At 35.4% G+C, this 52,020-nt stretch carries 45 protein-coding genes and 3 pseudogenes; 11 read left to right on the top strand and 37 right to left on the bottom strand.

Going from position 1 to position 52,020, the window contains the following annotated elements:
* Positions 1-354 precede the first annotated feature (354 nt).
* On the top strand, positions 355-1,815 hold the full coding sequence (locus tag DFR56_RS13465) for a sodium:solute symporter family protein (RefSeq protein WP_110395961.1): 1,461 nt from the start codon (positions 355-357) through the stop codon (positions 1,813-1,815).
* Between the two features lie 16 nt (positions 1,816-1,831).
* Positions 1,832-2,413: a hypothetical protein gene (locus DFR56_RS13460; RefSeq protein WP_110395960.1), complete on the top strand. Its 582-nt coding sequence runs from the start codon at positions 1,832-1,834 to the stop codon at positions 2,411-2,413.
* A gap of 112 nt (positions 2,414-2,525) precedes the next feature.
* Here DFR56_RS13460 and DFR56_RS13455 read toward each other — a convergent pair whose 3' ends face one another.
* The 6 genes from DFR56_RS13455 to DFR56_RS13430 form a co-directional block, all read right to left on the bottom strand.
* On the bottom strand, positions 2,526-2,729 hold the full coding sequence (locus DFR56_RS13455; protein WP_110395959.1) for a hypothetical protein: 204 nt from the start codon (positions 2,727-2,729) through the stop codon (positions 2,526-2,528).
* A gap of 3 nt (positions 2,730-2,732) precedes the next feature.
* Entirely contained in the window at positions 2,733-3,884 is a 1,152-nt protein-coding gene (locus DFR56_RS13450; protein WP_110395958.1) for a hypothetical protein, read from the bottom strand.
* A gap of 11 nt (positions 3,885-3,895) precedes the next feature.
* Positions 3,896-5,332 (bottom strand): alpha/beta fold hydrolase, encoded by a 1,437-nt coding sequence (locus DFR56_RS13445; protein ID WP_110395957.1) that lies wholly within the window; start codon positions 5,330-5,332, stop codon positions 3,896-3,898.
* A gap of 13 nt (positions 5,333-5,345) precedes the next feature.
* A complete protein-coding gene (locus tag DFR56_RS13440) occupies positions 5,346-6,008 on the bottom strand; it encodes a hypothetical protein (protein ID WP_110395956.1) in 663 nt (220 codons plus the stop codon).
* On the bottom strand, positions 6,005-6,322 hold the full coding sequence (locus DFR56_RS13435) for a DUF4176 domain-containing protein (protein ID WP_242694507.1): 318 nt from the start codon (positions 6,320-6,322) through the stop codon (positions 6,005-6,007). Before DFR56_RS13435 ends, DFR56_RS13440 begins: the two co-directional genes overlap by 4 nt.
* A 414-nt stretch (positions 6,323-6,736) precedes the next feature.
* On the bottom strand, positions 6,737-7,621 hold the full coding sequence (locus tag DFR56_RS13430) for a LysR family transcriptional regulator (protein ID WP_110395955.1): 885 nt from the start codon (positions 7,619-7,621) through the stop codon (positions 6,737-6,739).
* Positions 7,622-7,797: 176 nt separating this feature from the next.
* Between DFR56_RS13430 and DFR56_RS13425 the strand changes: the two genes are divergently transcribed.
* From DFR56_RS13425 to DFR56_RS13410, 4 genes are read left to right on the top strand one after another with little or no spacing between them, the layout of a single operon-like run.
* Positions 7,798-8,880: an extracellular solute-binding protein gene (locus tag DFR56_RS13425; protein WP_110395954.1), complete on the top strand. Its 1,083-nt coding sequence runs from the start codon at positions 7,798-7,800 to the stop codon at positions 8,878-8,880.
* Positions 8,881-8,894: 14 nt separating this feature from the next.
* Positions 8,895-10,646, top strand: a complete 1,752-nt coding sequence (locus tag DFR56_RS13420) for an ABC transporter permease (RefSeq protein WP_110395953.1) — start codon at positions 8,895-8,897, stop codon at positions 10,644-10,646.
* Complete coding sequence (locus DFR56_RS13415; RefSeq protein WP_244916524.1) at positions 10,621-11,703, top strand: ABC transporter ATP-binding protein; 1,083 nt, start codon at positions 10,621-10,623, stop codon at positions 11,701-11,703. The genes DFR56_RS13420 and DFR56_RS13415 overlap by 26 nt, the downstream gene beginning before the upstream one ends.
* 30 nt (positions 11,704-11,733) lie before the next feature.
* Entirely contained in the window at positions 11,734-12,372 is a 639-nt protein-coding gene (locus DFR56_RS13410; RefSeq protein ID WP_244916521.1) for a metallophosphoesterase, read from the top strand.
* Between the two features lie 251 nt (positions 12,373-12,623).
* Here DFR56_RS13410 and DFR56_RS13405 read toward each other — a convergent pair whose 3' ends face one another.
* The 5 genes from DFR56_RS13405 to DFR56_RS13385 form a co-directional block, all read right to left on the bottom strand.
* Positions 12,624-13,397, bottom strand: a complete 774-nt coding sequence (locus tag DFR56_RS13405; RefSeq protein WP_110395952.1) for a response regulator transcription factor — start codon at positions 13,395-13,397, stop codon at positions 12,624-12,626.
* Complete coding sequence (locus DFR56_RS13400) at positions 13,390-15,075, bottom strand: sensor histidine kinase (RefSeq protein ID WP_158525647.1); 1,686 nt, start codon at positions 15,073-15,075, stop codon at positions 13,390-13,392. The genes DFR56_RS13405 and DFR56_RS13400 overlap by 8 nt, the downstream gene beginning before the upstream one ends.
* A 125-nt stretch (positions 15,076-15,200) precedes the next feature.
* Entirely contained in the window at positions 15,201-16,865 is a 1,665-nt protein-coding gene (locus DFR56_RS13395; RefSeq protein ID WP_110395950.1) for an ABC transporter permease, read from the bottom strand.
* Positions 16,852-17,961, bottom strand: a complete 1,110-nt coding sequence (locus tag DFR56_RS13390; protein ID WP_110395949.1) for an ABC transporter ATP-binding protein — start codon at positions 17,959-17,961, stop codon at positions 16,852-16,854. Before DFR56_RS13390 ends, DFR56_RS13395 begins: the two co-directional genes overlap by 14 nt.
* Before the next feature lie 72 nt (positions 17,962-18,033).
* A complete protein-coding gene (locus tag DFR56_RS13385; RefSeq protein ID WP_244916519.1) occupies positions 18,034-19,062 on the bottom strand; it encodes an extracellular solute-binding protein in 1,029 nt (342 codons plus the stop codon).
* A gap of 304 nt (positions 19,063-19,366) precedes the next feature.
* On the opposite strand from DFR56_RS13385, the pseudogene DFR56_RS24090 reads away from it, so the two are divergent.
* Positions 19,367-19,612, top strand: a pseudogene (locus DFR56_RS24090) (ATP-binding protein); the annotation flags it as partial.
* Between the two features lie 584 nt (positions 19,613-20,196).
* Here the strand turns inward: DFR56_RS24090 and DFR56_RS13375 are convergent.
* The 17 genes from DFR56_RS13375 to DFR56_RS13300 all read right to left on the bottom strand — a co-directional run bounded on the left by DFR56_RS13375 (position 20,197) and on the right by DFR56_RS13300 (position 38,610).
* A complete protein-coding gene (locus DFR56_RS13375) occupies positions 20,197-20,982 on the bottom strand; it encodes an HAD family hydrolase (RefSeq protein ID WP_110395947.1) in 786 nt (261 codons plus the stop codon).
* On the bottom strand, positions 20,983-21,807 hold the full coding sequence (locus tag DFR56_RS13370) for a carbohydrate ABC transporter permease (RefSeq protein ID WP_110395946.1): 825 nt from the start codon (positions 21,805-21,807) through the stop codon (positions 20,983-20,985). It abuts the gene before it with no gap.
* A gap of 17 nt (positions 21,808-21,824) precedes the next feature.
* Positions 21,825-22,748, bottom strand: a complete 924-nt coding sequence (locus tag DFR56_RS13365) for a carbohydrate ABC transporter permease (protein WP_110395945.1) — start codon at positions 22,746-22,748, stop codon at positions 21,825-21,827.
* A gap of 349 nt (positions 22,749-23,097) precedes the next feature.
* The gene (locus tag DFR56_RS13360; protein WP_110395944.1) at positions 23,098-24,399 is read right to left on the bottom strand and encodes an ABC transporter substrate-binding protein; all 1,302 of its coding nucleotides are present in this window, start codon (positions 24,397-24,399) and stop codon (positions 23,098-23,100) included.
* Positions 24,400-24,714: 315 nt separating this feature from the next.
* Positions 24,715-25,392 carry an MgtC/SapB family protein gene (locus DFR56_RS13355; RefSeq protein ID WP_110395943.1) on the bottom strand — a complete coding sequence of 226 codons (678 nt, stop codon included), beginning with the start codon at positions 25,390-25,392 and terminating at the stop codon, positions 24,715-24,717.
* Positions 25,393-25,761: 369 nt separating this feature from the next.
* On the bottom strand, positions 25,762-26,634 hold the full coding sequence (locus DFR56_RS13350) for a S66 peptidase family protein (protein ID WP_307786798.1): 873 nt from the start codon (positions 26,632-26,634) through the stop codon (positions 25,762-25,764).
* 112 nt (positions 26,635-26,746) lie between these two features.
* Entirely contained in the window at positions 26,747-27,655 is a 909-nt protein-coding gene (gene murQ, locus DFR56_RS13345) for an N-acetylmuramic acid 6-phosphate etherase (protein WP_242694502.1), read from the bottom strand.
* Positions 27,656-27,944: 289 nt separating this feature from the next.
* Entirely contained in the window at positions 27,945-28,121 is a 177-nt protein-coding gene (locus DFR56_RS23000; protein ID WP_158525646.1) for a hypothetical protein, read from the bottom strand.
* A 242-nt stretch (positions 28,122-28,363) separates the two neighbouring features.
* Positions 28,364-29,230 (bottom strand): MurR/RpiR family transcriptional regulator, encoded by an 867-nt coding sequence (locus DFR56_RS13340; RefSeq protein WP_110395940.1) that lies wholly within the window; start codon positions 29,228-29,230, stop codon positions 28,364-28,366.
* A gap of 629 nt (positions 29,231-29,859) precedes the next feature.
* On the bottom strand, positions 29,860-30,888 hold the full coding sequence (locus tag DFR56_RS13335) for an ABC transporter ATP-binding protein (protein WP_110395939.1): 1,029 nt from the start codon (positions 30,886-30,888) through the stop codon (positions 29,860-29,862).
* On the bottom strand, positions 30,885-31,889 hold the full coding sequence (locus DFR56_RS13330) for an ABC transporter ATP-binding protein (RefSeq protein WP_244916518.1): 1,005 nt from the start codon (positions 31,887-31,889) through the stop codon (positions 30,885-30,887). The genes DFR56_RS13335 and DFR56_RS13330 overlap by 4 nt, the downstream gene beginning before the upstream one ends.
* Positions 31,890-31,908: 19 nt before the next feature.
* Positions 31,909-33,135: an anhydro-N-acetylmuramic acid kinase gene (locus DFR56_RS13325; RefSeq protein ID WP_211320630.1), complete on the bottom strand. Its 1,227-nt coding sequence runs from the start codon at positions 33,133-33,135 to the stop codon at positions 31,909-31,911.
* Between the two features lie 3 nt (positions 33,136-33,138).
* Positions 33,139-33,639, bottom strand: a complete 501-nt coding sequence (locus DFR56_RS13320; RefSeq protein WP_110395936.1) for a GNAT family N-acetyltransferase — start codon at positions 33,637-33,639, stop codon at positions 33,139-33,141.
* Positions 33,640-33,707: 68 nt separating this feature from the next.
* Positions 33,708-34,541, bottom strand: a complete 834-nt coding sequence (locus DFR56_RS13315; RefSeq protein WP_110395935.1) for an ABC transporter permease — start codon at positions 34,539-34,541, stop codon at positions 33,708-33,710.
* Positions 34,542-34,564: 23 nt separating this feature from the next.
* Positions 34,565-35,509, bottom strand: a complete 945-nt coding sequence (locus tag DFR56_RS13310; RefSeq protein ID WP_110395934.1) for an ABC transporter permease — start codon at positions 35,507-35,509, stop codon at positions 34,565-34,567.
* Between the two features lie 413 nt (positions 35,510-35,922).
* Positions 35,923-37,485, bottom strand: a complete 1,563-nt coding sequence (locus DFR56_RS13305; protein WP_158525645.1) for an ABC transporter substrate-binding protein — start codon at positions 37,483-37,485, stop codon at positions 35,923-35,925.
* A 21-nt stretch (positions 37,486-37,506) separates the two neighbouring features.
* Positions 37,507-38,610: a serine hydrolase domain-containing protein gene (locus tag DFR56_RS13300; protein WP_158525644.1), complete on the bottom strand. Its 1,104-nt coding sequence runs from the start codon at positions 38,608-38,610 to the stop codon at positions 37,507-37,509.
* 428 nt (positions 38,611-39,038) lie between these two features.
* Here DFR56_RS13300 and DFR56_RS13295 point away from each other — a divergent pair, with 428 nt between their 5' ends.
* A complete protein-coding gene (locus DFR56_RS13295; protein WP_110395931.1) occupies positions 39,039-39,716 on the top strand; it encodes a sunset domain-containing protein in 678 nt (225 codons plus the stop codon).
* 89 nt (positions 39,717-39,805) lie between these two features.
* Here DFR56_RS13295 and DFR56_RS13290 read toward each other — a convergent pair whose 3' ends face one another.
* The gene (locus DFR56_RS13290; protein WP_110395930.1) at positions 39,806-40,912 is read right to left on the bottom strand and encodes a class II histone deacetylase; all 1,107 of its coding nucleotides are present in this window, start codon (positions 40,910-40,912) and stop codon (positions 39,806-39,808) included.
* 194 nt (positions 40,913-41,106) lie between these two features.
* Between DFR56_RS13290 and DFR56_RS13285 the strand changes: the two genes are divergently transcribed.
* Complete coding sequence (locus tag DFR56_RS13285; RefSeq protein ID WP_211320629.1) at positions 41,107-42,150, top strand: response regulator transcription factor; 1,044 nt, start codon at positions 41,107-41,109, stop codon at positions 42,148-42,150.
* Between the two features lie 138 nt (positions 42,151-42,288).
* On the opposite strand, the gene DFR56_RS13280 is transcribed toward DFR56_RS13285, so the two are convergent.
* The 6 genes from DFR56_RS13280 to DFR56_RS13255 all read right to left on the bottom strand — a co-directional run bounded on the left by DFR56_RS13280 (position 42,289) and on the right by DFR56_RS13255 (position 49,026).
* Positions 42,289-43,311, bottom strand: coding sequence for an ABC transporter ATP-binding protein (locus tag DFR56_RS13280; RefSeq protein ID WP_280523460.1), 1,023 nt, complete (start codon positions 43,309-43,311; stop codon positions 42,289-42,291).
* Positions 43,312-44,304 carry an ABC transporter ATP-binding protein gene (locus DFR56_RS13275; protein WP_110395929.1) on the bottom strand — a complete coding sequence of 331 codons (993 nt, stop codon included), beginning with the start codon at positions 44,302-44,304 and terminating at the stop codon, positions 43,312-43,314. It lies immediately after the preceding gene.
* Positions 44,304-45,284: a succinylglutamate desuccinylase/aspartoacylase family protein gene (locus DFR56_RS13270; protein ID WP_158525643.1), complete on the bottom strand. Its 981-nt coding sequence runs from the start codon at positions 45,282-45,284 to the stop codon at positions 44,304-44,306. Before DFR56_RS13270 ends, DFR56_RS13275 begins: the two co-directional genes overlap by 1 nt.
* 238 nt (positions 45,285-45,522) lie before the next feature.
* Positions 45,523-47,067: an ABC transporter substrate-binding protein gene (locus DFR56_RS13265; protein WP_158525642.1), complete on the bottom strand. Its 1,545-nt coding sequence runs from the start codon at positions 47,065-47,067 to the stop codon at positions 45,523-45,525.
* Between the two features lie 182 nt (positions 47,068-47,249).
* A complete protein-coding gene (locus tag DFR56_RS13260; protein ID WP_110395926.1) occupies positions 47,250-48,089 on the bottom strand; it encodes an ABC transporter permease in 840 nt (279 codons plus the stop codon).
* Positions 48,090-48,102: 13 nt separating this feature from the next.
* Positions 48,103-49,026: an ABC transporter permease gene (locus tag DFR56_RS13255; RefSeq protein ID WP_110395925.1), complete on the bottom strand. Its 924-nt coding sequence runs from the start codon at positions 49,024-49,026 to the stop codon at positions 48,103-48,105.
* Positions 49,027-49,301: 275 nt separating this feature from the next.
* On the opposite strand from DFR56_RS13255, the pseudogene DFR56_RS23490 reads away from it, so the two are divergent.
* A pseudogene (locus tag DFR56_RS23490) lies at positions 49,302-49,510 on the top strand (helix-turn-helix domain-containing protein).
* Between the two features lie 357 nt (positions 49,511-49,867).
* A complete protein-coding gene (locus DFR56_RS13245) occupies positions 49,868-50,254 on the top strand; it encodes a helix-turn-helix domain-containing protein (RefSeq protein WP_110395924.1) in 387 nt (128 codons plus the stop codon).
* 414 nt (positions 50,255-50,668) lie between these two features.
* Here DFR56_RS13245 and DFR56_RS13240 read toward each other — a convergent pair whose 3' ends face one another.
* Together DFR56_RS13240 and DFR56_RS13235 are read right to left on the bottom strand one after the other, a co-directional pair.
* Positions 50,669-51,439, bottom strand: coding sequence for a hypothetical protein (locus DFR56_RS13240; protein ID WP_110395923.1), 771 nt, complete (start codon positions 51,437-51,439; stop codon positions 50,669-50,671).
* A 283-nt stretch (positions 51,440-51,722) separates the two neighbouring features.
* A pseudogene (locus DFR56_RS13235) lies at positions 51,723-52,020 on the bottom strand (hypothetical protein); the annotation flags it as partial.

The raw sequence follows: 52,020 nt of genomic DNA, 5'->3' as shown, positions 1-52,020 counted from the left end.
CACTAATCAACAATAGGCCAAGAAAATGTTTAAATTGGAAAACTACACACGAAGTGTTTCAGAAAGAACTGTTGCACTTAATTTGACAAACCATCTTATAAAAAAGCGAAGGAATTAGCGATTGGTCAACAACTTCACTCATGAATTCACTTGATTTTAGAAGGTGCAGCAATCGTCTTAATTTGGTGGCCGAAAAATGTCTATATCATGGGGATTTCATTAGCTGGATGGCTTATGTTCTCGACTTATTTCATTTGGTTGCTCATCGGGGTTATCTATATATTTTGGATAGAAAAATGGGAAAAGAAATGAGAAATTACGTTTCACATTTAATGATAAGGAGGGAATTGAATCATGCAAGTAATGGAAACGATAATTGTCGGTTTGTATGTTTTCTTTATGATTCTCATAGGCATCTACTTTGCTAAGCGGGCCCATTCTTCAGAAAGTGATTATTGGACAGCCGGAAGAACCATCAATACATTTGTTGGTGCGTTCGCGTTATTCGCCGCTTTAGCAAGTTCAAGTTCATTAATGGGTGCAGTTGGTTCAGGGGTTGCATTAGGATTACCATTTCTTTTCGCATATGGTTTTGGTGCTGTCGCAATTTTACCGTTCACATTATTCCTCGTATCCGGACAAATTCGTCGTTCAGGCGTTAGTACGATGCCTGAGTTTTTCAAACAACGATACGGTAATAGTGTGCAGATTATTGCTGTATTTATCGTCGTCATTGGAATGACTTTCTATATGGTTCCACAATTAACTGCTTCCGGACTTATTGGTTCTTATGTACTTGGCATTGACTATAAGGCAGCAGTTGTCGTATTGGGAATTGGTTTCACTATTTATGCAGCCCTAGGGGGAATGTGGGCGATCACGTATACTGATTTAATTCAAGGAGCGGTCATTTTAATAGGTATGCTCGTTTTATCAGTTATTATCCTGACAGAATTTAATGGATTCACTCCCTTAATTCAATCTGCACTGGAGGTGACTCCACATTTTGGAGACATTACACAACCATGGATGTCTTACTTTGGATTATTTTTAGCATTTCTCTGGTTTGGGATTGTTTCCCCTTCCGCTGTGATGAGGAATTTCGCTTCTAGAGATGCTCGCACAGCTAGACGTACAGCAGTCGGCTCTTGTTTATTATACATTTTTGTTTTTATTTTCGGAATCATTATTGCCTCCGCCGGTGCTAGTTTAGGTGTCGCTGAGACTCTCGGTAACCGCGATATGATTTTTATTTCTGTCATTGAACATTTTATGAATCCGTTTTTAGCAGGAATTATGTTTGCCGGTCTATTAGCTGCAATTATGTCATCGGCTGATGCGATGTTACTCGCAATTTCCGCTGGTGTTGCCAGAGACATTTATAAAGAGTATTTTAAAAAGGATGCTTCAGAAAAAACAGTGACGCGATTAGGATTTTTCATTATGATTATCGCTAGTATGATTGGAATCGTCATTGCCATTAACCCTCCTGGACTAATTGCCATTATGGTAGGGTGGGTTGGGGGAGGCCTATTGTCCGCTTTCGGGTTCCCGCTTGTCCTCGGCATTTGGTGGAAACGAGCAAACACCCCAGGAGCATTGGCTGGAATGATTGGGGGATCACTCACATTCCTAGTACTCGTTATTACAAAACCTTTTGCTCTCGTATCCGAACCAATCATTGCAGCACCAGTTTCACTTATTTTAACGATTGTAGTCAGCTTATTAACAAATCCGCCTTCAGAAGAAATCCAAGCACGTGTTGATCGTTATCATACAGATGCACCTGTAAATTTTGATGAAAAAGTTAGTTAACAAAGGATGAGAAAAAATGAAAAGTGAAGAAATCATTTTGCTTGGTAATAATCAACTTATTTTAGAAGACAATCTCCATTCATATATGTATAAGGCATTAAAATGGTCGGAAAAGCTGAGAAAGAACGTGAATCGTCCTTTTTTGAAAAAACATATGACAAATAAAGAACTTGTTTATCATCCTTTATGGATTGCAAAAACACTCGTGCTTGCAGGACGTCATCCCTTTCCACCAAAAAAAATTCCTAAAATGGTATTTGTCGATGCTCTATCTGGTTATCGAGGAATGCTTTCAACCGTTCCTGAAACATCAACTTTAAAAGTGACTTCCAATCAATTAATAGAAGCTGATATTTTCGAAGAAGAAGCAAAAAAATATATTATAGATGTTCAAGAAAAACAAATTAATCGTTCGTATGTGCTGAAGAAACCCGATCATCAGTTGGTAGACCTTTCTTTACACTACCTACCTTTATGGAAGACAACTGTAAAAAGTACCATATTTAATAAAAACTTCATCATCAATGCCAATACGGGGGAGTCGGAGGAACATATGGGTAAGTTTTGGGCTGATAGAAATAGAATGAAAATAAGCTAACAATACTTTTCAAAACTGCCTTTAGGTACATATATACTTACAGGTAGTTTTGTTATTTTATTTTTACTGAAAATCATCTTTGTTCCGCTACCTAATAATAATATCATCCTTATTAAGCCTTTCTTAAAAAATGTTGATTTTCCACTTTAAATACTCCGTGAGTCTTCGTATCGATGACCTTATAATCTATAATGCTTAATGATTCATTTATCTTTTTTACTATTGGATAATACGGTTTTAATCTCTTTTGGTCAATTGAATTACATGTAACAGGTGTGTATTTTTTCTTACCACAACGTTCTCTTCCACTTACCAAACACTAATGCAACCCCAAATCCACCAAATAAAACGTCGGATTCTCCCTATTCTCTTGAAAATCTACAATGACATTAGTTGAACCAGCTGTACCTGTAATTGCAGCTTTAAATTCTAAAAATAATACAATAATATCTTCATTAAAATAGTTAACCTTTCCAATTGAAACATCATTGACAGAATTCAAATCTAATACATCTGCAATTTGCTTGAAATTTAAATCAAATTCTACGATATATTCATCATTTTCAGCTAAGTAATCTTCAATTTTTTGGATACGTTGTTTATCTTCTGCTAACGGATTTTCATTTCCATCCAAATACACATATTGGTTATCTTTACTTAGATAATCCGATTCACTTATCGCCTTCAATTCATTTTCCACTGTATCTGCAATTCCAAAACTATTAGCTGCTTTCATATATCTACCTTCAGAGTCTAACTTTACAAATAAATTCTCGTATAACTTTAAATTACCTTTGACAATATTTTTAGGAAATTCATCTGTATACGTCTCTGATACAAACGTATTTTGCAAATCTTGTGTCATAAAAATAGACATATCGCTTTTAGAAGAATCTTCCTTCCGTTTTACTTGTACATCGATTTGGAAATTATCTTCATCCACCGCGACAACATTAAACATAATTTTGTCATTTTCATGAACTTCATACTCATTTAAAATATCTGATAGCTTAAATCGCTTTTCATTTATTGATGTTTTAATATTGAATACATTTCCTTTTTCCAAAGTGATCTCCGGTAAATGATATACCTCTTTATCATCAACAGGTTGGAATAAAGATTCGTTCGATTTTCTTAAATTGGTAAAATCTGTCTTCGTATTTTCAGATTCAAATAAACGATCATAAAATTGTGTTAATTGTTCGTCACTGAACTGAACATATTCAATTGTCTTTTGTTGACTCCCAAGATTTTTCTCCGCATACACATTTATATGATCCTCTGTAACTAAATGGTATGCTAAATCTGATGTTATATAATTTTTTATAAATTCTTCTAATCCTGGTGAATCTGTAGGAAATTCAGTTTTATAGACCAATTCGGATGTCTCCTTATCTTTATTGCCTTCACATGCAAAAAGTAAGAGCGTACAAATAAATAATATACATATGTTTAAGGCTTTCTTAATCAATACAATCACTCCTACTCTTTATGATCACTGTTTACCTGTCTGATTAAATGAATAAAACCTTCATCAGTTATTTCATGAGAATGGGCTGGATTAGAAATACCTTCCCCTTTTACATCATAAGAAGGTCGATTATCTATTAATTCACCTAATGATTCTCCATATTGGCTTTTTACAGATACTGCCCCATCGTGAGTATCAGGAACAACAAATTCTTCTACTTCACCTTTAAACTCGTTATAAGACTTATACGTAGTTGTATCTCGTCCAGCAGCTGCCGTAATTTCCATCTCTTCTAGCTTTTGATAAGCCTCGGGATTTGCTACCTTTAAGTGCTCAATATCCTCAAGCATTGCTTCGCTTTTCATGTCCGTATAGACATTGCTGTGAAGGATTCCATCGTCCGTTCTTTGATTTTTTGAATTAAAATCTAAATAATTACTGTATTCGGTAGGGTTTTTATTGAAAAAATCTTTTGCAATTCCTGGAAATGTATTTGCCGTTCTGCTAAGTATATTTTTATCGTACGGAGTACCAATTGTCGTTATACTTCTGACATGATCAGGATAGTCCATCGCAAATTGTAAGGATCTTCTCCCTCCATAGCTATGTGCAAACAGGTCAATCTTTGTTTCGTCATTTAAAAGTCCCATTTCAATTAGTTTTTCAGTCAAGTCATCGCTTGTCTTTTGGCGATGTTCATTTTTGTATTCTGTTTCATAGACTATGTGAAGACGACCGTTTTTATCATTATATTGATCAGTTTGTTTTAATCTCTCAAATGTTAATGGCTCTTCATTTACATCCTTTATTCCTTTGTCGACGGAAACTACATAATATTCTATATTACCATGCCTATCTTCATAGGCAATGACATCTCCATCTTCCGCAGCTTCAACCGCACTTTCAAAAAACTTCTTCCCCGTATCCTCTATCCCATGCACATATACAGACACATTCTCAAACCCCGTAAAATCTCCGTCAATATTGTTCATATCATTATATAATTGGTTGATATCATTTAATGCTTGATGTAACGGGGAGCGATATGCACGAGCAGCATTAGCAAATTTGGTATCGATTATCCCTATTTTGCGCTTCAAATCCCTATATTCATAAAGAACATATTGTTCAATATCTGTTTTCAAATGAATAATATCCATTTTATCACTAAATGTAGGATCTTCTATTCGCTTGAACTTTGCCTCTTCGGCCTCCAAACATATTTCAAAATCATGTATCCATTTATTTATCATTCCCTCCATATCACTAGGATTAAACATAATCGTTTGGCCAGATATTGAGGCCTGAAAACTTCCATTATTTAAGTTACTCCATGAAGAGGTAAAAGCTTTTTTTACTAACTTAGAAGAAGTAGAACGAACGATACCCTCCGCTTGCACCTTATGAATATTTAATATTTGATCAATAATCGGATTTCGCTGGTACATCCATTTCCCCTCCCTAAATGGCTATTTTTAATTGGCTCGCCATATGATCAAGACGTACTATTTCTTGAACGAAAACTTCAACTTCTTTTAGTAGTTTTTCGATATGACTTTTCGTCTCTTCTACAATAGACCCCACTCTACCCAGTGCTTCAGCCCAAACACTTGTAAAATCATCCCAAGGTAGATTTGTTCCAGAGATTACTTCGTTGATCATCGAGTCAAAAGATGAAAATAATTCATCCATATTTGAGACGTTTGTTTTCAAAGAAAATGCTGCTTCGCTCATCGTATTTGCCTCTAATTTAATTTCCTTTTCAATTCGTTCCGATGATAACGAATATTGCCACTCTGCTCGCCCATTAGGTGTTATAAAACCAGCCCCATCATCATCAGTCGTCATAATCATCAACATAAAACTTTTCATAACATCAGCAAAATTCAATAAAATTGGAGCACTTTTCCCCATTAACTCTAGATGAATATTTATACTTCCTCTTAATGAAGATGCTGCTTTACCACGCTGATGATCTAACCCTTTTTGAAAATACTTTATTTGCCTGAAAACTTGATGGAATATTTCCTCTAATTCACTTATCGTCTTTCCAATACTATCAGGTAAGCTTTTAGTAAATCGTAAGTAACTGCCACTACCTCCGCCTCCACTTGAAACAATCATTTCTCCTCTTCTTCCTCTCCTTTATATTCCGCTTCATATAATAATCTGTCTAGTTCCACCTCTTTTTCATCTACATAACCGTAATGATAGATAATTTCAATATCTGTACGATCAAAAAGAATAAACTTTTCCTTTGAACTGACAAATCCATTTGGATATTCCAACGCTGCGTAATCTCTTATTACATGGTTGGTCTCTGAATATAATTGGCGACCAATAATAAGTAGTCTTCTAGAATCATTTTTTAAACCGACAACACTTCCAACAGGTACATAATGCTTTTCAAATAATATCCAAGTAACCCCCTTTAACATTTTCCTAATCTAAAATATATTTCGTTAAAATTTTACCAATATTTTGAAGAAGTGAAAAGCATATTTAGACCCATTACTTTATGCGGAACTTTAGCGTCTACTGAAATGAAGTTCACTTCTATCGTATAGATTGTATGAAGTTAGAAACAAATGTACAAAGCAAAGAAATTCCAGCCTTTAACCGGAGTTTTTTCCGCACTTCACTCCAATATTTCCGCACTTACTCAGATTTTTCAGCACTTTTACGGGAATTCCCGCACTATGGCTGAGTTTTTCCGCACTTGTTCGAAAGTTTCCGCACTTTGTTCCGTGCTACAAGAGTACCCGATGCACCATCTAAATTCTTCTCCACTTCAGAAAACTATAGTGCAAAAAACTTCAAAATATCTACACAGTTCCCCGTTCCATTAATACTCACTCCAACCTAAACCGGTCCAAAAACAATTGCATGGCAGGACTAACTAACTTATCTTTTCTTCTGATTAAGAAAATTTGTCTTTTGTATTTCCATTCAGGTATTGGATGCATACATAACTCACCATTTCTCACTTCACGACTAATAATATTTTCAGAGAGGATTCCGTAGCCCATTTCGTGTTTTACTGCTTCCTTCATTGCTTCTGATCCGGACGTTTCCATTTTAATTTTAAGGGAGACATGATGTTGTTTGGCCCATTCGTCAAATAATTTTCGACTTACTGATTCAGGTTCATGATGCACTAATGGTTGTCCAGATAAATCAGACGGTGTCAGTGTTTGCTTTTTATTTAGTGGGTGATTAGGATGCATTACAATGACTAAATCATCTTTCTGTAAAGGTTTGCTGATCAATTCTTCATCTTTAAAATTCACTTCCGTCATGATACCAAAATCTAATTGAAACTGTTTTACCTTTTCGATAATAACGGACGACGTATTCACGTCTAAAACAATAGATATGTCATTGTATTCTTTTTTTAATTTAGACAAATAAGGAATGATAATGTAAGTTGCGGGTGTATGCGTACTTCCAATCGAAATACGGCCAGCTTTCAATTCTTTAAACTCTCGCATTAAATCTTCAATTTCCTCTGATTGGGACGTAATATTTTGGGCGTAATGATAAAGAGACTTCCCCGCTTCAGTCAACTGGATTGTATGATATGACTTCGTGAAAAATAAAGGTACCCCCAGTTCTTCCTGTAGTTTGTTTAAATGAAAAGTTACAGTTGGTTGACGAATTCCTAATTTTTCCGCCACTAGGTATAACTTTTTATATTTCACGGTGTATACAAAAACTTTTAATTGCTGTAAATTCATTGTTTTTCCTCCTATCCAACTATGTTCCATCCCGATTATAGATAATATCTATGTAAATTGATAGATCATAGATATTGTTTTACATGAAGTTTACATCCTTTTTACAGCGGATTAATATTCGTTCTTTATATTTAACTATGTAAGTATTTCACCATAAAAAATGGAGGGAAAGACATATGTTAAAAAGTAAGAATGTATTATTTATCTGTTTATTTTCTTTTCTCCTTCTTACAGCTTGTACTGCAAACGAAGGCGAAAAGAGCTCAGCTTCAGATGAAGAAGTTGAAGAAACACCGAATGAAGAAAAAGTGGAAGATGAAAAAGGAAACGGAGAACCAATTAAACTTTATGGAAATGATTTTATTGAAGAAATTACTCCTAAATTCCAAGAAGATACAGGGTACGAAATCGAAGGTGTTCACTATGGTGGTGGAGAGGCACTTGCTCAAATTGAAGCGGAACAAGGGAATCCACAGTGGGATATCATTATGATGGATGGTCATGGATCAATTAGAAATTTAGCAGATCGTGGATTTTTGCTTACTGACTGGGAAACGGAGAATATTGATTTACTGAATGACGAAGGAAAGGCGTTAGTACCAGAAGATAATGCGTATACACCAATCGGCCTTCATGCGTCAGCTGTCATTGCTTATAATACAGATATCTTAACAGAGGAAACAGCACCGAAAACATGGGATGAATTTTTTGCTTACGACGGTCCTGTAGGTCATGCTGATCCAGCTGTTGCAGCACCAGCTTATCCTTTAGTATCTTCCTTTTTCCATCAATGGGGAGTCGAAGAAGGAAAAGAACGTTACACGAAACGTTTTGAAGATGGTTTCTACATCTATCCGAAAAATGGTCCTGTTACAAGCGCGTTAATTAATGGCGAAATTCATATTGCGGCTTTACAAGAACATAATGCTTATCAAGCTGAACTTGATGGAGAGCCAGTAGGTGTTATCTGGCCTGATGAAGGAGCTCCAGGTAGTTTACGAGTGGTTGCAATAAATAAAGATTCGAAAAATTTAGAAGCTGCTAAGGCATTTGTAGAGTATATGTTAGAACCGGATACGCAAAACTTCTTAACTTCAATGGAAAGTGAGAATTCAAGTTTGTTTACTCCACTTAGTGAAGGAGCTAAAATGCGTGAAGAGCGTAGACAAGATGGTACATTCTTACTTCCTCCAGCTGAATGGGCGGCAGAGCATGAAGCAGAAATAAAGACTTGGTTTGCGGACCAAAATGTTAATTAAGGATAAATCATATAATGAAACAAAGTGAAAACCGTATAGGTGGGGCAGTTACCCTCATTCTATTTATCTTTATCTTTTTACCCTTGCTTGCCGTTATTCTGAACGCTATATTCCCAGGCATCTTTTTTGGAAAGGTCGAGTTCAATGGGTTTCATATTATCTTTGATATTTTCGAACGAAAATTATGGTATGTTTCCTTAAAAAACTCTGTCACGCTTGGAATTGGAGCGGCAACTTTTGGAACGTTACTCGGCGGAGTGCTCGCAACGATTCGTTCAAAGTGTGATTACAGAATGGGGCGATGGTTAGATATAGCGGTATGGGTTTTACTCATTGCCCCTTCTTTTATGATTGCACAAGGCTGGGTCTTATTCGCAAGTTCCGAGGGGTTAGCAAACAGCGTGTTAGGTTGGTCGTGGGTAACTTCATTCATTTTTCAACCGATCGGCTTAATTTTCGTGATGGGATTAACTAAGTTTCCTTTAGCGTATTTAACAGTAGTAGCTGCGATGGAATGGAATGTATCTCGATTTGAACATGCAGCAAGACTAAATGGAGCTCGTCCTTTCACCGTATGGAGGACGGTACAGCTTCCACTCTCTTTACCAGCTTATATTGCTGGTTGGACACTCGTTTTCATCGATACAATTGGGGACTTTGGGCTTCCGGCGGCATTAGCGACTGTTTATCGATTTCCAACCTTACCTTATTCCATTTATTCGGCTATCAATCAATCACCAGTAAGATTCGATATGGCGGGAGTATTATCTTTTTATTTAGTGCTTATTTTAGCATTGGCCATGGCGCTTTTATTTATCGCTATTCAAAAATCAAAAGTAGACTTTTTAAATAGTACAGCCATTCGAGTAACAAAAAAGAAACCAAACCATGCTTGGTTACTAAATATCGGAACGGTTGCTTTTCTCCTTTTATGTTTAGGCGTCCCCATTGGAACAAGCGCGGCTGTCTCATTTATGAAGCAGTTCGGTGCAGGGATACGATTAGATAATTTTACACTCGCCCATTATATCGCTGTTTTAGGTGGAGGGGACAAGTTAGATCATGCCCAGCTATCGATTATGGAAGGATTAAAAAATTCACTTACTATTGCAGCTATAGCAGCAGTTATTAGTGTCATACTTGGATTTATCGTCGCTTACGTATTAACGTTTACCAATTCCAAGTTAAAAGGTTCACTTCATGTATTTACCTTAATTTCGTTAGCTGTACCTGGGGTTGTCCTTGGCATTGGATACATCTTTATCTGGAATCAAAAATGGTTAGAGCCAATTGGCCTTCATTTATATGGAAAGCCAGCTTTACTCGTCATGGCAGCCGTTGCGGGAGCTATTCCTTATGCAGTTCGTGTTCAACTTGGGACATTTGCCAATCTGTCCCCTTCTTTATTAAATGCGGCTGCTGTACAAGGTGCATCTACATGGACTAAAATGCGGACGATCATCTTACCAATTGTAAGAAATACGTTATTAATTGCTATGTTAGCTTCATTTGGTACAAGTGTGTTTGACTTAGCTACAGCTTCGATGCTAAAACCACCTAATTTTGTACTCTTGCCCTTAGTAATTGATGAGGCCTTTGAATTTGCAAAGTATGGATATGCTACAGCTGCTTCCGTACTTGGTGGAACCGTTGTTGTATTATTAATTATCGTTGTTCAGTTTGTTTTTAATATTATTTTCAAGAAAATGGATCAACAAGATAGAAAAGAGGTAAATTCAATTGTCACCAATTTTACAAATAAATAATATCCGAAAAACGTTTGGAACGACAAATGTGTTGGATGGTATTTCATTCGAAATGAACGAGGGAGAATGTATCTGTCTTTTGGGCTCTTCTGGCAGCGGTAAATCAACATTGTTACAAATCATTGCTGGTTTATTAAAAGCCGATCATGGAGAAATAAAGATGACTGGTTTACAAGTATTGAGCAATAACACATTTATTCCGCCAGAAAAAAGGCCAATTAACATGGTATTTCAAGATTATGCACTATGGCCTCATATGACCATTCGAAAAAATATTGAATATGGATTAAAAATGGAAAAAGTCCCTGAAACCGTTAGAAATGAACGTATTGCATCCGTTTCGAAACTACTTCATTTAGAAGAATTATTGAATAGACTACCTTCCGAATTATCTGGAGGACAACAACAACGGGTTGGAATTGCTAGAGCATTAGCGACAGAACCAAGTATCTTACTAATGGATGAGCCGTTGTCTAATTTAGATGTAAAGCTACGAACAGAAATGAGGAGTGAATTAGCTCATATATTGCGTAAGCTTTCAATTACAACGATCTATGTCACACACGATATGATGGAAGCTTTTGCCTTAGCAGATCGAATTCTTGTGTTACACGAAGGGAAAATTGCACAACTTGCGCCTCCTCAAAGAATGTATGAGGAGCCTAAAACGCTGGGAGTAGCGCAGCTGATGGGATACCAAAATCGACTAACTGGAAAAGTAATCGCGAAAAACGGAGAAGAAGCTACCATTCAATGTGGCGAGCATTTGATAAAAGGAATTGCTTCAACAGATCAAAGCAACGAACTAACAGTTGGAGATGATGCTTCAATTATGCTTCAATTGGAAGCAATTCATTTTGATTCGACCTCCCATCCACCTGACAATTACTTCGAAACAAAAATTGTACAAGTAATTTACGAAGGAAGTAGATGGAGGTATCGATTAGAAACACAGGATGGACAGCATGTAGATGGTCTACATACAAAGAAGTGGCCATTAGATGAAACGGTATGCATCTCCTTCTCTGTTCAGCAAACTCGTATTTTTACATCTTAATTATAAACTGCAAATTGGGGAACGATCTTTATGAAGAATCAAAAACGAATACTCGCAATCTCTGATATCCATGGAAATGGACATTTACTTACTAAACTATTACAAGCAACCAATTATTCACCTACTATAGATAGATTGATTATGTTAGGTGATTATATCAATAAAGGACCTAACTCAATCGGCACCCTGCAAACGATTCACGCTTTACGTGAGGAAGGGGCGGTAGCATTAGCAGGTAATAATGAATTAAAATGGTTAAACTCTGAAGATAGTGATGTGGAAGATTGGCGACCTTTTCTAAAATCATTACCATTCTTGAAAGAGATTGACCCTTTCGTATTTGTTCACGCTGGTTTAAAAAAAGGTGTTCCACTACACGAACAGCAAATGGAAGATCTTACAGGAATCCATACACCATCTATCGAATCCTTTTCTGAAAAAATAGTCGTATTTGGTCACACACCGACATTCAGACTTAGGTCTGATGTTGGGCGTGTTTGGTTAAGTAAAGGAATGATTGGGATTGATACGGGAGCAGGTCATGGGTACCATTTGTCACTGGTAGATTTAACGAACTGGATCGCTTATGCCGTAAGTACGCATGATAGTAAACAAGTAGAGGCTTATTCCTTACAGAAACAGATCGTCTTCGGCCACGACCAGGAATAGAAAGGAAGGAAAAGCAATGTATCCCTCCGCAATGGTTCTGAAGTGGTAAGCTTACATAAGAAATGTAGGATTTATCCATTATAGCTTCATATCTAAGATGTGAAAATGAAACCTTCCCCAAAATATTAAATTAGCTTACCACTATTTTTGGGGAAGAATGAACATTTTTTATCCACTTGCTACTCCCTCCTTTATCCAAAAAAGTTGATGACCAAAAAGTGAATATTAATTTTAAAAAAGCAATACCAGTATCACTCTACTTCCCGTCTACGAATAAAATTAGATGGAGAGTACCCAACATATTTCTTAAATACTTGGCTAAAATATTTATAGTCTTTAAACCCGACTAACTCCGCGATTTCATAAATAAGCATGTTACTCTCCTTAATCATTTCGATAGCTTTCATAATTCGAAACCTGTTTAGAAAATCATTAAATGTATATCCTGTGCCCTCTTTAAATTTTGCATTTAGATAGGCTGATGATACATGGTATGCTTCACTTAAATCGCTTAGGGACAATTTTTTGTGATGGTTTTCTTTAATGTATTCCAACATATCTGTTACCGGTGTGGATTGCTTAGAGAATGATTTTACATCTAGTAATTCCCTATAGATTGAAAGGGATTCCCATTTTAATACTTGGTTACTTTTTGCTTCAATTTTTCCAATCAGCTTTTTCACAGCTTGGTCAAAGATGCTTAAATCAATAGGCTTTAAGATATATTCACTTACCCCTAGGGAAATAGCTTTTTTTGCATATTCAAATTCACCGTAACCCGAAATAATAATTGTTTCAAAATCATGTGTTTTAAGCCCTTCTTCCAACATGGCTATTCCATCTTTAAATGGCATTCGAATATCAGTTACCACTAAGTCTGGTTGCAATTCTACAACCTTTTCTAAACCATCATTACCATCCACTGCACTACCAACTACAATGCAATCATTTTTTAACCAATCTACTTTATAGGTCAACCCCTTGCGGATAATATCTTCATCCTCTACTACAAGAACCTTATACATGCATCAATTCTCCTTTTAAAGAAATTTTCACTTGTACTGTTGTTCCCTTTCCGTACGTACTGGCAATGGATAGACCATAATTTTTCCCATACAAGAGCTGAATTACTCGATGAGAATGAAATAAACCATAGTGTTCCGATTCATTGTTACCACTAAGTAGCATTTGTTTTATTTGAAGTAGTTTTTCCTTTTCAATTCCTTGACCATTATCTTCTACAGACATGAAAATATGATCGTTTTTCTTCTTAATCATAATGGCAATTTTTAGATGCTTAGTATGTTCCATACAGTGTTTAATACTATTTTCAATAATTGGCTGAATAATTAATTTGGGAACTTCTATATCCAAAACATCCTTGTCAACATCCAAAGTGAAATCGAACCGTTCATTAAACCGTGCTTTTTGTATTTTTAAATAATCCTGTACATATTTTATATCTGTTTCTAACGGAATCGTCGTGCTACCATAATGAATGTTATATCGTAGTATATTTGCAAAAGATACGACGATCTCGGAAGCATTTTCCGGATCAAATAATATTTCATATCGCAGCATTTCTAAAACATTAAATGCAAAATGTGGATTAAATTGTGTTTCAAGTTGTTTGATTTCCATTTTTCGCTTCGTTTCGGCAATCGCTTCATTTGCTTTAATCAAGGATTGAATCTCTTCTAATTTTTCAGAAAACTCATTCTGGATGATCTGAAATTCTTCAAATCTCTGTTTATCAGACAGTTGATTTGACTCATGCTTATGAATAAAATCGATTAATGCATCAAACGACCGTAAACTTTGCTGCATAATTTTAGGTAAAGCCAAATAAATAAGCATAATCACAACCGATGCAATGCCTAGAAAAGTAAAAACACCCATCCAAGCTGAATGGTTAAATGTATCCATCGAAGTCATACTCACTACCTGTATTTCCTTGGATGATACGGAAGTGGAAGTGACATAATATGAATTTCCATCTATAGATGCTGTATTGCCAGTAAAATATTCTTGATTAAGCTTCCCAAGATTAGTGAGCAATTTTTGATCAGAAGAATAAATAACGTAATTAAATCTATCAGTAATAACCATTAAATCAGAAGTGTGCGTCAAACTCTTTTCAAGATCTTCCAAAAACAACAATAAGTATCCTTGTATTTTTTCATCTGCTAAAATAGGTTTTGCAAAAAAATAAGAACTACTTTGCCCTTTTTTAAATACATTTGGATTAAAGGTGCGTTGGATCATATCCTCTTCATAACGATAATCGATTAATTCCTTTATAAGATAATTGGCTGAAAGGTGATCGGCATTTTCTTTATATAGGCTAGTAGTTATAATAGTTCCTTTATCGTCAATTAATGCGAAATTTGCTTTAAATTCCCTTTCATTACGAAATTCGTATAACTCCTCATTCACTTCCCATAAAAAAGAGTGATCTGTAAAAACTTGTTCGATAGCATGATTTTGAGCGAGAGTTTCCAACCCATTTTCATATGTAGCAAATTCATGTTGAACTAACGAGCTTATTTCATGATTAATCTCTTGATTATTTTTCACCACTACAACTTTAAAAATAAAATATAAAGAAAAGCTATATAATAAGAAAATAAGCACAATCGTCAATATCGAATATTTGAGAAAGATATTTTTAATATAGTCCCTGAACTTTTCTTGATTTCCCATTTTCCAGCCACCTGTTCCTAATGAAAGAAAATCGAGCAAAATGCCCATCTATGCTGTATTCTACCACTCTATCAAATAACATGCATAAACAACCAATTCACTCGATCATCAAAAATAATGCTCATTTATACACTGACTTCACGTTTTCCTGTAAGTTTAAAAAATAACATAAGTGATAAAATAGAAGTAACTGTCAATATTGCCGAATAGGCGGATGCATTCCCATAATTACCTCGGATTACTTCCGTGTAAATCGATACTGTAAGAGTTTGCGTGTTACTTGTATATAAAATAATGGAGGAGCTTAATTCACTAATAACCGTAATCCAACTCATAATTGCTCCCGCCATTACTCCGGGCATCATCATCGGTACAAGTACCCTTCTAAACGCCTTTGTTTCGGAGGCACCTAAACTAATGGCAGCCTCTTCAATACTTGGACTAATTTGACTTATAATCGCCGTACTTGACCGGATCGTATACGGCATTCTCCGGATGGCGAACGACATAATCATAATGAATACAGTTCCACTCAATACAATCGGTTTATCACTAAAGGCAAAGATAAACGAAATGCCCAATACTGACCCCGGAATAATAAAGGGAAACATTGACACGGTATCTAAAATGGAGGTGATGATATTCTTTTTTCTAACTGTTAAATATGAAATGAGCACTCCCAAAACAACAATAATAACTATTGCCATGAGCCCCATCTTATACGTATTCCAAATGACAGCTGTATCTTTAGCCAAAAATATATTTCTGTAATTTTCTAGAGAAAAATTCCCCGTGTAAACTTGCCCACCCTTCGTTTCCAAAAAGGAGGTAAAAGTGACTACAAGTTGTGGAAGAATAGCTAAAAAAACAATGATATAGACAAATCCATGGGCTAGAATGTTTTTTATTCCAGTACTTTTTTCAACCTTCATCGGTTTTAATGCGGACATCGAATAAGAAAAATGATTAGCTACGATACGTTGAAATAAAAATAAAACTAATGTAACAACAATAAAAACAACACAAAGAGCTGCCGCAAATCCTTCATTCCCACCAACCTCACTCATAAATTGAGTATAAATTAACACGGGAATAGTCCGGTATCCTTCTCCAATTAACATTGGTGTACCAAAATCCGCAATAACTCGCATAAATACCAGTAGAGCACTTGCTAGCATAGTAGGAATAATTAGCGGGATAATAATTTTATAAATCCTTTGAAAACTGGAATAACCCAAACTCTCCGCTGCCTCATTCAAGGAATTATCCAAATTTTTCAAAGCGCCAGCGATATAAATATAAATTAACGGAAATGATTGGAGGGTTAATACTAAAACAATACCCGAAAAACCATATATCCCTTCAAAATTTGTACCGAACGTGTTATTTAAAAATTTTGTAACGACACCACTGTGGCCTAATACTTGAATCCAGGCATACGCTCCGATAAACGGAGGAGAAATATATGAAATAATAACTAAAACCTCAATTAATTTGCTTCCTTTAATTTTGATTTTACGCATCATATAAGCTAAAGGAAGACCTAGCACAACAGATAAAAAGGTAGTTACAACAGTTACTTTAAAGCTGTTTAAAATTGTAATCCAATAGTATTTACGTTCAAAAAATTTACCTAGATATTCAAACGTTATTCCACCTGTTGTCGGATTAATCATACTTTTCTTTAGGACAAGAAATAAAGGAAATGCGATAAAAAGTAAAAAGATGACCAAAATAATGAGAGTAGTTACATTCCAAATAGTAAACTTCCCATTTTTAGTGAACTTCATGGGCTTCACTCACTTCAATTAACGTTTTTTCTTCCTCTATATCGAAAATGTTTATTTTATCGGGCTTCACTTTTAAATGTACCGTCTCTCCAGGAGTGATAAGATCAACGATATCTGCATTTTGAATCACTTCCACTTGCTCATCTAAACCGAGATCGATAAAATAATGTGTGTTGATACCAAGAAACATACTATTTAGTACCTTTCCTTTTATACCGTCTTTTTCTTCTGTAATGATGAATTCATGAGGACGTACAGAAACAAGGACAGTATCACCAACCTTTGCCCGTTTCGATAGATTTTCAACCTTCTCTCTATACCCATCATTCAGCTCCATTTGTACCTCATTATTAACTTCTACCAACTTGGCTTTTAATATATTTGAGGTACCAATAAATTTGGAAACAAAGATATTGACCGGACGCTGATAAATCTCTTTTGGACTGCCAATTTGCTGAATTACCCCAGCATTCATAACAGCGATTCGATCTGAGATTGCCAATGCTTCTTCTTGGTCATGTGTAACATAAATTGTAGTAATCCCTACTTGTTGTTGAATGCTCTTGATTGCATTTCGCATCTCGATACGTAGTTTGGCATCGAGATTTGATAATGGCTCATCCATGAGTAGAACTTCTGGATGAATGACAATCGCTCTTGCCAATGCTACTCGCTGCTGTTGTCCACCAGAAAGTTGGTCGGGCATACGATCTTTAAAATCCTCAATCTGCACAATGTTTAAAATTTCATCGATTCGTCTTTCCATCTCGCCTTTACTATATTTTTTATTCTCCAATCCAAAAGCAATATTCTGTTTCACCGTCATATGTGGAAAAATAGCATAGTTTTGGAAAACCATTCCCATCTTACGCTTACTTACCGGAATATTATTGATCACTTTATCATTGACTTTAATACTCCCTCCATCTATTGAGTTAAAGCCGATCACCATGCGTAATAATGTTGTTTTCCCACATCCTGAAGGACCTAATAAAGTAAATAGTTCCCCTGGGTGAATATCCATTGACAGCCCATCAATTACCATCGTTTCTCCGAACTTTTTAATCACATTTTCAACTTGTATGGATACACTCAAATTCATTCATCCTTCCTGTCAATAAAAAGAGATAGAGTAGCTTATCGATAAGCCACCCTATATTTTTTAAGATTAATCCATTGATCTTTCTAGAACTTCTGTAAACTTTTCCGTTATTTTATCTTTGCTTTCCGAAACCCAAGCTTCATCATAATTTTTTGCCAACTTAATATCCTCAGTTGGCACCATGTAATCAGCAAGTTCTACACCATCACGTAATGGTCTAACCGTCAATTCAGATCCTACTAAATTTTGGATTTTTTCTGACAAGACATAGTCGACAAATTTCTTTGCATTTTCCATATTTTTAGCATCTTTGATGATCTGAACAGACTCCCCTGGAAAAATAGCTCCTTCGGCTGGAAAGACTACACTTACCGGTGCACCATTTATCTCATATTGAACAACTGGATCCTCCCATGTTAAACCAACCGGATACTCTCCGTCGGCTACACCTTTATGCACTTGTCCAGAACTTCCTGCAATTTTTCCATCTAAATTTGCAATGAATTTTTCAACAAAATCCCAAGCTTCATCTGACATTGGATCCCCGTCACCCATAGCATAAAGCATTGCAGCTAACGACTGAAATGCTGAACTTGATGCAGTTGGATCACCGAATGAAATTTTGCCTTTTAACTCTGGGTTTAATAAATCTTCAAAGCCCTCCATTTTAATGTCACCAATAATGTTTTCATTTACAATAAACACCGTCGGATCGGCAAATGCGGGGGAGAAATAACCTGATTTATTTCTAAACTCTGGAATCATATTTTCATCTTCGGGTGAAATATATTGTTCAAAAAGTTCTTTTTTACTTGATAACATTGTTTCATCCGCTGCCCACAAAATATCCCCCATCGGATTATTTTTCTCAGATTCAACACGAGTAACTAATTCACCAGTTCCAGCTACAACGATTTCAACTTTAATTCCTGTATCTTCCTCAAATTTAGGAATAACTGCATTGTTCAAACTTTCACTACGGGCAGTATATATAGTTAATGTATCTTCATCTTTTCCACTGCTACTATCTGAACAACCGAATAACACAGAGCCAATCACTACTAAAATCAATATAGTAAGCGTTTTCTTTTTCAATTGTACTTCCCCTTTCATTTATACATTGAATTTAATTATACACCCCTAACTTGCATGGAAATATCCCAAAATAATGATAAAAATATCCAAAAAAACAAACAAGGCGAACGTTGACCGATAAAACGTCATCTACTAATGGTTTCCTATAAAAATGTTGCAGAAAAAGAATGCTTCTTATTCCTCTCTTACCTCGTTGAAAATCGCTAGCGAACGTTGGAGAACAACTTGACAAATACAGGATCAGCATGACGATAAAGTAAATAAAACCCTATCCACTGTAAGTCGATTGAAACGATGAAGGTATTCTAATTTGATTATTATAGATGATCTTATGTTTATGAGTCTATTCTTTCATTTCATTAACGAGTTTTATTATCAATCTAACTGCAAACAAAGGGTCTGATGAATGGGGAGAATTATTGGGCAATCTCGTGATGGCAGCCATTCTTGATAGAATTATCTTCCAAGCTGAGGTAATTCAATTAGAAGGTAACAGTTATAGTTAAAACATCGCAGATCGATATTTAATAATAAAACTGTTCAAACTTAATGAACAAAAGTGTTCAATTTGACGGTTATAAAAGAAGGTAGCGGAATTATTCGAAAGGAAGTTGAATATGAAATTTCAAAGGAAATATAGGAACAACTTATCACAAAGATAGGTTAGCAAGCACTTGGCTGTCAATGGAATGAATTGAGGCCTTATATAGAAATGGAGCAATTTGAACAAGTACGACTTATCGTCGAATTTGGATGCTGAAGAGGAAAAGCAATGTATCCGTCCGCAATGGTTGGGTGAAGAGGTGGGCTTACATAAGAAATGTACGAATTATCCATTATGGCTTCATATCCAAGATGTGAAAATAAAACCTTCCCCAAAATATTAAATTAGCTTACGACTATTTTGGGGAAGCTTGCGGAGGTTCTTCAAACTAAGTACGTTATTTGATTAAAAGTATTTGGACTTCTTCAGGAAGTATATATACTCATCTATTTTCCAAATATACCTTCTGTTTGTAAAGTATGATTTAATTATAAAAGAGAGAAAGATAGCATCTCCGAAAGTTGATCGATTATCACGAAGGTTACAGGTGAACCATCTAAAACTGCTCCCTCCCTATTTAATCTCACCAATTACAATCCATTCGAAGTAATATAATCAGACAGTTCACTAATTGAATGTACAACAAGGTCTGGAATACAGTCTTGATGAAAAGCTACTTGACTAAATTTGTTTTCTTTTTTCCATTTTTCTTTACAAAAATGAATAAACTCAGCACTATCTTTTCTTTTATAGACAGGCAGTTCTAAAATGGTTGATGGTAGGTTCTTATTAATGAATATGGAAGTTATATTCAAGTTATTTGCTAATAAAATATCATGATCGATCCTATCCCCAACATGTGCGACTAGTTCTCCTTCTTTCTTTACGCTATTCAACATTTGAATATCAGGCTTTGCATAACCTGCTGAATCAGAAGTAATGATTTGATCAAATAATTCTACTAGCTGTAACTTTTCAAGAACTGGGTACTGATATTTATAATAACCATTCGTTGCAACAGCTAAAGCATATCCCTTCTCTTTGATACGCTGTAAGCTACTTAGTATCGTCTCTTCAAGTAAATGTATTTTAGGGATTTCACAATGGTTGGTCACTATTTTCTCAATATCGATGGTTAATGTAAGCTGTAACCTCTCAAGTAACTCTTCCACTATATGATCCCAATCATATGCTTCTAATATTCGATTTTTACTCATTCTTTTTAAATGTTCATCAACAATTAAGGCCATAATGTCGAGATCTTTATCTTCTAAATGACACTGAATTGTTTCGACGATTTCCGGAAATACCCAACCCATAAAGGGATTCTGCATTAATGTTTCGTCTAAATCAAACGTAATCCATTTCTTTTCCATTTATTTCACAGCTCCTTCTGTTAAACTTTCCATAAACTGTCTGGAAGCGAACAAAAATGCAATAATCATTGGTAACGAAGACAAAGTTAATCCCGCGAACAATAAGTTCCATTGTGTATCATATTCCCCGAACAACGTGAGCATGCCTAAGGGGATAGTTGAGAGTGAATCGGTACGAATAAAAATGAGTGGATAGAAAAAGTCATTCCAAACATTAATTAAATTAACAATCCCTACAATTGAAATCGCTGGCTTCATTAAAGGCAAGACAATTTTATAATATATTTGAAAATCGTTACATCCATCCAATCGTGCTGAATCTTCAAGGGCTTTAGGTACGGTCCGAAAAAATCCATAAAACAGAAAAACGGCAAAAGGAATTCCACCCGCTACATAAATGAAAATTAAGGAAAATAAAGTATCTAATAACCCTAATTTCATCATAATCATATAAAGTGGGATAACAGCTAGTTTCATAGGTAGCATAAGTCCGATCATAAAAAACAATAAAAGATAAGAGTTCCACTTAAATTGATACCTTGCCAAATAATATCCTGCCATGGAAGATACAAACAGGACGATAAAAACAGATGCTGCACTCACTATGACACTATTCCATATGTAACTTGAAAAATTGACAACTTCCCATACTTCAAAATAGTTATCTAAATTAAATGAACTCGGTAAACTCAATGGATTCGTAAAAATATCTACATTCGATTTTAAGGATGACGTAATCATCAAAAATATGGGGTAAGCAAAAATAAATGTAAAAAATGCTAATAACAAGTATTTAAAAAACTGAACATACCATTTTGTATGCATGATTTCTTCCTCCTTTTCTACCTCTCAAAGTCTTTTTTCTTAAAGAAAAATAAAATAATGCATGTTGCAATTCCAATGATGATAAATAATACAACTGCAACCGCAGAGCCTAGTCCAATAGCTTGTCCCCCATCAACTGTTCCAAAGGCCAAACGATAGAAAAAAGTAGTTAAGACATCGGTAGAGTAATATGGTCCACCAGAAGAACCTTGCATAGCAAAAACATACTCAAACGTTTCAAAAGAACCAATAAACACTAAGACAGACATCACCATTAAAGCTGGTGCAAGCATTGGAAGAGTTATTCTAGTAATGACCGTAAAAGTGTTTGCACCATCTATTCTAGCTGCCTCAAAAATTTCATTATCGATCGCTTGTAACCCTGCTAAAAAGATTAGCATTGAAAATCCAATTGATGCCCAACTATCAACAAATATAATACTAAATAGTGCCGTATCCATACTCCCAAGCCATGGTCGAGTTAAAGCTTCTAACCCAATCCCTTCCAGTAAGTTATTTAATGCACCTCTAGTAGGATTTAATATTAAACTAAATAAAAAACCTATTACGATAACAGATAGTAGCTTCGGTAGAAAAAAGACACTTTTAAAAAATTCTTTCCCCTTAATTTTACTATGTATAATTAAAGCCAATATTAACGATACAATTAACTGAGTAATAACTGTTACAAAAAAATAGATCCAGTTATGACTAATCGCGTTAAAGAAAAATTCATTATAAGGCTTTTCTGTAAATAATGTAACAAAGTTTTTAAAACCGATAAATTTTTCTCGATCAAATCCATTAAATGAATAAAGACTATTTAAGGCAGCCGTAATTAAAGGATACAATTGAAAAATACCATACAGTAAGACGGCTGGAAGAAGAAACAGATGAACAAGATGTTTTTTTATTTTTAATTTTCGTTGCCTTTTTTCCATTGTAATACCTCCAAAAATATGAATGAGGCTGAGACAAAAGTGTTTTCACCAAAGAAAAACCCGAACAATGGTAGCTGCATATAACCCGCTCTGGAAATATACTACGCTTTCCGCGGGCGGCTGGTGAGCCTCCTCGTGCTAGTGCACTGTGGGGTCTCACCGATGCCTTTCCTCCCGCGACGCACAGGACGTGCTAGTGTCGGGCGTTGGTCACAGGACGTGACCGCTTTTAGCCGACCAGGAGTCTACGTATATTTCCTCCGCTAAGGTGATACATTGTTCGTCTTTAGGTTTGGTCGTTTTAGTTATGTCCCAACCTCATTCACTTTTGATTAATAAAATTCAAAAATCAATCGTCTTCTTCAATCATTTCTAACTCCTCTACCTCTTCTTCGGCTGCTCTATCAGCATTTTCTTGTGCACTCTTTAATAGCTCTTCTTTCGTAATCTGATCTAAATACATTCCTTGAAGGGCATCTTCAAAGATTGTTTTAGTTGAAGGAGACCCATCTCCAAAATGAACAAGCATTAAATAAGGTGTTGAACTAGCTTCAGATGCTTGATTGATTTTTTGCACAATTTCATGATCAGCTGTAACTCCTTCAATAGCACTTACTCTATTTAAATTATCGCTAAACAACTGGCCAAATTCTTGTGTTGCCATAAATTCGATAAACTTTAAAGCTTCTTCTGGATGGTTAGAATCTTTTACAACCCCATATGAACTGTCTACCCAATTCATTACGGATACTTCACCAGAAGAATCATCTTTTAAACCTGGAATGACGCCAATTGGAATATCAGGAATATTCGTCTCGAACGTTTCTAAGCGGTAATCCCCGTTTATGTACATTGCTGCTTCTTCCGCATAAAACATAGCTTGAGCATCATTATCATCTAGCGCAATAAAATCCTTCGGTAAATATTCCGCTAATTCTTCCATTCTTTCTAGTGATTTCACCATTCTATCATCCTGTAAATCTGCTGTACCATCTATCACATCTTCTACATAGTCACTACCATAAGCTGAAGGAGAAATTACTCCGTGAAGCATTGACAGTAAGTATGCATCTCTACCTCCTTGAGCGATTGGGGTTATATCATTTTCTTTCATTTTTTTACTTACCTCGATAAGTTCGTCCCATGTTTCTGGAACTTCCAAACCTAAATCGTCGAATATAGTTTGATTATAAAAGATCACACCAGCATTTAAGGTTAAAGGAACTCCATAAACATGTCCATCACTTCCCTTAGCCGCCTCCAAGTAAGATTCATCAATATCCAGCACGCCAGGTACATCATCCAAAGCTACTAAATAACCATTATCGGCAATTGTACGTGAACCTGAATAAGGTCTAATTTGCACAATATCAGGACCTGTTCCAGAAACAAGCGAATTCGTTAAAATCGTATTATACTCTGTTGATTCATATGGTTGAAAATTAATTTTAATATCAGGGTTCTCATTTTCAAATTCTTCGATTATCTTTTCATAGGCTGATCGATCTTCTGTTCTCCAACTATACATTTCTAATTCAACTGCATCGTCACTAGATGACTTTCCAGCTCCTTTTTCACTGTCACTACTACAACCAACGGATACAATACTAAATACCATTAGCAATAACATATAAATAAGTTTCTTATTCATTTTCGCCAACCATCCTTTATCGTATTATTCTTTGGGTTCATTATCCTCTCACTTTAATACATCCATTTTTAGATACACCCAATTACTTTCTATCATTACTTAATTTTCTGTAAATTCATTCCTCCCCTGTTTCATACTTAATTTCATCAAAGCATCCATCCAAAATGGATGCATTAAAACGCTTACAATCTTCATTCTTTTAATGCTAAATTTATTTACATTGTACAGAACTTGAATTTTTATGTCAAATATTATTTTGTTTATGTAATTTTATTTCAAACAAAGTAGTAAAAAAAAATAGTATAGGGTGATGAATTATCTTGCTTCAATTTCCGCATAAACTACTCCTGAAATCGAATTTACCTTATGATAATATTTTAATATCGTTTCATTATCTTCTTTCATTTTGCATGCTAACTCTATCTTATGTCCTTCAACTTCACCGGAGATTTTTATATGTTTAATATCACCCAAAATCTCCCTAATCCCTACCATCATTTTCTCTATATCCACCGTATAATCTACGAATAGGTTGACACTGACATTTTGTTGATTTAATGTACTTGGTCCAACTTTATGAACAATATACGGTAAAAAGCGCACACTTATGATAATAATGATTACACCTAGTGAAGCTTCCTTATAATATCCTGCACCAATACCTATACCAATACCGGAAGCAGTCCATACTATTGCGGCAGTTGTTAATCCAGAAATTACATCGTTATTTCTTCTTAAAATAACACCTGCACCTAAAAATCCGACACCACTGACAATCTGGGCAGCCAAACGCATCGGATCTGCTCGAATAAACATCATATCATTATAGGACGAAATCGCTGCTTCGATCGATATGATTGTTAACAAGCAACTTGTGACTGAAATAACGACACAAGTTTTTAACCCTAATGGTTTATGTTTCGCTTCCCGTTCAATGCCCAATACTAAACCAGCTATTGAAGCATAACATAACTTGATTAATATCGAAGTCATCTTTTACCACCTTTCTACCGGTAAAATCTGTCTCTATTCTATTTACTATCCTCCTTAAAATTTCATAAAGGCATTATTGCACACCTTTTGCACTGTATTACCACTAGTACATTCTTTACACTTTCGAACATTGCTTCTCGATTCGGTATTAATGTTCCTTTTATAGTTGGGCTTACATGATGTTCAATTGCATATTAATACTTTCTCCTATTTTTACAAGTGTTGGGACTACCTCTCCTATTCCAGTAATCCTAATCAGTAGCTATCTTTACAATGATAGATTCAGCATCAGTCACTGTACGTAAAACGGTTTAAATAGCTGAATAAGTTGTATATTGACACAAACAGCTTCGTTAGAATTAATTTTTATTAAATCACTCCAGGCTCAATTGTTACTAATTTATTTTCTGTATTCATCGTCGTCTGAGCACCTAAAGGTACGGCAAAATGCGGCAAACAATGTCCGATCTTAAATCCAGTCATAACTGGACATGTTAATGAACTAAAATAATGCTGAAATACTTCTTCCATCTGAAGAGATGGGCTTCTTTTTGGTTCCGTATTTGCGAAATCACCAACTATGATCCCGTTCGCTTTAGTTAATTTATTTGCATATTTCAACTGATTTAACATAGAGTCAACTCTATATGGTTCTTCATTCACATCCTCGATCAATAATATGTTGCCTTTCACGTCAATCTCATATGGAGTACCAAGCGTACTAGTAAGTAATGATAAGTTTCCTCCAACAAGTTTGCCTGATGCTTTTCCTTCAACTAAAACATTAAGAGCTGCAATTTTTTCTGAATACCTCAATGTTGTTCGTTTGAATAATTGGTTAAACATATCTTTTGATAAATGATCAAAGTCATCTCTTGCTACATCTGACTCCAACATCGGACCATGAAAAGTTACAAGATTAGTAGATTGTCGAATAGCCGTGTGTAAATAAGTAATATCACTATACCCCCAAATAATTTTCGGATTTTTAGAGATTAGTTCATAATCAATACATGAGGCTAAACGGCCTGTGCCATAACCTCCTTTTGCAAAAAAGATTGCCTTTATAGTAGGATCTGCTATCATACAATGAAAATCCTCTAGTCGTTCAATATCTGTTCCCGCTAAGTATCCGTAAGTATTACGTATGTTTTTTCCTAACTTAACCTTTAGCCCATTGTTCTTTAAAAAACGTAATGATTTTCGTAACTTTTCCATATTGGGAGGACTAGCAGAAGCAATTACTCCGACCCAATCACCTTTCTTTAAACTAGGTGGATAGATAATCGATAAAACTCCTTTCTAGTTGCACATGATCATAAACTTTTAAAGCGATCAATGCGTATCATTTTTTCTACTGGAATGACTTCCTTTTATTCAATTCATCCATTGCTTTAACAAAATTTCCGTTATTTTTTTCAATCATCAACTTTGCTTTTTCCATGTCAATAGTAAACATAAGCATTAAAATCGCAACACGGGTGTCTCCCTTTGCTATTTCATTTACCTCTTTTGCTTTTTCCTCATCAACTCCTGTTAACTCACTGATGATGGAAATAGCTCTTTTTCTTAGCTTATTGTTTGTAGCTTGAACATTAACCATCAAATTTTGATATACTTTCCCTGTTTTTATCATGGTTGCCGTCGAAAGCATATTTAAGACCATTTTTTGAGCAGTGCCAGCCTTTAGACGAGTAGATCCCGTAACGACTTCAGGCCCTACTGGAAGTTCAATCGCGATATCCACACTTTTTGATAGGTTGGAATTGGAATTACAAGAAATCCCGACAGTAAATGCACCGATTTCTTTCGCATGGTCAACAACACCCAATACATATGGTGTTTGCCCACTTGAAGCAATTCCAACAACCACATCGTTTCGGTTCACATGTTTTTTAACGTCTTCTACACCTAACTCTTTCATATCTTCTGCGTTTTCAACCGCTACTTGTAATGCCGAATCTCCTCCAGCAATCACACCTTTGAAAATATCTGGAGAAACTCCAAAGGTTGGCGGACATTCTGAAGCATCTAAAACTCCTAACCTTCCACTCGTTCCTGCACCAAAATAGATAACGTGACCACCATTTTCAATAGCTTCTACCATTTTATGAATAGCAAGTTCTATTTGCGACAATGAATTTTCTACAATATGGGCTACCTTTTTATCTTCTTTATTTATTAATTGGATAATTTCAAGCACCGAATTTTGATGTAGATTTTCTGATTCAGTGTTCCTCATCTCTGTTACAATATTATTCATTCGTTTTCTCTTCTCCATTTCCGCAATATAATGAAAGCTAATTGTATATTGATTATTACAAAGTATGATTCTTTTTTCATATCACTTCCTCTCCGTAAATCATCGTATGAAGTTTTTTCTTCTCATTGGAAAATGATGATTTCTCCCAAATAATCAATGTTTGTATATAACAACAAGAATGGAAGCGCTACCATAACTTTCGCTAAAGATGCTACATAAAATATCGTTTCAGTGTAGTTACCTCGATTATTGCATTCTTGTTATTTTAGATGATAAAATGAACTCATCATTATGACGATAAACTAGATTGATGAATTGAGAAGATAGGTTCCGTCACCTTCTTCCCATCCATCATTAATGAAGTTATGCCTGTGCGTGGAGCTAGTTGATCCAATTGGTCAAAGACTGACCGGAGATCTTGATGAGATTCTATATAATAGCCACTTCCTGGGTCAGCGTTATCCAAATGTCCCCATCCCTTATACGTAAAACACTTGATTATTCATCCCATATCTAGTTGTACCCGTACGACAAATTGCTCTAATACTATCTACTCCATAAGTTCCAGAATAGAGTGCAATTAAAGCATCTGTTTCAATATTCCTGATTTTAATTGAATGAGGTAAATTACCTTCAAACAAACCCTGCCATTTTTTGTTTGTCGTTTTCTCTACTCAAGCTTGCAATACCTATAATATTCATTATTACTCACCCTTTATCCCGAAACTCCTTTTGCAATGTTTCGCGCGTCTTATTTAAATATTGAATAGTAGATTCATAATTTCTGGATGCTACCCCTGTAAATAAAATATCAATAATATTTAACTGAGCAATTCTTGATGCGGTTGCTGCGCTTCTAATAGTGTCTGACTCTGTAGCAGAAACATGTAGCGCAATATCTGCAATATTGGCTAAAGGATTTTTACCATAACGAGTAATACTAATCGTTGTCGCATTTGCATCTTTGGCATTTTGAATGGCGGATAATACGTGGCTCGTCTCCCCGGAATATGAAATACCTATCGCTACATCTTCCTCTGTTAAAGTTACGGATGAGGTAATTTGTAAGTGCGAATCTTCATAAGCAGTACAATGCTTATTAATCCTTAAAAATTTCTGCTGTGCATCTAGAGCAATTATTTGAGAAGCTGCTGCACCATAAAAATCTATTCTTTTAGATTTATTAATAGCATTGATAGCCCTTTCAACATTTTCATATTTTAAAATTTTTAACGTTTCCGTTATAGATTGTATGTTTTTTTGAGACACTTTTTCAATTAAAGGATTGATTTTCTCGTCTGGTGAAATTTCTTTATAGTTGTAATTGTATAATTCATTCGTTTGAAGGTCCCCTGCAATTCTAACCTTTAAATCTTGATAACCCGTAACACCAATACTTTTGCATAATCGGATTATTGCCGCCTGGCTCGACCCACTCCGTTCCGATAATTCTTTCACAGAAAGTCTTACAACCTCTTCAGGATGTTTCAAAATATAGTGAGCTGCATTTTTTTCAGCTGGTTTTATAATATTTAACGCTTCCCTGATTCTTACCAATCCATCATTATGTTTCATCAATTATCCATCCTTATAAATTATTCATATTATATAGTTGTTGAAATAAAATGTCAATAAAATAAAAAATAGAAAAATTAAATTTCAATCACTAGATTCTTTTCATCATCATAAGCTTCCTCCTAGCATATGAGAATATAAAATAAATTCCTTTCATTTTCCTTTCATTTTTGACTCATTATCAATGACTATTATACTATAAATTGTTCTATAAGATTTGTAAGTATAAGCAATATTTCCTGTACCTTTTTTAACGATCAAATTAATTTATTTTACTAGAAAAACATCATTTAGTATTGAATGATGGATAAGTATAACGAGGGATATAGATAGTCGAAGAGGTAATCATGATAGGATTTCTTCTTGTATTTCAGCAAACCTTCATGATACTATTCAATAAACTCTTGCTTCTTGATAAATGATTGCTAAGGCCATTATTGCTTCTATGAACAGTAAAATCATTGATGAAGTTATCGAGTAGGGTAACCCCTTTTTCAAGGCTACCCTCTCGCAAACCGTGGGTGCCCTATTAAGGCATACGGATTATCAATTACGAATCGTAATCAATTTTTAAGTTGTTTAACAAAATCGATATCCCCTTTGTAAGATGATTAAAATTCAATCGTTTTTTATTTTTCAACTTCATTTTTTAAATCTGTATATAAATGACAGGCTACATAGTGACCTTCTCCATGGTGTGTTAATGTAGGACTTTCTTGTCTACATCGTTCATATGCTGAGGGGCAACGGGTACGAAATACACAACCTGAAGGTGGGTTTGTTGGGTTGGGAATATCCCCTTGTAATATAATTCTTTCACGCTTTGCATGTGGATCAGGGACTGGAATAGCTGATAGTAATGATTGTGTATAGGGATGTAATGGGTTTTCATATAAAGAAGTTTTAGAACTTAGTTCTACGATTTTTCCTAAATACATCACACCTATTCGATCACTAATATGTTTAACCACACTTAAATCATGGGCAATAAATAGATAAGTTAAATCAAATTCTTCTTGCAAGTCTCTTAATAAATTCAATACTTGTGACTGAATGGAAACATCTAACGCTGAAACAGGTTCATCGGCAATAATTAACTGTGGATTAATCGATAATGCTCTAGCAATTCCAATCCGTTGTCGTTGTCCTCCAGAAAATTCATGTGGATATTTTAAAATAGCATCAGATGGAAGTCCCACTGTTTCAATTAATTGCGCCACTTTCTTTTTCCTTTCATCGGAAGAACCTAGTCCATGAACAATCATAGGTTCTTCTATTAGTGAACCAACTTTCATTCTCGGATTAAGAGATGCATAAGGATCCTGAAAAACCATTTGCATATGTCGTCTATACTTTCTTACTTGTAAATCACTTAAATTTGTTATATCTTCTTCTTGGAAAATAATTTTTCCTGAAGTAGGTTTTTGAAGCCGTAATATAGTTTGCCCTAAAGTAGATTTTCCTGAACCCGATTCTCCGACAATTCCAAAGGTCTCCCCACGCTTTACCGAGAAAGATATATCGTTCACAGCTTTTACATGCCCAATCGTTTTATTAAAAATACCACCTTTTACTGGAAAATAGGTTTTAAGACCTTCCACTCGAAGAAGGGCTTTTTTGGTAAGAGATTTATTTGGCTTTTTTTCCGTTATTATCATTTCTTTTCCTCCTTTATTTTGACTAATGGATCATCATAAAGGACACATCGTACAAAGTGTTTTGAGTTGACTTTCCTTAGCATAATTTCATTATCAAAACACTCAGATCTAGCAAACTTACAACGTGGTGCAAATCGACATCCTTTTGGATATTTATCGGCAGAGGGAACTATTCCCTTGATTTGTATTAAGCGATCCCGTTCTTCCTCCAACTTCGGCACACTTCCTAATAGGCCTTTAGTATACGGATGTTTTGGAAAATCAAAAATTTCTTCTACTGTTGCTTCTTCAACAATTTGCCCTCCATACATCACTATGACACGACTAGCCATTTCTGCTACAACACCTAGGTCATGCGTAATTAATAAAATAGAAGAATCAATATCATCCTTAATAGTACGGAGTAAATCCAATATTTGTGCTTGTATTGTAACGTCTAAAGCTGTTGTAGGTTCATCTGCAATGAGTAATTTTGGATCACATGAAATAGCAATTGCTATCATTACACGTTGCCTCATTCCACCAGATAATTGATGTGGATAACTATGGAAAATTTCATCTGCACGAGCGATACCAACCATATTGAGTAATTCAATTGCCTTTTCTTTAGCATTTTTTTTCTTCCATTTTCTATGTTCTATTAGTGGTTCCATTACTTGAAAGCCGATCGTCAATACGGGATTTAAAGAGGTCATTGGTTCTTGAAATATCATAGAAACATCATTGCCTCGTATTGACATCATTTCTTTTTTAGTAATACTTGTTAAATCCTTTCCATCAAATGTTATCGAACCGCTTTCGATCCTGCCGCCTGGTTCGGGTATTAATCCCATAATAGATAAAGAGGTAATGCTTTTTCCGGAACCCGATTCCCCAACAATACATAGCGTTTCCCCTTTTTCTATATGGAAACTAACTCCATCAACAGCCTTAAATATTTTTTTCCCTCTAAAAAAATACGTTTTTAAGTCTGTCACCTCTAATATATTTTCTGTTTTCATGAGATCTTCCCTCTCCATTTTAGCTATCATCTGCCATAAACAATTCTTTTATTTTTCGGTATGCTTCAAGCTGAGTAAAGGAGACTTTCCCCATAATTACCTTTCGATTTGAACCAGTTGCGGAAGTTAACGTGTTAAACATACCATTTAGACATTCATGACCTAATATTGCAAATCCAATTGCTTCTTTCTGGTCACTATTTATACCAACATCTGTACTCGTTTGAATAACTACATTTGGTAAATAAGCCTGCAATTGTTTTAATAAAGTGACATTTCTACTTCCACCACCACTGACAATCACTTCATCCATTTTAAACCCATGTTGAACTTCTAATTGTTTGTAACTGTCTGCTATTGTCAAAGCAGTCCAATTCGTAACAGTCCTTAGTAAATCAACATCTTTTACTTTATATAAACGAGCTTTCTTCCATAGATCAACGATAAAGTCTTTGTCAAACTGTTCGCGCCCGGTGGTTTTAGGGAGCTTTTGCGAAAAATATTTATGTTGCATAAGTTCATTTAATAATGATGGAATTACTTTCCCTTCTGATGCTAATAGTCCCTTATCATCATAGGTTTGCATCCCATTCGTTATTTTATTAACAATAGCATCTATAACCATATTTCCAGGGCCCGTGTCGAAGGAAATAACATCCTCTTCTTTTCCATTAGCCGGAATAAATGTAACATTACCTATTCCTCCTATATTTTGTAAAGCACGGTTTTTCTTAGAGTCGTGAAATAAGATATAATCCACATACGACATTAACGGAGCACCTTGCCCTCCAGCTGCCATATCAGCTGGTCTAAAGTCACCGACAACAGGGAGGCCTGTTTCTTCAGCAAGAACAGAAATATCCCCAATTTGTAAGGTGGAAGCAATGTTCCATTCAGCTGTGTTTTGTGGTTCTGGTAAATGGTGAATCGTTTGTCCATGGGAGCTAATAAACATAATATTCTCTTTTGGAACTTTTGATTTATTCAATAACAATTGAACAACATATCCGTAGTATTTCCCTAAATATGCATTCATCTGACAAATTCCATTAACAGAAGATGTAGTTGGATGAGATAATTTCAGGATATTGCTCCGAACATCTTCACAATAAGGTTGAAAAATCGAATCGATTAATTGTACACGAGTATTCGTGTACGTACCCTCTATCTCAATCAATGCGGCATCTACACCATCCAAAGATGTTCCTGACATTAAGCCTATAGCATATTTTTTAATAATGAACACCCCCTAATCTAGAAATTTAGCCATCAAATATTCATTGATCCATTTTCCATTCACATAAAACATATTTTTCTTCACACCTTCTAGCTCAAACCCCATCTTTTTATATAAGATAAATGCAGCAATATTACTGCTCATTACCCCTAACTCCAAACGAGTAATTGCCCTTTCTTTCGCCCAACTTTCTAACGTTTCAAATAGTCTTGTCCCAATTCCTTGACCTGTATATGCCTTTTTGATTCCTACCACTATATATACACTGTGTTTATTTCGTTTTGCTTGACCACCAACAGCGATTAAATAACCAATTAGTCTTCCTTCTTTTTCCACAACAAAAATAGTCGAATTGTTTCTCTCCTTCATTTCTTCAATTCTATTTTTTTGTTCCTGTAACGTTGTTGGTCTTTCTCCTGCTTCGAACAATAAAAACTCACTTTCTGCATCAATTTCTTTACATACATTTAAGTATTCTTCTGAATCACTAAGCTGGATTTCACGAATATACATATGAAAAATTCTCCTTCCTTCTTTCCTTTCTAAATGAAAGAAAATTATTATCTTACTATGCAAAAAAACTACTGATCCTTTAATCTAGGATCAAATATATCTCTTAAACTATCGCCAAGTAAATTAAAACAAAAAATAGTAAAAATAATAAAGACTGCTGGAAATATTGCCGTCCAAGGGGCTATCTCCATAAACTTCCTACTTGTATTTAACATGGATCCCCAAGATGGGTCGGGTGGTTGTATTCCAAGCCCTAAAAAGCTTAAAGCTGCTTCTGCTAATATCGCTGATGATAAAGCAAGTGTAATTTGAACAAGAAATGGTGCTAAAATATTTGGTGTTAAATGTCTGACAATAATTCGGAAGTGTGAAGCACCAATAGATTTTGCATTTGTTACATATTCCATTTCTTTTACCGAAATGACTGATGATCGAACCAGTCTAGTGAAAACAGGAATAAAAACAAGCCCGATCGCTATCATCGTATTTTTTAGATTTGGTCCCAATACTGCTACAATAGCTAAGGCTAGTAAGAGGTCTGGAAAGGCAAATAAAACATCCATTACTCTCATGATTATATTATCTATCACACCTTGGAAATAACCAGCAAGTAAACCAAATAATAATCCAAATCCTGCTCCAATACCAACAGCAATTAAACCGACCATTAAAGACACTTGTGCACCATATATAATGCGGCTTAGAATGTCCCTACCTAAATCATCAGTTCCTAACAAAAATTGTGAGTTTGGAGATACAAGACGATATTCATTAAATATCTCTGTAGGGTTATGTGGTGCAATGAATGGAGCGAGTAAACCTATAATACAAATCAATAAAACCCCTATTAACCCCATAAGTCCTATTTTGTCATTGCGTAATCGTGTTAAAAATTCTCCCATACTATCACTCATTTCGTTAAAAATTATTTATATGAAATACGTGGGTTTAGGTATCCATATAACAAATCGACTATTAAGTTTATCGTTACAAACATAACAGCAATAAATAATATACTCCCTTGTACAACAGGTATATCCCTTTGTGTTATTCCCGTTAAAACATATTGTCCTAAACCCGGAAGAGAAAATATTTGTTCCACGATCACGGTACCTCCTAATAAGAATCCTATTTGCATACCAATTACAGTTAATATAGGTATCATTGCATTTCTAAAGGCATGTCGAAAGATAACAGCTCTTTCTTTTATCCCTTTTGCTCTAGCTGTCCGAACAAAGTCTTGTCGTAACACTTCTAATATGGATGAACGAGTCATTCTCATAATCGAACCGGCCATTGCTGTACCTAGAACTAATGCTGGAAGAAACAATCTCTCCATATTTTTTAAAGGATTTTCAAAGAAACCAACATAATCCACTGGAGTAAAGTAATTGAATTGAAGTGACAAAACAAGAATCAGTAATGTTGCTAAAGCAAAATTTGGTACAGAAACTCCCATTAAAGATACAATTCTTAAGCCAATGTCTGTCTTAGTATTTCGATGGATACCAGCTATAATACCAAGTGGAATTGCAATGACCCATGCAATAATTGATGCGAAGATAGTCAATTCAAAAGTAAGCGTAAATCTGTTAAGAATTTCAGGTAAAATAGGGGCCCCTGTCCTTAAAGATTCTCCGAAATCCCCCACTAATACTCCTAACAACCAATTCCAATATTGTTGATATAAAGGTAAATTTAATCCAAGCTTTTCTTTTAATTGTTCCTTTAATTCTGGAGTAGCCTCTGTTCCCAACAATATACTTGTAATATCGCCTGGTATAACATGCATAATTAAAAAAATAAAAACGGTTATACCAAATAACACAGGAATAATGGATAATATCCTTCTAATAATGAAAATATACATATCTATACACCTCCTATGTGGTCAAGTAATTGTTCCATTTAACAAAAATACATATCTATGGGTAGGAAAATATAGCATGCAATTCCCTACCCATAGCAGGTAAACATTTATGGCTATAAATGCGTGTTCAAAAAGGCCGATAAAAGAAGACCTGAGCAGTTCCACTGGCTAAAAACGCCACGTCCTGCTTCTTTTGATTACTCGTCCCATCGAAAGGCCTTGTGGCAATGCCAGTACTAGAACGTCCTGGGACTGCGCATTCGCTCGTCCCATCGAAGACATTGCTCCTGCGATTACTCGTCGCAATAAACATTGTTTGTCGAAGGTGACGTAGCTTCTGAGGTACTCTCGTATGCTTTACCATACGAGAGTACCTATTTGTGACTTTTTGAACATCTTCTATAAAACCTTTATTACTCCAATGTTAATTCCAGGAAATCCTCCGAGTCATGTGGTAACGGATGATAACCGTTCACATTTTCTCTCACTATGATGTAACTCTTTGGCATTAATAAAAAGAGATTAGGAGCTTCTTCAATAATCATCTTTTGAGCATCTTCATAAATAGAATGTCTTTTATCCATATCCACTTCTTCTAATCCTTCCGCAATCAACTCATCATACGCTTTATTAGAGTATCCCCACACATTAGCCGATCCATCTGTTGCGAAGAAAAAGCCTAATGAACGATCCGGATCTCTTCCTGAACCATTCTTACCTACTAGCATGTCGTAAGTATTTTCGTTCCAAGCATCTATATACTCTCCCCATTCTAGTTGAACGATCGTTACATTAATTCCAATTTTCCCAAGTTGTTGTTCGATGATTTGTGCAGTTGATACTAGTTCTGCTTCGGTAGAAGGAACTCCCATCTCTAGTTCAAAGCCAGCTTCAAAACTCGCTTCTTCTAATAGTTTATTTGCCTTATCTATGTTCGGTTGATATAAATCTAGCTTACTAACGTCAATTGACCAATCCCCTAATGATTCCGGTACAGGACCAGAAAGTTTTGCTTCTCCCGCCATTATCGTGTCAATGATTTCTTGTCGATCTACTGCTAAGCTAATTGCTTGTCGTACTTTTTTATCTTTTAAAAAATCGTTCGTTACATTAAAACCTAGATAGAAATATTCTAAGCCATCATAACTTATGACATTTAATTCATCATTTCCTTCCACTAAAGAAACTGAATCAGGTGACACTGTAGTTATATGAACTTCACCAGTTCTTATAGCCGCAAGTCTTGAAGACTCATCTACCATCGTCACATATTTTAGTTCATCGACAATAGGTTTCCCTTCTATGTAATAGTCCTCGTTTTTCGTTAGATGAACGTGTGTATCTGGTACCATTTCCTTTAAAACAAATGGACCAGTACCTACAGCAACTTGATCTAAATTCCCATGTTCCTCCACTGCCTCTTTCGGAATAATTGCTGCATTTGCGCCAGAAGCTATATAGGATAAAAATGGTGCATAAGGTTGGCTTAATTTGAATTCTATTTCGTAATCGCTTAAAACATTTATTTCTTCCACTACTTTAAAATAGGATGCAGAGATAGCACCGGTTTCTGGTTCTAAAATCCTTTCAAAACTATATTTAACATCTTCAGCAGTCATTTCTCTGCCGTTATGAAATGTAACGCCTTCCCTTAAAATAAACTGATAAGTGGTCTCATCGACTTGCTCCCATTCCTTTGCAAGTAAAGGAGCAAATTGCATATTTTCATCGAATTCTAGTAAACCTTCATAAATTTTAGCCATAATACGATGAGAAGAATGAGCCGTGGTAGTGTGTGGATCCATTCCAGATGGATCTTGATCAGCTGCAACAAGAAGGGTTTGCTTTCCAGATGATTCGTCTCCCTCTGTTGTGCCTCCCTCATTTTCAGTAGTTGTATCATTACTAGAACAAGCTACGAGAAACAAGAAAACAATTAGTAAACTAAATAACGACCATTGATTTTTCTTGAACACATGAATAACTCCTTCCATTAGTTAAATAGTATTTATGATTTTCTGATGTACTTCCTTTCTAAAAGATTGGATCGATATTGGTTTTGAAACATGCAATCTGTTCGTTAAGATTACAACTACCATTTTTTTAGTTGGCACAACCCATAAAGATGTACCTGTAAAACCTGTATGACCATATCCATTTGGGAACACATCAGAAAATTCCCAACCTAATCCTCTTGTATGATTTAGTTTTGTTGTACTCCTTTGTATAATCTCTCTATTAATGATTGATTTTCCTTGGTACTCACCCCCCTTAACATATAAGTGACCTAATTTTAGTACATCCATAGCAGATGCAAATAGCCCAGCATGCCCTGATTTTCCTTGAAAATAATAATGACAATTACCATCATTAACTTCTCCTATAATAGGTAAATCAGTCGAACGCCAATGATTAAATTGGAGCCCTCTTTCTGCACACATTTTTTGTTCTATTCTATTTCCAAATTCTGTTGCTGCTACATTATTTCCAAATCCCGGCCCAAAGGTAAGCGTTTTCATTTCTAGAGATTGAATGAACACCCTATTTACACATTCCTCTAAACTAAGCTTACTTTTTTTCTTTATTACCTCCCCCAATAACATATAATTAATATCACTGTATGTAACATCCTCAACCATACTTGATGGTGAAACAATCGAATTCAATATCGTGTAAAATTTTTTATCATGTTCTACATAAAAAGGATACCAGGCAGGAATTCCCGAGGAGTGTGTCAATAATTGTTCCATTGTCACATGACCTATATGATCCATTAGATTGCTTTTTTCCCTGATGTCTAGTAAACATTCTCCTAAAGGTGTTCTTAATTGCAATTTACCTTGGGAGATAAAATGAAGAATAATAGTTGTAATAAACATTTTTGTAATGGATGCTAGGTCAAAAATAGTACTAGTATTCATTTTTTTAGTAGTACGAGATAATGAATAATTACTATTGCTTTCCATTGTTTTGTCTATACGATTTCCATAAGACGCTTTAAAAATTATTTCATCACCTTTTGAAATAAGACAAACCGCACCTGAAAAATATGATTTTTTTAAATAAAAGTGAAACAATCTATTAAGCTCATCTTCAAGCATATGATTCCACCCCATGAAACGACCTTTTATGTATCCGCTTACAATCAACTAAACCATTCTCCTCTCTTTGAATTTAGAAGAGGATTCTAATTTGTTTTTCCCTATAACTGAATATTCAATCAAAAGTGATGATAAGCTGATGACTTGATTACCTTTGATAAGATTATAGCTACTTTGAAATTAATTGTCAAATTAAAATGAATATTTAAAATTTACTTTCGTTTTCATTTTAGATTACTCCTATATTGATAGAAAATAGTATTACTTTAATTGTAGGTACTAGGAAGGATCTTTCTAGAAGTATCAAAAATCGACAAATAGTTACTAATAAAAATGTTAATATATAACAAATTTACATTTATCTAAATAAACTGATAGTAAATTTATAATTTTGTATTTGGTGTGCATCTCATAGGGGGAATCGAACAATGATATTACTATCCTTATTATTAATTTTAATGATTTTAGGTATGATTATTTACTTTTCGTCTACTTCAAATAAAAAGATGATAGCAAAGAGACGATTAACGCCACTACTATTCATGGCTATTTTACTAGTATTAGTAGGATGCTCTGATGGAAAAACAAATTCCGAACTAAGTGTAAACTTGGAGGAAGAAATTGAGAAAAACGAGCAGTTAGAAGAAACAAATGATGAATTGGAACATGTTAATGAAAAACTTGAGGAAGAAATCGATGAATTAAACAATGAAGTAGAAAGTCTTACTGCTGAAATGGACAGCATTCAAGAAGAATATGAGGAACTAAAAAATGAAAACAAAATACTAGAAGAAAATAATGAGGAATTATCCAATGAGGTCGAAAAATTTAAAAGTGCTAGTTCAAATCAACAGGAACAAACTTCCGCTAAGAATGAAAGTAATAGTGGAGACAGTAATAATACAAAAAGCCAAAGTAAGGAAGAGACCCAAACTGCAAGTTCAAGTACCGACGATTCGTCAGGTGATTGTGATATAAAAGGCAGCGTGAATGGAATTTACCATGTTCCAGGTAGCACTTATTATAGTAGAACAACTAATGTGGTCGAATGGTTTTGTTCAACGGAAGAAGCCGAAAATGCTGGTTATCGAGCACCGAAAAGGTAAAATTAAACGTTTAAAATAAGGAAAGAACAAAACAGGATCACAACTTCTTTTCGTTCTTTCCTCTTCAAAATCTATTTTCTTTTTATCTTCTAAAAATTCCAAAACTCGGATTGTTGTTTAATTACCTTTTGAACAGCTTCTTCCTCATGTGGAAAAAGCGTGTCGAATGGAACATCAAATCCTTCCATAAAAGGATCCTCCACCTCTGTTTTAATCTCACTCATAGCTTCCACAATTGCTAATGAACAGAATGGTACATATGCTGCACTGTAGCCACCTTCATGACACAATACTAAGCGACCATCACAATGTCTCTCCGCTAGTTTTTTCATGAATTCAGCAAATCGATAAAAGCCATTAGCTGTAACCATCATTCTAGCTAAAGGATCAAAAAAGCTTGGGTCTTGACCAGCTGATACAATGATTAACTCCGGTTTAAACTGATCTACAATTGGCTCAACTATATGTTCAAATGCATGCATATATCCCGCATTTCCTGTTCCAGCCGGCAATGGGATATTCACATTGTAGCCTTTCCCCTTTCCTTCACCACAGTGATCCACATATCCGCGTCCCGCCGGGAATAATCGATCTTGATGAATGGAGATAAATAACGTACTGTCATCCTCGTAAAATGCTTGTTCTGTTCCGTTACCGTGATGTACATCCCAATCAAGCACTAATATACGATCTAATTTATATTTTTCCTTAGCATATTTTGCAGCAATAGCAACATTATTAAATATACAAAAACCCATTCCTTCCTGAGCTTCGGCGTGATGTCCAGGTGGTCTAGTTAAAGCGTAGACATTATCAACCTCGTTTTTCATCACCGCATCAACACCTGTTATCGCTCCCCCAGCTGATAGTAGAGCAATTTCATATGACCCTCTTCCCACAATCGCAAACTGTCCTGCATCCCCACCGTTACTATTACTTAACTCTTGTACTCTATCAATGTAGTTTGGGAGATGGAATAGCTCAACCTCTTCACGTGTAGCTGGACGTGGAGCAATTGAACTGAGTTGAGGCGTTAGCCCACTGACATCAAGTAAATTTTTAAATCTCCTTTTCGTTTCTGGATCTTCCCCGTGTGTATGACTTTGAACCCAACCTCCCGTCGATAAATGCAACGCACCAGTACCATTATCGTGCCAAAAATAACTTTCGTCATAAATAAATCCTGTCTTCTTCATTTGAATTCCTCCCTCAATGTCATTTCTATACTCATTATTGCAAACGCTTACTTCTATAACAATTACACTAAAGGATAATTTTTTGAGCACCTATAATTTTCAATCTATTTTTGCAGTTTAGAAGTTATATGATAGAATTAAATGAAAAAAGTATAGGTAAATGGAGTTTCATAACAAATGATTGGAGGATTATGATGGACTTTTCTAAAAATGATTACGAAAAAATGATGCATTTTATGAATAGCACTTACCCAACTTCATCTAATATTTCTGAAACAGTTCAATCTTTTCTTTCTGACTTATTCCAATTGCACCACTCCTTGTTTTGGTTAGCTGATAATCATAGTAATATGTATAACCTGAAATTTTTTAATTATGATGATAAACTTATCTGGGATTATACAGAAACATACAAAAATCAAGACATCATGCATCCTAAGAAACAATTGAATCATATAGCCAACAAACGCGAATCCGTTTTAAAAATAGATGAAACTACGACATTTTCATCCTTTGTTAAGTCAGAATATTACCACTTTTTCAAAAGACATCAAATGATTGATCAGATGGTGATTTATTTCACTAAGAATAAATCGATCTATGGAGGGATTGGCTTTTCCCGATTTAAAGGAGATAAACCTTTTACTCATAAAGATAAACAAATACTTCAAGCTCTATCTATCCACCTTCAACATGTAGTTAAACACTCAATGGTTATGAAGGAATATGAAGCAGAGAACTACTTTCTTAAAAGGATGAAAAGTGACGAATTAGGTATTATTCAAGTGAATGAAAATCAAAACATTTCTTTTTATAACGAAGTAGCTCAAAAAATCATTGAAACAATTTATCCGGATACTTCCGTTGAAGAATTTTTTCAAACCTCTCTTACCAGTTACTTGCCAGAAGGAGAAAGCCCTATTCATATCAGCATAAATGGATGGAAAATGAAAATAATGCTTCAGAAAAAAAGATATTCTATATCTAAGAACTATTCTATTTATCTATACCCACAAGAGAAAAAGGATAAGAATGATGATTTAAGAACACTATTATCGAAAAGAGAATTAGAAATTTTTGATTTTGTGCTAAAAGGATACACAAACGAACAAATTGCTAATGAACTTTGGATCAGTATAAATACCGTCAAGAAACATTTACAAAATATGTATGAAAAAACTGAGGTTTCAAATCGGACAAGCTTAATATTTAAATTAAAAGAGTTAGAGAACGCTTAAATGATGGGAAAATTTCATATGACATTTAAACGCTAGATCAGCAAAAAAGAGGAAACAATTAAATTTCCTCTTCTAACTAAAAACTAAGGCTATTCCATGTAGAGAACACTAGAGGCACACATTCTACACCATGGCCCCCTACCCATAATGACAGGCCACCCAATGTCCTTCCATCTTTTCTTCAAACACTGGTTCCTCTTCTCTGCAGTGATCAGTTGCCAGTGGACAGCGTGTGTGAAAACGGCAGCCACTTGGAAGGTGAACTGGACTTGGGACATCTCCCTTTAACACAATCCTTTGGCGCCGCTTCTGCTCTACAGGATCAGGGACGGGAATAGCTGATAACAAAGCTTGGGTATAAGGGTGAGCCGCTTCCTGATAAATCTTTTCTGTTTCCGCTAACTCAACGATTTTCCCTAAATACATGACTGCAACTCGGTCACTAATATGACGAACAACAGATAAATCATGCGATATAAATAGATAAGTTAGCCCAAATTCATCCTGTAAATCTTGTAGTAAATTAATCACTTGAGATTGGACAGATACGTCAAGTGCTGAAACAGGCTCATCACATACAATTAGCTTAGGATTCAAAGACAAAGCACGTGCAATGCCAATTCTTTGACGTTGTCCACCAGAAAATTCATGGGGAAATCTTGATAAATGTTCCGCCTCCAAACCAACTTTCTCCATCAAATATTCTATCTTCTCTTGTCGTTCTAACCTACTTCCAACTTTATGTACCCTTAAAGGCTCTCCGACTATTTCACTTATTCTAAGTTTAGCGTTTAAAGAGGCATATGGATCTTGAAAGATAATTTGCATATCGCGCCTCACATGTCGCAATCTCCCTTCATTCAAATGCGTCATATCTTGCCCATTATATAAGATCCTTCCACTTGTCGGTTCTTGTAAACGAATAATATTTCTTCCTAAAGTCGATTTACCACAACCCGATTCACCGACAATCCCTAAGGTTTGCCCTGCTTGAACCGTAAAGGAAATACCGTCAACAGCCTTCACTGATCCACCTGATCGACTAAATAATCCACTCTTTAAAGGAAAATACTTCTTCAAATCATTTACTTCAAGTAAAGGGGACTCCGCATCTAGTAAACGAATAGATTGTTCCTGCTGTCCCGCAATTTGAACAGGCAACTAAATCACCTCCTCCAGTTGATCATAGTGCCAACATGCGACCTTTCTCTCATCCGAACCTACATTTTCTAGACTCGGTTCCTCCAAGCGGCACTTATCTGTTGCGAAAGGACACCGAGGATGAAAGCGGCAACCATTAGGCTTTTGAAGTGGATTAGGTAATGTGCCCTGTATCGTTCGTAGGCGTTTTCCACGTGAATTCAATGATGGCATTGCTTCTAGTAAGCCAAGTGTGTAAGGGTGGAGAGGCCTTTGAAAAATTTCCTCCACCCGAGCTTCCTCCACGACAATCCCTGCATACATGACAACAACCCGGTCAGCCATATCAGCAACGACTCCAAGGTCGTGAGTAATAAACAAAATCGACATGTTGAATGCTTCTTTTAATTCTTTCATCATTTCTAACACTTGTGCTTGAATGGTTACATCTAATGCTGTTGTTGGCTCATCAGCTATGAGCAATTCCGGATTACAAGTAAGAGCCATGGCAATCATCACACGCTGCCTCATTCCTCCAGAAAGTTGGTGCGGATACTGAAATGCTCTTTCTTCAGGTAATGGAATCCCCACTCGCCGTAAAGATTCGATCGCTCGTTCCAGCGCTGCTCTTTTCCCGATCCCCTGGTGATAGCGAAAACTTTCGGCAATTTGATCCCCAATTGTATATACCGGATTTAATGAAGTCATCGGTTCTTGAAAGATCATCGAGATATCATTTCCACGTAATCTCCGCATTTCTTTATTCGTTTTTTGAACGAGGTTTTCACCGTTCAATAAAATTTCTCCCTCTTTTATTTCACCAATTCCTTTAGGTAGCAACCCCATAATTGATAATGATGTAACACTTTTTCCAGATCCTGATTCACCAACAATACAAACTGTTTCCCCTCGTTGTACATCAAATGATGCTCGTTCCACCGCACGAACAATTCCCCTATCTGTACGAAAATGTACCGATAATTCCTTCACTTGAAGTAACGGTGAACTGCCCATTATTTACTTCCTCCAGCTACAACAGGGATCACTTCTGCAATAAGTTGTCCGGGCTGTGTTGGCCAGTACCGCTGCCCAATCGCTGCAATATAAGCATTGTCTTTAGAACATCTTAATTCCTCGATCACGTCCCCATACAAATTCATCACCGAACCGATCAAATCGCCTTCATTTACAATATCACCAACCTGACAAGCTGGTATGAATAATCCCCCATTGCCGGTAAATATAAATTCTGCACGATTAATGATCGTATATTTTTCTTGAACAGGTGCTTCTCCAGGAATCATTTCTAATGCTTTCATCGCGTTTAACATCGATTGGATAAATAAATGCTCATGCTCCTCTGTCACTATCCCTCCACCACATTCCACTGTAACAGTTGGGATTCCTTTGTTCATCGTATGCTCTGTAATCGTTCCACCTGCTATCATCACATCATCTGAACGCCATACGACATCAGAGCCCATACGTTTTGCTAGCCATAATGACTTCTCAGAAGCTTCCGTCCCATCCTCCTTCACGATCATATAAAAAGGAACCTCGGCACCAATCCCACCAGAATGTAAATCAATCACATAATCTGCATGGGCTTCCATCAAATGTAATACTTCAAAAGCTAAGCGATGACTGTACGTTCCTTTTGGATCTCCCGGAAACACACGGTTTAAATTTTCACCATCAAGTGGGGAAATTCGACTCCTCGCTTTAAATGATGGTAAATTAATGACAGGAACTCCGACAAAGACCCCTTCCAGCTGATCGACATCTAACCCTTGGTACAATCGAATAATGGATGCAGCACCACCATACTCTTCTCCGTGAATACATCCATGTGCCCAACAGACAGGTCCTTCCTTTTTCCCCGTTGCTACGATGATAGGAATGTTAAAAGGGGATCCATCTGTGTCCGTTCCTACTTGAATATACCCTTTTGTTTTTTTACCAGGTACCATTTCAGCCGTTCCAATTCTTTTCATCATCCATCCTCCTCAGGTTGATCTACTTTTTCAGTCAAGTCCACCCGTAAAAACACGGTTCGACTCCCACTTCATCTATATTCATCTACACTTCTTTTATACATCACGCTTACATGAAGCACACAACACAAACATCAACACTTGCTTCGTATATGACCTTGCTCAGTCTATTTCTTCCCCCGTACCATTTAAGCTGTACCTATCATTTGCACTACTATTCCTCCTCCCTATGATTTTTTCACGGTTCAACATAAGCATCACGAACGATAATATATTCATCCAATCTTGGCAAAAAGTCTTGTACATCTTTTCGTACACCAACCATATGAGGCTCATAATAGAGAGGAAGAGTTGGCTTATCCTCGTAAAAAATTTCTTGAAGTTCCTTAAAAAGAACAATCGCTTCTTCATCATCTATTGTTTCAACAGCCTGATCCATCAAGTTATCAACCTCAGGATTCGTATAACCACCTTGTGAGTTTTTCGAATGATAATAACTACCCCAATGTAATGGTGGATTGATTGTTAAGTCAGCCAATCCGATATAATAAATATCGTAGTATCTCTCATCTGTCTTTGGGAGAAAAGAACTGAACTCTAGTGTTTCTAACTCAACATTTATTCCCGCATCTTCAAGCATTCCAGCAATCGCTTCGTTCACTTGCCTATCCATCGCATAACGTCCTGATGGGGCACCCATTTTAATTGGAGAACCATCATAATCCATTTCCGCAAGTAATTTTTTCGCCTTCTCTATGTCATACTCATAAACTGGTAATCCATCATGAAATCCAATGGTACCTGGTGGGGAAGCCGATGAAGCTGGGATTGTATTTCCCCCAAGAATATTATTTACGATTAATTCACGATCAATTGCCATCGATAATGCTTCTCTAAATTCCTTCTTTTCCATCCAAGGATTGTCAAAATTGATAACTAATAAATTTACTCTTAATGTTTCTGTTACATACAAATCAAGGTTCGGATCACTTTCGACCTCTTCTACTTTATCTGCAGAAATATTTTCCGCAATATGTACATCACCACTTTGGAGTGCGGCTAAACGGACGGCATTTTCAGGCATAATTAAAAATTTAATCCGTTCACTTACTCCAGCTTCTCCCCAATAATCGTCATAGCGCTCTAATTCCACGCTACTATTCGCCTTGTATTCTACGATTTTGTATGGACCAGTTCCAACAGGTTTAATATTAAATTCTTCGCCTAATTCTTCGACGGCACTAGGCTCTATAATCGGTATTTGTGTTAATCCACTTAGAAGTCCTCTCGTCGGTGTTTTTGTTTTAATGTTCACGATTAATTCACCATCAGTAGTAATTTCATCGATATCACTAATCCACTGTGCTAAAGGGGAATTAAGTTCCGGATCCAATATCGTCTCAAGCGTAAACTTCACCGCCTCACTCGTTAAAGGAACCCCATTATGAAACGTCACCCCTTCACGTAACGTAAACTTCCAATTTAAGTCATCCATATTTTCAAACTCTTCCGCAAGTACTCCGACAATATTCACTTTATTGTCAACTATTTCACGAAAAACAAGTGGCTCCATCATATGTGCATTCATACTATATCCAGGACCGGACCAAGTTTTTCGTCCATCTAATGTTGTTGGATCGGCACCAGTTGCGACAATAAGTTCCTTCGTCTCATTTCCCGGGTCATTATCTGCCCCCTCCCCACCTGATGCAGCATCCGTACAAGCAACTAAACATACAATCGTCAACACGAAGATAGATACTCTAACTATCCTTTTAACCAATGAATAAACCTCCCCTATTATTGCTATTTTTTGATCGTTGTTAAAAGGTAGAACCTTTGGCATTTCCGTGAAAAAAGCGAAGGATTTTAGCAATCATTCACTCAAAATCTCTCTACTACATCATAAGTTGAAAACCCCACCTTATTGGAAGCGCATTCATATCCATGTAAACAGAATTCGACTCATTGCGGATCAAGCACATCTCTTAGTCCATCCCCAAATAAATTTGCGCTCATCGCTACTAACATCAGCATTAGTCCCGGGTAAATTGCAATCCACCAAGCATCTGTCATGTATTCTCTCCCATCTGCTAACATCGCACCCCATGTCGGTTCACTGGAAGGAACTCCAAGCCCTAGAAAACTTAAGGAAGATTCTGCAATGATGAGTGTTGCAACTTGAAAACTTGCTACGACAATGAATGGTGAAAGAACATGTGGCAAAATATGACGAAATAATATAGCCAATTTTGAAGTACCCGTTGCTCTAGTTGCTTCAATAAATTCTAAGTACTTTATAGATAGCACAGAACTCCTAACTACTTTTGCGTAAGAAATCCAACTAGTAAGTGATAAAACGACTACAACATTCATAATGCTAGAACCAAGAATGGAAACCATCGTTAAGGAGAGTAATAAAAATGGAAAAGCCAACTGCATATCGATTAACCTCATGAACACACTATCAATCCAACCACCCGAATACCCGGAAACAAGTCCGACAATTAAACCTATCGCTCCACCAATAAATACCGCACCGGCCGCAATCATAATCGATATACGAGAACCGTAAATTAACCGACTTAACACATCACGTCCTAACTGATCGGTGCCTAGCCAATGAGTAAATCCATCCGCATTCATCGTCATCGGAGGTAATAATCTCCTTTCAATGTTCTGCACAAAAGGATCCATCGGTGCAAGGAAAGGGGTTAAACTTGCGATTAAAAATACGAAAATAAGGAAAATAAATCCGATTAGTGCAGTTTTTCTTTTCGTAAGCTGGTTAAAGAATCGTTTCATCAACCCTGCCTCCTTATGAATCAACAATTATTCTTCGATCAACAACAGCATAAATAATATCAACGAGCAGATTTATTACAATAAAGACAATCGCCGAAACAATAACTAAAGACTGAATCATCGGATAATCTTGAGCCTGTATCGACTGAACGGTTAAAAATCCAAGCCCTGGCCAAGAAAAAATGAATTCAGTTATAATCGCACCACCGAGTAATTGACCTGTTTGCAGACCAATCATCGTAATCGTCGGAATAAGTGCATTTTTAAATACATGTTTAAATATTACGACAATTTCAGGTAGACCTTTAGCTCTCGCTGTCCTTACATAATCCAGATTCAAGACGTCTAATGTACTCGATCGCATTAAGCGGGCAATCAAAGCTAATTGATAAATTGCCAGTGTAAAGGCAGGTAAAATGATATGACTCCAATGCCCATAACCAGATGTAGGTAGGATACCAAAGTGAACTGCCAGCAATAAAATTAACATCATCCCTAGCCAGTAACTTGGCACTGATTGACCAAGTAAAGCGAGAATACTTACGATATAATCGGAAAAAGAATTCTTTTTTACTGCCGCAAACATACCAAGTGGAATCGCAATAACGATCGCCATTACCATCGCCCAAAAAACGAGTAACAATGTAGCTGGTAAATGATTTAGAATCAATTGCATGGATGGTAACCCACGACTAATAGAATGTCCAAAATCAAAAACGATCATTTGTTTCACATAATCAATATACTGCTGCCATATCGGAAGATTTAATCCCATCTGCTCTCTCATCTGATTAATTTCTTCATCCGTAGCATTTTCAGACAACATCAACATGACAGGGTCTCCCGGAATAATTCGGAGTAAAATAAACGCAATAGCCGAAGCACCGATTAAAACGATAATTGATTGCAGCAGACGTTTAAAAATGAACTTTGCCAATGTATCACCTCATCTTTTATTATCTTTTCTTCATTTTTACTGTTGAACAAAATCACCTCCCCTTCTAATAAGGTTTAATAGATATTCCTTCTTGAAGACTATATGTCTAAGTTGATTTTCAATAGATTTGTCACTTTACTAATCAGGAGCTAAAAAATATGTAGAGCACTTCTTTCCCCTTCGTTGTTACGTAAATGAGTACCACAATTAAATACATGACATGCTAAATTTTTCATATAGTCAAATACATTTTTCATTAGGTGAAATATAGAAATATAGTTGTTATTAAAATAAAAGATTTACTTAGAAAGCATGACATTTCATTAAAAAACTATCCCACTTAACAGACATTCGTCATGCCGCATTAAGTGAATGATCAAATCAAAAAAGAGAAAATATTAATTTCAATCATATTGAAAAGATAGCTGCTGCCTTGGAAATAAATGATATAAGAGAAATAATTGATTTAAAGGATCAAAAATAAAGTATGGTTTAAATAGTCCACATCGATCTTGATGGGGGCTTTTCATTTACAAAATGCCTTTTTCATCCACACCCCATCCTTTTTTGTTGAATTCGCTTTTTATGTCATTCACATACGCCTCCATTCCCCTTAATCATCAATTCATATAAACGAATGAACAAAATGTTGTTTACTTATTTTTCTATATTACATGTTAATACTTGTATTTTCCTTTATTGAATTGGATATCATGTAGTTAGATGGTATTATATACAACATTTAGTTGTTTGTAAAGTATTTGTGAGACTTTTTGTTGTATTTTTCCATTTGATCCAACATCAAGTTGTATAATTCCCTCAGAACAGGGAGGTAAATCACATGTATCTATTTAGAGAACGATTAAAAGATTTACGTGATGAACTGAATCTTGATCAAAAAGAAATGGGAGAAAAACTTAACTTATCTGCAAGTGCATATGGCTATTATGAGCAGGGCCGAAATGAACCCTCTTTACAAACGCTTATAAAAATTGCTCAAACATTTAATGTAACAACTGATTATTTGCTTGGATTAACAAACACTCGAGAAACTTCTGTTTATTATAAAATGTCCGACAAAATCTTACTATCTAATTCCGAAATGAATGCTATTCAAAAAATGAAAGAATTACCGCTTCTCGAAGAAGTTAGCGAAGATCCAAGTGAATATGTAGTTCGTCTAAATCGATATTGGCAATTTATAAAAAATGAACGCGATAATAAATAAAAAATTATTACAAATAGAAAATTGCTTCTGACTAGGAGCAATTTTTTTGTTTGAACTTTTTACTATTTTATTATTACACCATCTCCTCCTATTGCGGACAGAATGAGCCAGCTGTGTGGAGTTTTAAGTGGATAAATAGCTTTCAAGATAAAAAACAGTCCCATCTTTTTTATCGATAGGACTGTTTTTATCATAATAATTCAAAATCAATAAATATTAAGAGCTTATTCGTTCTTATAATTTGTTTTTGACGGGCTATCAAAATTAAAATTTTGTGATCAAGTAATTTATATTTTGGTAATGTTTTAACCTAGTTTCCAACTATTTTCTAATTATGCCTCAATAAAGGTGGGCTATTATGTTTTAGCTAGGCCTTCGCTTATGCTCTAATGGTATAATATTTCTTGTAAAACTCTAAAAACCCTTTACCCTAGCTCCTCGTTCTATATAAATGTTTTGCAATCTATGGGAACTGGAATAATAAATATAGTACGGTTTACTAACTGAATAAACATTCTCTTCTTTCCCTTTACTCATTAACACACGTTCTTCATCTAGAAATACAACAATATATAGTTCTTTTAACATTTTATCCACTTTTTTTTGTGGAATATTTTCTACTTTATATTTAAGTCGTGTTGTCGTTGTTAAAGTAGCAATAATTACTGAAATCATAACAAAAAAAGTGTTAAAAATTAGTAAACTGATAAGAAGAAGAAGAAATTCTTGATTATCTAATTTTTGATAATCTATTATCATAGCAAGAATAAAAACCATTGAAAACCAAATAAGAAAATTAGATAAAGCTAGTAGCTTAATCATTCTATTAAATCTTTTTTTAGCCTTTCCCATCCGTTTACTACTCATGATTAGGGCTCTAATAAATAGTTGAAATAAAAATGCCCCAGTGCCACATGCGATTAACAATAAAACATACTCTAAACTAATTGATAAATAATAATTATTCATAACCACAAAAGAAAAAGATAATGTAATTAAAAATCCAATTAAAAGTGCTCTTACGTAATCTGCCTTTAATCTAGAATTTTTCGTTTCTATAATGGTATCCAATTCAGTATGAAACTCACTTAAGTAACCGCGGCTTAAAATTGCTAAAAGCGATATAACAATTGGAATGATTGCAAAAATATTCTCAACAAGAATATCCATTATATAATTTATCATGTTCTCCTCCTCCGTAACTAAAACATCTAATATTCTCCTACTTATTATATTTCAAATTATTTGAGTTTTAAAATATTCCTATACGGAGCAACATAATTAGGCTGTTGAAAAAGTCTTCTAAATTTCAGGTGATAAAAATGGGGGAATCTATTAGATATTCTAATTTTTAAAACTTTAGAGCAATGTAAATTTAAGATCATAAAGAAAAGTTCAACCACTTATTGTTAGTGGGTGAACTTTTCTTTATCCTGAATTAATCCAATGGAATTTGTACCAAGTCTATTTATAACTTGCTTTTCCCTGAAACTCTCCCCATCACTTCCTCCACCAATTCCTTCAACACCTGCTCACTTGCCTCTGCTGTCTCTTCCTTCACGCCAAAATAAAACTTAATTTTTGGTTCCGTTCCAGACGGCCGCACACACACCCATGCTCCGCCCTCAAGCTTATACTTCAATACATTCGACTTTGGAAGCTCAATAATTTCCGTCCTTCCATCCATACCGTCCTCAACATAAACTCGTTCACTATTCGTATAATCTTCACGCACTAGAACTCGCCTTCCCACAAATTCATAGGTG

Source organism: Pseudogracilibacillus auburnensis (assembly GCF_003201975.1).
Taxonomy (GTDB): domain Bacteria; phylum Bacillota; class Bacilli; order Bacillales; family Amphibacillaceae; genus Pseudogracilibacillus; species Pseudogracilibacillus auburnensis.
This window is presented reverse-complemented; position numbering and strand designations above follow the sequence as displayed.

Coding starts and splice junctions, on each gene's coding strand:
- DFR56_RS13465 (WP_110395961.1), top strand. CDS start 355: ATGCAAGTAATGGAAACGATAATTGTCGGTTTGTATGTTTTCTTTATG.
- DFR56_RS13460 (WP_110395960.1), top strand. CDS start 1,832: ATGAAAAGTGAAGAAATCATTTTGCTTGGTAATAATCAACTTATTTTA.
- DFR56_RS13445 (WP_110395957.1), bottom strand. CDS start 5,332: ATGTACCAGCGAAATCCGATTATTGATCAAATATTAAATATTCATAAG.
- DFR56_RS13440 (WP_110395956.1), bottom strand. CDS start 6,008: ATGATTGTTTCAAGTGGAGGCGGAGGTAGTGGCAGTTACTTACGATTT.
- DFR56_RS13435 (WP_242694507.1), bottom strand. CDS start 6,322: ATGTTAAAGGGGGTTACTTGGATATTATTTGAAAAGCATTATGTACCT.
- DFR56_RS13430 (WP_110395955.1), bottom strand. CDS start 7,621: ATGAATTTACAGCAATTAAAAGTTTTTGTATACACCGTGAAATATAAA.
- DFR56_RS13425 (WP_110395954.1), top strand. CDS start 7,798: ATGTTAAAAAGTAAGAATGTATTATTTATCTGTTTATTTTCTTTTCTC.
- DFR56_RS13420 (WP_110395953.1), top strand. CDS start 8,895: ATGAAACAAAGTGAAAACCGTATAGGTGGGGCAGTTACCCTCATTCTA.
- DFR56_RS13410 (WP_244916521.1), top strand. CDS start 11,734: ATGAAGAATCAAAAACGAATACTCGCAATCTCTGATATCCATGGAAAT.
- DFR56_RS13405 (WP_110395952.1), bottom strand. CDS start 13,397: ATGTATAAGGTTCTTGTAGTAGAGGATGAAGATATTATCCGCAAGGGG.
- DFR56_RS13400 (WP_158525647.1), bottom strand. CDS start 15,075: ATGGGAAATCAAGAAAAGTTCAGGGACTATATTAAAAATATCTTTCTC.
- DFR56_RS13395 (WP_110395950.1), bottom strand. CDS start 16,865: ATGAAGTTCACTAAAAATGGGAAGTTTACTATTTGGAATGTAACTACT.
- DFR56_RS13375 (WP_110395947.1), bottom strand. CDS start 20,982: ATGGAAAAGAAATGGATTACGTTTGATTTAGACGAAACATTAATGCAG.
- DFR56_RS13370 (WP_110395946.1), bottom strand. CDS start 21,807: ATGCATACAAAATGGTATGTTCAGTTTTTTAAATACTTGTTATTAGCA.
- DFR56_RS13365 (WP_110395945.1), bottom strand. CDS start 22,748: ATGGAAAAAAGGCAACGAAAATTAAAAATAAAAAAACATCTTGTTCAT.
- DFR56_RS13360 (WP_110395944.1), bottom strand. CDS start 24,399: ATGAATAAGAAACTTATTTATATGTTATTGCTAATGGTATTTAGTATT.
- DFR56_RS13355 (WP_110395943.1), bottom strand. CDS start 25,392: ATGACTTCGATATTAATCAAGTTATGTTATGCTTCAATAGCTGGTTTA.
- murQ (WP_242694502.1), bottom strand. CDS start 27,655: ATGAATAATATTGTAACAGAGATGAGGAACACTGAATCAGAAAATCTA.
- DFR56_RS13340 (WP_110395940.1), bottom strand. CDS start 29,230: ATGAAACATAATGATGGATTGGTAAGAATCAGGGAAGCGTTAAATATT.
- DFR56_RS13335 (WP_110395939.1), bottom strand. CDS start 30,888: ATGATAATAACGGAAAAAAAGCCAAATAAATCTCTTACCAAAAAAGCC.
- DFR56_RS13330 (WP_244916518.1), bottom strand. CDS start 31,889: ATGAAAACAGAAAATATATTAGAGGTGACAGACTTAAAAACGTATTTT.
- DFR56_RS13320 (WP_110395936.1), bottom strand. CDS start 33,639: ATGTATATTCGTGAAATCCAGCTTAGTGATTCAGAAGAATACTTAAAT.
- DFR56_RS13315 (WP_110395935.1), bottom strand. CDS start 34,541: ATGGGAGAATTTTTAACACGATTACGCAATGACAAAATAGGACTTATG.
- DFR56_RS13310 (WP_110395934.1), bottom strand. CDS start 35,509: ATGTATATTTTCATTATTAGAAGGATATTATCCATTATTCCTGTGTTA.
- DFR56_RS13300 (WP_158525644.1), bottom strand. CDS start 38,610: ATGCTTGAAGATGAGCTTAATAGATTGTTTCACTTTTATTTAAAAAAA.
- DFR56_RS13295 (WP_110395931.1), top strand. CDS start 39,039: ATGATATTACTATCCTTATTATTAATTTTAATGATTTTAGGTATGATT.
- DFR56_RS13290 (WP_110395930.1), bottom strand. CDS start 40,912: ATGAAGAAGACAGGATTTATTTATGACGAAAGTTATTTTTGGCACGAT.
- DFR56_RS13285 (WP_211320629.1), top strand. CDS start 41,107: ATGGACTTTTCTAAAAATGATTACGAAAAAATGATGCATTTTATGAAT.
- DFR56_RS13275 (WP_110395929.1), bottom strand. CDS start 44,304: ATGGGCAGTTCACCGTTACTTCAAGTGAAGGAATTATCGGTACATTTT.
- DFR56_RS13270 (WP_158525643.1), bottom strand. CDS start 45,284: ATGAAAAGAATTGGAACGGCTGAAATGGTACCTGGTAAAAAAACAAAA.
- DFR56_RS13260 (WP_110395926.1), bottom strand. CDS start 48,089: ATGAAACGATTCTTTAACCAGCTTACGAAAAGAAAAACTGCACTAATC.
- DFR56_RS13245 (WP_110395924.1), top strand. CDS start 49,868: ATGTATCTATTTAGAGAACGATTAAAAGATTTACGTGATGAACTGAAT.
- DFR56_RS13240 (WP_110395923.1), bottom strand. CDS start 51,439: ATGATAAATTATATAATGGATATTCTTGTTGAGAATATTTTTGCAATC.